The sequence below is a fragment of the Sedimentitalea sp. genome (assembly GCF_039973035.1).
GTDB lineage: Bacteria > Pseudomonadota > Alphaproteobacteria > Rhodobacterales > Rhodobacteraceae > Sedimentitalea.
Genome location: NZ_JBDWLR010000029.1, coordinates 1 through 57,671, shown reverse-complemented (window position 1 = coordinate 57,671; position 57,671 = coordinate 1). Strand labels below are relative to the sequence as shown.

Sequence of the window (57,671 nt, the reverse complement as noted above, 5' to 3'; positions counted from 1 at the left end):
TCCTACCCGATCCGTAAACTCCTTGTAGGCCATCGCAAAACGATCAGGGGGCTGCAGGACCAACAGGCTGCCAGTTTCTGACATGCTATAGAAAACGTGCGATATATGACTGCCCTCGACGCTGACAACGATTGGCGCATCCAATGTACGGCGGGCAATCTCTTCGGCCTCCAGCCGGGCCGGTTCAACGATATCAAAGCCAAGACCTGCCAGATAGGTCTCAAGCGTGCTTTCACTCGTCAAAATCCGCGCCTCGCCGGTGGCACCTCGCTTAAGGTAGACACCTACGCGTGGGCGGCAGTCATTTTGACCGAGATTCGCGCGTAACCGGTCGCGCAGTATGCGGTAGCGCGCGCGCCTGAGAGCATTCTGACCATAGTCTTCATAGAGTGTCAGCCGCCCGATGCGCGCCCGTTGCACCAGAGGCGGTGCCGGCAAGTCAAAGAGAGCCCGATAGCCCGCCTCATGGCCATAAGATTTGGTCTGTACGACAATCTTGTGCGCCTCATCGCCAGGCAATAGTTCTTGTGGCAGACTATCAGTCAGAAACGGCCCAAAGAACCCACTTCCTGCAAAGCACGAGACCAGAGTCGCCTCGGGCATATCAATCGTCCGTGCGCCTGTCCGATCCCAGAGCTTCGCCTTGCCGTATCCGGGGAAATACTTCGCTGCCCCTTTGTAGACAAATGGCCCCGATATCGTGGCATCATTGACGGTAAAGGCCCGAGTGGCCGCGTTTTCATTGGGACCCCCGTTAATCAGACCCATCTCGAATGGCCAGGTGCGCCAGGGCGAAAGGCCAGTCACTTTTTCCAATGCACCCTCTGGATGGAATGCGGGCGGGATATGCGTGGTCTCTGCCGGGGCAATCTCATCTATTTGGTGAGCCATATCAAAAACATGGTGGTGCTTTCTGGCGATCAGGCGATGACCGGCCCGAACTACCATCGGCCAGTTCAACGTCATTGAATTAGTACCTGTTCAATAATTCGGTCCTGAGAAGCCTCATCCAGATCAAAAAACATTGGCAAGCAAAGTACCTCATCAGCTGTGCGGCTCGCGACAGGCAAAAGGGTCGGATCCGCTGACGGAAGGGTATTATAGGGCGCAAAATTTGTAATCAGCGGGTAGAAATAGCGTCGGGCAAAGATGTTTTCCGCACTAAGCCGCGCAAACAGCGTTTCTCGGTCTACGTGACAATCAGGCCCCAGCAGGATTGGAAAGGCATAGTGGTTATGTCCTGACACCCCTGTCGGGCTTACGCATCGCAGCCCATGGATATCGCCCAAATGGTCCTGATAGCGTTGCGCAATCACTGCCCGGGCGTCCAGCACAGTCTCTATCTCACATAATTGCGCCAGACCGACAGCCGCGCTGAATTCGTGCATTTTGGCATTGATGCCGATATCATCGACGCCCAATCCATCGGCAATGCCGAAGTTGGCCAACTGATCTATGGCAAGCTTTGTGGCACGATCAGGCGCCACTACAGCTCCCCCTTCGAATGTGTTGAACACCTTGGTCGCGTGAAAACTCAGCACTGACATATCGCCATGGCGTAGTACCGACTGGCCGTCGCGGTGCACACCAAAAGAATGCGCTGCATCATAAATGATCTTAAGCCCGTTACGTGTGGCCACATCCTCGAGACCCTCAACATCGCAAGGCGTGCCAAAGACGTGCACAGGCAAGATCGCACGGGTTTGCGGCGTAATTGCTGCTTCGACTTGCGCGGGATCCAGATTGAGCGTCGAAGGGTCAATATCGGCAAAGACCGGCGTGGCACCTGCAAGTTTGATTGCGTGTGCCGTGGCCACAAAGGAAAACGGCGTCGTGATCACCTCACCAGATGTGATCCCTGCCTGCTTCAGGGCTAGCACTATTCCCAGCGTGCCATTAGCCACCATCGAGATATGCTCCACGCCCAGATACTCGGCCAGTGCCGACTCGAACCGGTTCAGCAGAGGGCCGTTGTTGGACAGCATCCGACTATCCCAAATTTCTTCAAGAAACGGTAGAACTTGTGCCAGCGGAGGCAGATTGGGACGCGCCACATGAATGGGTGGCCATTTCATCATAGAAGCCTCCTCACTCGATCCGGTCACAGACCATCAAAATAAGTAACATTTCTGCACGGATCGCCCCTGCGCCAATATCGCGGAGGTCTGGTCTTTTCAAGATGCTGTAAACTCCGCACAAATTCAATGCCGTTCAGGAGTGTAGGAAACTTGGGTGTCTGGTTGTGTTAGGGTCGGTTCTTTTTAAAGATAACTCTCAGGGAGGCACTGTAAAGTTAGTGCAAGGTCAGCGCTGATGTGGGATGGGGCCACATGATCAAAGCGAACGCCTCACCACCAGATCTCACCACTCCACCCGGCGCCCGTCACAGACCTGCTGACCGGATCATATGATCCATTCTTCGGGAAAATGTTGCTTCAAATGTGTGTTTGCGGGCAAAAGCCAACGCGCGAGGCATGGCGGCTGCAATCGCATGCCGATCTTCGTGCAGTCGCGCAATACGCTTTGCCAACAGTTCCGGTTTGCCAATAGGACTAAGGAAACCAGCGCTGGAATGAGAAACGATACCGTTGAAGGCTTCGTTTTCATATCCAGTCATAGCAACCCCGCAAGACATTACTTCGGGATATGTACTGGATGGATCCCCTTGTGGGTGCGGGCAAATGAAAAGGTCTGTGCGCGTCTTGAGATAGGGAATCCATTCGGTCATGAAGTCCATTGGTTTATGCAATGTCACGCAATCAGCCAATGGCGGTTCTGAAATTGCGGACCGCAATTGCTCTGCCTGTGGACCATCCCCAACAATATCAAGCGAAAAAGGTACTCCGAGCTTGATCAGGGCCTTGGCAATCAGAGGAAAGTCAAGAACCCCTTTCATTTCCGCCAGTCGCCCACCAAAAACCAATCGCAGGGGGCGATCGCTCAAAACGTCTGAAATCTTTCGCGACAACGCGTCATCTGACAGAATGTCTGCCTGCCGTACGCGGTTGTCGAAAAACAACAGCGCGTTCGGTTGTAGCGGTCGGTAGAGATCATACGTAGGCGTCCCACTGCATTGTAGACCCGCCGCTTTATGCAACATTTTTTGCCGCTTACGTTCGGCCCCCTGTAACCAAACCTTTCGCCTGAACCGGATAACGGGGTTCGACACTTCTGTGTCCACGATCTGGCGTTCTGTCTTGGGCGAGTATTCACTGACGAAAACCACGGGGACGTCCATCCGGTTGCAAAGTCTCAGCATGGTCGCCTCTTCTGGCCCCAAAAAAGCCATGACACCAGCTGCGTCCGTTAGGCGGGAGGCAAGTTTTTCGGGGTCCTGTGGGCGGATCTCAATGTGGTTTGGACCTTTGCCCAGAGTCACTTCAGCTGGATCAAGATCGCGAATGGGCTGGTTCGTCACACGCGCCAGAGTCGTAACTGGACCCGGCCACGATTTGGCATATTCAGCCGCTCCATCAAGATACTTCTGAGTGAGAAATAGGCGCCCATCAGTATCTGCGCTGGCCGACAGGACCGGCAGCAAAATCAATTCTGGATCGTTCATAAATTATCATAAACCGCAATTGATGCTCCTTAATGGAATGTCATACTTCAGAGAGAGTCAAGTGCCGCATAGCGGCGTCAATGGGCGTCGTTGCTCGGATACCTAATAGTTTGGAACACGCACTAGACAAGACCGACTTCAGACACCGCGTTCGAAGATTGGACTGCCAAATCCGGTCATCCGGTTGAGAACTCGTCTGCCAATCTTAGCTGGTAGTGTCGAAAAGTTTCTAATTTTAGTTGAGTCGCGCCAAGTCCGACACTTTCCCGAGTCCAAGCCAGGATTGAAGAGTTGAACAATTTCAAAGGCGCGTAGTACCCGAAGTTCGAAATCTTTTACGCCGTGTACTTCTACGTTCGCTTTCCCGTTTCGCATCGCGACCTCGAAGAAATCATGGCAGAACGTCGGGTCGATTTAGATCATCTCAACCGAGTTGCGGACCTGTCGCGATGACGCGCGGTACTGGCGTGACCATAAGAGTTTCGATCCGCTGGAAGCAACGGCACGCCTTCACCGCCGCCATGTCTAGATCCATCCATTCGCGAACGGCAATGGACGCTGGGCGCGGTTGATCCCGGCGGATGCAATATGAAGTATATTGACTAAAACGATTGACGCAGAACCGGACCGTTTTCCGGCTGACAATCACATTCCGCGTAGTCAAAAGGTCTTTAGCATCAGCCGTACTCTGAACTAACCGAAGGTACGCTCAGACCGCGCAAGCAATGATCTCACGAGGAAAACGGAAGCCCTTTAGGCGCGGGATCTCGGTTGGATATATGCATCAGAGGGCGATAGTCAAATCAAGCGCGACAACAACTTGGCAATCCCGGAGCGGGAAGTCAGGCCTCCAGACGACAGTATAGCGCGGCAGCAAGACGGCCGCGTTCGACGAGGCTGTCGACTTCGATATGCTCATTCAAAGTGTGCAACGCCTTCCCTCTCACTCCGATGGAATCGAGCGTCGGCAAACCGAGAAACCCGGTGAAATTGCCGTCCGACCCGCCACCTGCAGAGCTTCCGGTCATTTCAAAGCCAATTTCACCCGCGATTTCCTGTGCGAGCGATAGCATCGCCATGGTGCCGGGCTGGTTTGGCTCCCACACTGGGCGGGTCACGCCGCGGCGGACCTCCATCACGACGTCACCGTCGTCGGAGTTGAACGCCATCATCTTGGCAACACCTTCATCCAGCAGCTCCTGGGTCTTGGCCATGGTCAGCACCTCGGCATCGCAGACTGAAGAGACGCAGTTGACCCACTGCCCGGCGTTGAAAACTCCGACCGAGAAGGTGCAATCATCGGTCGTCATGCCTTCGATCTGTGCCACCGCTTTCGCCATTTCTGCGATCGCCGAGCGGCCATCGGCCAAGGCCCAACCTGCATGGCTCGGCTTGCCCCGCGTCCGAAGGTTGAAGCGTGCGATGGCGTAACGCCCGATCACGGCACCACCGTCCCGGTGGGCGGGTTCGGGGACAAGGATGTATTTATGCCGTTTCGCTTCTGTCTCGATGAGTTCGCGAGTCAAGGGCGTACCGATCTCTTCGTCCGGCGTGAAGAGGACGGTAACGGGCAATGGTGTCGTCACGCCCGCCGCGAGAAGTTTGCGCAGGGCGTCCAAAAAGACATAGTTTCCGCCCTTCATGTCCAGAATGCCGGGACCATAGCAGAGATTGCCATCCCGCCGGAACGGCAATTTTTCCAACGTACCGATCGGATGCACCGTGTCCAGATGACCGAGCAACAGGATACCGCCCTGCCCCGCGTTCGGATGCGGCATCGTTGCGCGCACACTGTCGCCAATCCCCCTACGGCCCGGAATGCGTTCCACGCGGGCACCAAGCGCCGCCAGTTCATGCTGAACCAAATCCATCATGCGGTTGACGGCAACGGCGTCGAATGTCGGGCTTTCGGTTTCGATCCAAGGCTTGAGACCGGCAAGCATCTCGTCGGCGTCAAAAGGCAGATCAAGCGGGTTGGTCATCGGGTAGGCTCCTGTCCCAAACTGGCACAGGGCCGACCTGGGGTATTGTGGAAATTGAGAGAGGTAGACGGATCAGAGTTGAACAGCCTTACCCCTTGGGCAGACGGGTTTCGACGATGCGCGCATAGATTGATGCCCCGACCGGCAGGATCGCATCATCCAGTACGAAAGCCGGGTTGTGCAGCGGAACGCTGCCCGCATGCCCGACCCGGCAATAAGCGCCCGGCACAACCTTGAGCATGTCGGCAAAATCTTCGGAACCAGTCGCCTGTTCGGTAGATTCTGCCGCCATATCGTCGCCCACGATATCGGCGGCGGCGGCGACATAGGCGGTGGTCAAATCGGCATCATTCATCAACACGTCGAAAACGTTGCGCAGATCGACCGTGATTTCGATCCCGTAAGCCTGTGCCATCCCGGCGCAAAGCTCGCGGATACGGGCGTCTGCCATCTCGGAGACGTCATCGTGGAAATAGCGGATCGTGCCCGAAATCGTCGCCGTGTCCGGCACCACGTTATAGGCCGAACCCGCGTTGAATTTGGTTACCGACAGCACCACCGGTTTGGTTGGCGGCGTATTGCGGCTGACCACGCTTTGCAGTTGCTGCACCAGACTGGTGCCGATGACGATGGGGTCTTTCGACTGATGCGGCATCGCCGCGTGGCTGCCGGTGCCTTTGACGGTGATGTCAAAGAACGACGCGCCGGCCATGGCAGGACCCGGGGTTACACTGACGACGCCGGGTTCGGAATTGGGATCGTTGTGCATACCGTAAATTTCGTCGCAGGGAAATTTTTCGAACAGTCCGTCCGCGATCATGCGACGCGCACCGCCCAGACCCTCTTCGGCAGGCTGGAAAATCAGGACGACCGTGCCGTCGAAATCGCGCGTTTCCGCCAAGTATCGCGCAGCACCCAGCAGCATGGTGGTATGCCCGTCATGACCACAGGCATGCATACGTCCTGGATTGGTCGAGGCATAGGGCACCCCAGATGCCTCAACGATCGGCAAAGCATCCATATCGGCGCGCAGGCCAACGCGGCGATTGCCACCGCCCTGCCCCTTGATCAGCGCGACCACGCCGGTCCCGCCTAGACCCTCGTGCACCTCGTCCACGCCATAGGCACGAAGCTTTTCAGCGACAATGCCAGAGGTCCGCACCTCTTCGAAACCCAGTTCGGGATGCGCGTGAAAATCCTGACGGATCTCGGTCAGTTCAGCGGCAAAGGCTTCAATTTTGGGGATAACACTCATGCGGTGGCTCCTTGATGTCCGGGCACGCCATCCAGCGCGCAAAAGTTTGCAAAGTCCCAACGACGGCCGGGGGCCGCCTCAATCAGGTTTCTCGTGTACTCGTGATGGGGGTCAGACAGAACTTGGCCTGCAGGGCCGTGCTCTACAACCAGCCCCTTTTGCATCACCAGCACCTCGTCACAGATTTGCGCGGCGACGCGCAGATCGTGGGTGATGAACAGCATGGCGACGCCGAATTTTTCCTGAATGTCGTCGAGCAGTTCCAAGACCTGCGCCTGCACACTGACGTCAAGCGCGGATACAGCCTCGTCCGCGACCAACAGGTCGGGCTTCATCGCCACGGCGCGTGCAATCGCGATACGTTGGCGTTGCCCTCCCGAGAATTGATGCGGATAGCGGTCCAGCGCATCGCGTGGCAGGTCCACAAGTTCCATCAACTCGGCGGCCTTCTCCATCGCCTCGTCACGCGACGTGCCAAAATTGATCGGCCCTTCGCACAAGCTGCGCGCCACCGTCCAGCGCGGATTAAGCGACCGGTACGGGTCTTGGAATACGATCTGCAAATGCTTGCGATGAGGCTGCAACTGGCGACGGGTCAGCTTTGCAATTTCACTTCCCGCGAGGGTGACCTTGCCCGCCGTTGGATCGATCAGCCGCATGATGCACCGTGCAACCGTGGATTTGCCTGATCCCGACTCGCCCACAATGCCAAGTGTCTGGCCCGGCGCGATGGTAAAGCTTACATCACGCGCTGCCTTGACCTCATCGGATTTCCGAAAGAGGCCACCGCCGCCATAGGTCATGTTCAGCCCCTCGACCGTGACCACGTTTTCTTTCGCGGACGCGGCACGCGCCATGCGTGGTGTCAGATTGGGCACCGCAGAGAGCAGCTTTTTCGTGTAGTCTTCTTGCGGATTGGTCAGCAGATCGCGGATCGGCGCGCGTTCAACGATCCGGCCCTTCTGCATGACGCTGACGGTATCGGCGATTTCGGCCACAACACCCATGTCATGGGTGATGAACAGCACAGCTGTCCCCTGACGTTCCTGCATTTCAGCGATCAGTTTCAGGATCTGAAGCTGCGTCGTGACGTCCAGCGCCGTCGTCGGCTCGTCCGCAATGAGCAGGTCAGGATCGAGGATTAGCGCCATAGCGATCATGATGCGTTGCCGCTGGCCACCCGAAAGCTGGTGCGGGAAGGCGGAATAGATCCGCTCGACATCTGGCAAATGAACCTGTTCCATCATGTCGATGGTGCGTTTCTTTGCCTCTGTCTGGGACAGATCAGTGTGCATGTTCAGCACTTCTTCGATCTGTTCCCCGACACGCAACACAGGGTTCAGGGCGGTCATAGGCTCCTGAAAGATCATCGCGATCCGACGCGCCCGCAATTCTCGCATTTGCGACGCGGTCGCGTTGGTGATCTCAAACCCCTGAAGATCGATCAAACCGCCTCGAATTTCCAACGCATCCTTTGGCAGCAATCCCATCGCCGCCAGCGACGTGACGGATTTGCCCGAGCCGGATTCCCCCACGAGGCAGTGGGTTTCGCCTGCACGGATATCAAGGTCGATCTCGTTAAGCACGAGGGGCGCGTTCGGACGGCCCGTCAGGCCGACCTCAAGCTTGCGGATTTTCAGGACGCGCTTGGCATCCGAGAAGTCCTTGGATTTGAACTCCATGCTTCAGCCCTCCCGCTTTTTCATGCGTGGATCAAGAAGATCGCGCGCCGTGTCGCCCAACAGGTTGATCGCAAGAATACAGAGCGACAACATGAGCCCCGGCCAAAAGATCAGCCCCGGTTTGATTTGAAAGTATGTTCGGCCCTCGGCCATGATGTTCCCCCAGGTCGGGATCTCGGTCGATACACCTGCACCAAGAAAGGACAGGATCGCTTCGATCAGAATGGCCGAGGCGCAGATATACGTCCCCTGAACGATCAACGGCGCAAAGGTATTAGGCATCAGATGCTGGACCAGGATTTTTGGCATGGAGGACCCAAGCGCTATGGCGGCTTCGACATAGGGTTCTTCGCGAGCCGACAAAACGACCGACCGCACAAGGCGCACGACGCGTGGCACCTCTGGCACGGTGATCGCGATGATCACCGATGACAGGCTGGGCCCATTCAGCGCGACCAGAGCAATCGCCAGGAGGATCGCAGGAATTGCCATGAGGCTGTCCATGATCCGCATGATGATGCCGTCCGCCGCGCGAAAGAACCCCGCAACCAGACCGATCATCAGACCCACGGCGATGCTGACCACAGCAGCGCCGATGCCGATCAGCAAAGACACCCGCCCGCCCATCATGACGCGTGAGAATATATCGCGTCCGTAGGGATCGGTGCCGAGAATATGTGCCTCTGACGGCGGTTTGAGACGTGCCATTGCATCCATCGAGAGCGGATCATATGGAACGTAAAATGGAGCAAGGAGCGCGGCCAGAACAATAGCCACGAGGATCACTGCGGCGATCATGGGACCGACGCCGACGCGCGCGCCCGCGGGGAGGGAAAACAGCCCGGTCAGCACCTGAAAGGCGCTGTGTCGTGATGTTGGGGTCTCTGTCATGTCAGTACCGGATCCTTGGATCGAAGAAGGAATATGAGACGTCGACGAGCAAGTTTACGAAAACGTAGATGCCTGCGGTCAAAAGGATCATCGCCTGAATGACCGGATAGTCACGCGCGAGGATGGCATCGACTGTGAGCCGCCCAATCCCGGGGATATTGAAAACGCTTTCCGTCACCACCACACCCGAGATCAGCAGGGCGAAACCGGTCCCGATGATCGTCAGGATTGGCACTGCGGCGTTGCGCAGCGCATGGCGAAACAGAACGACGTTTTCACGCACGCCCTTGGCGCGGGCGGTACGGATGTAATCTTCACCCAGCACTTCGAGCATGGAGGCCCGCGTCATCCGCGCGATCAACGCAATGTAGATCGTTGCAAGCGTGAGCGACGGCAGGATTGCGCGGGAAAAGAAGGCGCCAAAGCCGTCTGACGGTGCCTTGTACCCCTGTACAGGCACCCAACGCAGTTCAATCGCGAAGATTTGGATCAGGATATAGCCGATCACGAAGACCGGCACCGAGAACCCCAGAACCGAAAACGACATGACGAGAAAATCGACCCAGGTACGATGGCGCCAGGCGGCGATCACCCCCATCGGCACAGCCAGAAGGACCGAGATCGTAATCGTCATCATGGCGATGTTGATGGTCGGACCCAACCGGTCGGCAACCATGCCCGCAACCGATGTATTGGACAGCAGCGAGGTGCCCAAATCGCCGCGCAGCAGCTGGCCCATCCATGTCATGAACTGCGTCAACAGCGGATCATTCAGGCCAAGCCGGTCGCGGATACGTTCAAGCTGTTCGGGTGTGGCGGCATCCCCGGCGAGGATCGCCGCCGGATCGCCAGGTGTCAGGCGCAGCAGCAGGAACACGAAGATTGCCACGATGATCATCACCGGGATCGTCGCCAGCACGCGCTTGAGAATATAGAGGAACATGCTCCGTGCTCTCCTTAAGAACTTGCGGAATGGAGGGCGCGGCTTGCGCGCCCTCCGTCGCGGATTACTCTGCGGATTTAGTCATGTTCCAGAACACCGGGACCGGCGACGGGATCATGTTATCGATCGTGTTCCGGCGTGCCTGCGGAATGATGTATTCGCCCATCATCACGTAGTTCACGTTGTCCATCACATGCTCTTGAATCTTGACTGCCACTGCCTTCTTGGCAGCCTCGTCGCTGGCCGCAACAAATTCTGCGCGCAGCTCTTCGATTTCCGGATCGGTCGGCCAGCCAAACCAGGCTTCGTTTCCGCGACCATTGACCATCACGTTGATCAAGGGGTCCGACACTTCGGGCACCATCCAATTGGTAAAGAACATGTTCCAACCACCTTCAGACACCGGGTTCTGCTGGGCGCGTCGCTGTACGACAGACTGCCAGTCCATCGACTGCATATCGACCTCAAAACCGGCCTCGCGCAACGCCTGAGCGGCGACGACGGGCTGGTTGATCAGGCTGATCACATCCGTAGGTGCCATCAGAACGATCGGCGTGCCATCATAACCGGCCTCTTCCAAAAGTGCCTTAGCTTCTTCGATGTTGGCACCACCGGTTAGAACCTCGGAACCTGCCTCATCCCCAAGAGGGGTCGAGCAGCCAAAGATAGCGCCACAAACGTTGTAGTACTCCGGGTCGCCCTGCATCGTCGCCAGCATGGATTCCTGGTCCAGCGCTGCCATCGCGGCCTGACGGATCAGCTTGTTGTCGAAAGGAGGGTGCAGGTGATTTGGGCGCCCGATGGTGACGTATCCCAGTTCGTCGCGCTTTTCGACGATGACATCCGGATTGCTTGCAATGATCGGCATCAGGTCGATCTGAACCTGTTCGAGATAGTCGATTTCGCCTGCGGACAAGGCATTGATCGCGGTCAGTGAGTCCGGCATCGTGGTCCAGACGACTTTGTCCACGTTCACAACCTTGCCACCTGCCATCCACGAGGCCGGTTCGTCGCGCGGAACATAGGCGTCGTATTTTTCATAGGTGACGTTCACGCCGGGTTCATATTCCGCCTCGTTGAACACAAACGGGCCAGAGCCGACATATTCAGTGATCGTCTCGTCTGCTGATGTTGCAGCAACCCGAGCGGGCATGATGAACGGCGGTACGGCGGATTGTTTGGAAATCACATCGAGCAACGGCGCAAAAGGTTTGGTCAGCGTCCAGACAATGGTCTTGTCGTCCGATGCCTCGAGGCTTTCGGTTACGTCAAAGATCAGCTGGCCACCCGAGTCTTTCTTGCCCCAACGGCTGAGTGAAGCAACGACATCAGCCCCCGTTACCGGTGCGCCGTCGTGAAACGTCAGGCTGTCGCGCAGGGTGAACGTATAGGTCAGCCCATCCTCGGAAATTTCCCAATCCGCCATCTGTGGCTGAGGTGCGAAAATCTCGTCCACCGCCGTCAGGACGTCATAGATCATATAGCCGTGGTTGCGGGTGATATGAGCCGTGGTAATCACCGGATCCAGCACGCGCAGACCAGAGTGCATCACGGCGGTGATGGTGGTTTCATCCTCTTGCGCAGCCAAGGCGCCCGGCGCAAGCAACGCGGTCCCCATCAGCAGCGCCGCAGCCAGGCCGCGGGTATTTGTCAGGGTCGTTCTCAAAGTCAGCATGCTTGTTCCCCATGTTGGTTGTCGAGTTGTTGAAGTTGGACCTCGGCGGGTTCTCCGCCAAGGTCGGTGCGCGTCTTTTCTGCGCGCGCGGCCCCGAACACGGGACCGTTTGGCGATAGCCGTAACCCTGGACGTAACCGAGTAAACGGCAGGTCCGCAGGATCAAACGGCATCGGGCCCGGCGCCCGCGCGACGAGGATGTCGCGCGCAATCGGCGCAAAATCGGCCCGGAAGTGAGTTGAGCTCTTGACGACAAGGATCGCCTGATCTTCTGGGATGACACCCGCAGATCTAAACATCTCGCGGTCTGCCATCTGCGCGATACGGCTGGTAACAACCACGCGCACACCGCCGATCCGCAGGCAGGCCGATGGACCCAGATCAAGCCGTGTGCCCCCGTAATAAGGCCCAGTGGCATGCAGTTTACCGTCCGAAAGGCTCTCGATCACGGCCGACGTTACGACCGGGGTGTCGTCGGGCAGACCGGGGTGACCGCCGATGCGAAACTCTGCGGTTGAACCTTGTCCCGCGTCGTGGGCGGCGCGCGCTGCGACAGGATCAACGATCAGACCAATCGCGGCGTTTTGTGCATCCGCGCGGATCAGAGCGCGCAGCATTCCAGTGGTTGCTGATACACCGCCAGCCCCCGGGTTATCTTGGGTGTCGGCAATGACAACAGGTCCGTGACCGCCCGCTGCGACGAGTCGCGAGGCCTCGGAAATTGCATCATCAGGCGTGTAGGTGAGATTGTCGAACTCCGCTTCGGCGGCCTCATAGGCTGCGGCGATGTGATCCGCCGCCTTATCTGCGGCCACCTGCGTGTCAGCAAACGCGATCGCTGTCGGGCCACAATCAGGTATGTCCGCCGCCGGAAAGCCCATGAAGAGAGACGCCGACATAGCGCCATTTGCTTCCACATCCGCAAGCTCGGCATAAAGACGGACGGCGGGGGCCAGATCGGTCGATTGAAACGGGATCGGAACAAGGTATGACATGCGGCGATAGGCCTTTGCCGGACGTGTTCCGGTCTGCATCATTTCGCCCAGCAATCGCGCGGCGCTGGCGCCGGTGGCTGCCATGTCCACATGCGGATAGGTGCGAAACCCGACAAGACCATCAACGAGTTCCACAAACTCTTGCGAAATATTTCCGTGAAGATCAAGCGCCGCCACGATAGGCACGTCCGGCCCCACGACAGCGCGCACACGTCGCGCAATCTCGCCCTCGCCATCGTCCAGATGCTCAGCGACCATAGCTCCGTGCAGATCAAGAAACACACCGTCGAGCGGCCCGGCGTCGCGGATACCAGCAACGATCTCATTTGCAATCTGCTCAAACGCATCGCGGGTCACATGCGCCGATGGGATAGCACCGGCCCAAAGAACCGGCACCACGTCCCAACCTTGCGCGGTGGCCACGGATAGCGCCCCTGACATCCCGAGGTTCACGCTTTGGAAGGCCTCAATCAAGTCAGCGCCGCGCGTCATTGGGACGTAACCACCGCCAAACCGAAATGCTTCAAGGTCTGCCGGCGAGGGAGCAAAGGTATTAGTTTCGTGAAGGAAGCCAGAAAATGCTACTCTCAAACCCGTCTCCATGCGTATTCCATCTGCTTGTTCAAGATCATGAGCCTTGGTGCCTAAGATCGATTCTTGTGTATCGCACTGCAATACGTCTATAGTGCATAGCAAGCGTAGTGATGTGCTTGAAGATTTGTCAACCCAGAGAGCTACATGCCCAGCATTCTTCGCGTCGACCCACCAAGAACGACTAATTTTCAGTCAGATGACGATCGCCTTTTTGTCAAATCTGTCGGTCGCGCCATGCTGGTTCTCAGCGCCTTCCATCATGCCAGCGGCCCTCTCAGTCTGACCAACGTTGCAAAGAATGCCGGGATCGACAGATCAGCGGCGCAGCGGTTGATCCATACCCTGCTCAAGCTCGGCTATATCCGCCGAAGCGCGGATGATCATGGTTACCTGCCTGGTTTCAGACTGCTCGATCACACACTGGACTTGCTTCGGCTTGACCCCGTTGTACAAAAGGCAACGCCCGTTCTGCTCGAACTGCGTAAAACCATCCGCGAACGCGTGGATTTCAGTCTCTACGACGAAACCCGCCTGATCTATGCCTTCCGCATCCAAAGCAAACGCGAAACCTTCTACGCGACCCTCGTAGGCCACAGCGTCCCCACCCCGTGCACGGCAGGCGGGCGCGCGGCGCTATCGGCATTGCCCGATACTGAAGCGCAAGAAATTGTCAAACGCTCTACGATACCGGAATACACGGCCCAGACCGAAACTGACCCCGAAAAGATCATGGCACTTGTCAGACAGGCGCGCAGCGATGGTTTCGCCCTCGTCGTGAACGAATTCGTGCAAGGTGAAGTCGCCATTGGCGTGGCGGTTACAAACCGCGACGGCTTACCGCTGGGCGCAATCCACGTCGCCGGATCGTTATCAGAGTGGACACCAAAGGACTTCGTGGATCAGGCGGCGCCGGTGACGCTTGAGGCCGCTAGGGCCATCAACGGAAGCCTCTGACACGGGGGACGGGCATTACCAAGTGGTTTGTCGCGCTTGATTTGGCTATCGCTCTCTGATGAATACATCCAACTGGTATGCCGCGCTTATAAAGCATTTGTTTTCCTCGTCAGCTCATTGATTACCAAGTCTGGGCGTACCGGCGGTTAGCTCTGGATCAATCGTTTTCGTAAACGCTTTCAGATCGCACCCGCAGGGGTCGACCGTGACCGAACGACAAGGGACGTGTCGCAAAGTTCAACGAAAGGTGAGCCGGCAGCTTTATCGGGGCAAGGTTACAGCATCATTACCATTTCAGCAGCCTGTTAGACGTCAGTCGTATTTCTAAGCGCCCGCGCCTTATTCTATGGTAAGCAGCAACTGAAGGACGCGGGAGGCTGATATCATGTTGGAGAACGCCCTCTTGTTGGGGTCGGACGGCTCGCCGATTCAGCACGAGGGGCGCATCCATTCTAATGATTGGGACGAAGTTCAGGCGTTTTGCCGCGCTACATATATGCCCTATCAGGTAAGCCCGCTGGATAGGTTTTCGCGACCGAAATCCACCATGTTGTCAGCGAGAGCGGGGCGCGTCACGGCATCACGATTTTCCTACGGGACAGGCATCCATCTGGACAAATTCGATTCGGAAGCCGGCAATATCCTTGTTCTGAACACCCTGCGCGGCAAGCTGAATCACCAGTGTGATCAAGAACCTGCATCAACCTGTGCAGGAGAGAGTTTCGTCGTCGATTGTTCGCGTACCGACTACTGGCTGGACGCTGATCCGGATCATATGCAATTCAACCTGACGATACCGCATCAAGTGATGGAGGAAGTCGCCGAAAAATGGTTCGGCTTTGTGCCGGACAATTCGCTCTGGACGCGGCGCGTAAAGTTCGGCGGGCCGAATTCGCGCTGGATGGCGCTTCTGGAGTATGTGTCCCGGACGATGTGCGCCGATCTTCCGCTTTCGAAAGATGGTGCGATGGCGCGCCATCTTGAGGAATTGGTCTGTCTCGACCTGTTGCAAGAATGGGCCGCTGGTGCGGGCATTTCGCTCGAAAGAGGGGCAAGAACCGCCGCGCCCTATTATGTCCGTCAGGCCGAAGAAATAATGTCGGCAGAGGCAAGGGAAGCACCCACAATTGGCGATATTGCCAAACGTATCGGCGTATCGGCACGAACGCTGTCAGAAGGGTTCCGCCGCTTTCGTGGGACGAGCCCGCTTGCGTTCCTGTCAGCGCGCCGCATCCAAGGGCTGCGCGCCGATCTTGAGGCCGCCACATCGGACAGCACGGTGACCCAGATTGCTGCCGCGTGGGGCTATGTAAACATGGGCACACTTGCGGGCAACTATCGCAAGCGGTTCGGGGAATTGCCCTCCAACACCCTGAAAAGAATGCCTTCTCCAAAATAGCGCCTGTGTCATAGCGTCGTGCTCCAGCGCTTTACTTCCGAATACGGACAGCCCCTTCCGATATCGAACAGACAGTATCTGTCCGGTCGCCGTAACCTCTTCATCAGATTGGTAAGGGAGGAAACCATGACAAACATGAAAACAGATTGCGATGCGGTACTATCCGGCGTCGTGAGCAGCAATCCACGTGTTCCTGGCGTGGTTGCAATGGTCACAGACCGCGAACGCGACATCTATTCCGGCGCAACTGGCGAACGGGTTCTGGGCGGCACTGCAATGACTGAAGATACGGTCTTTGCCATTTTTTCGACAACCAAGGCGATTGCCGGAACGACGGCGTTACAATGTGTTGAAGACGGTTTGCTCGATCTTGATGCGCCTGCAAAAGACTATGCACCTGCCATCGGCAAACTACAGGTCATCGAAGGCTTTGACGATGCGGGCCAGCCAATGTTGCGGGCGCCGAAATCTGACGTCACGACCCGTCAGTTGATGCTGCATACCGGTGGTTTCGGCTATGACTTCTTTGATGAAAACTACAAGCGGATGGCCGAAGAACACGGGCAACCCTCTGTTGTATCAGGCACCCGCGCGGCCATCGAAACGCCGCTGCTGTTCGACCCGGGTGAGCGCTGGCAGTATGGGTCAAACATCGATTGGGTCGGTCAGGTGGTCGAAGGTATTCGCGGCAAACGGTTGGGCGAGGTCATGCGCGAACGTGTGTTCGATCAACTCGGCATGACCGACATCGCATTTACCCGCACCGATGATATGAAAGCCCGGTCTGCAACGATCCATGGGCGGGGCGAGGACGGCGGCCTGACGCCAATGGCCGACTTTGCGCTACCCGATAACCCGGAAGTGGATATGGGGGGGCACGGGCTTTACGGTACGGTTCCGGAGTACATGAAGTTCATCCGCATGTGGCTGAACGACGGCGCTGGCCCGAATGGCCGGGTCCTGAAACCGGAAACAGTGGAATGGGCCGTGAAAGGCGCACTGGTGCCGCCACAAAAGGTGACGATGTTGCCAGGCGTGATCCCGAGCCTGTCCAATGACGCAGAGTTCTTTCCGGGTCAGGAAAAGGATTGGTCCTACACCTTCATGGTCAATTCCGAACAGGCCCCGACGGGCCGCCCCGCGGGATCGATAGGATGGGCCGGACTGGCCAATAGTTTCTTCTGGATTGACCGGCAGAACGGCATCGGCGGCTATTGGGCGACGCAAATCCTGCCCTTTGGTGATCCCCAGTCCTTTGTCGGCTATCTTGACTTTGAAACCGCTGTCTATCAGTCGATCGCCGCCGCCAAAGCAGCCTGATCTACCGATCACGTTTCGCGATGAACATGGGTGCGGGAACTGGTTTCCCGCGCCCATGTCAGTTTGGGAGGACCGAAAATGACCGACTTTATTTCATGGCAAGACCTGCCGAAATGGGTGCCGGGAAAAACCTTGCTGGCCAGCGACGATCTTGGGTGGAAGAACGTCGGGCTGCGCTCTTATCACTACGCGGGGCAGGATGTGATCGTTCCGGCCATGAAAGACTTCATGCTTGTCGGGTATCGCTCGGGCACCACACCGATGCAGCGCCGATTTGACGGACGCTGGACAAAGGAAACTCTCAGTCCCGGTGCGGCATCATTCTTGACGCGGGCACAAAGCGCGCATTGGACGTGGGATGAACCTATTGACGTAACCCACATCTATATTTCGAGCACGCTGATGATCGAGGTTGCAAGCGAAATGTTCGACAGTGTCGTCTCCAGTGTCGCACTGGAGGATGTGCTGCGCACCACCGACCCCGTCATCGCAAATGTCATGAAGGCACTTTCACAAGAGGCGCAAGAGGCTGGCTTGGGCGGCGCGCTCTATGTCGAGTCAATGACCCGCGCCCTCATCGTGCATCTTTTGCGCCAATACGCGATGGTACAAACCCGTGTCGATCGCACGACCGGAGAATTGTCGCCATCAAAAAAACGGATCATCGCAGAATTTATTGAAACCAATTTGCCGGAAACACTGGACCTGTCGGCAATGGCCCAAGAGCTGGGTATGACACCTTGTCTATTCGCACGTCATTTCAAGGCGGCTTTCGGCACCCCGCCATATGCCTATGTCATCGCACGTCGACTTGAACGCGCCCGGCGACTGCTGTCAAATAGTGATCTGGCTATCAAAGCAATCTCTGCCGATTGCGGGTTCTCAGATCAGGCGCACATGACACGACTTTTCCGTCGCGCGCATGGGGTACCGCCTGCCGAGTTTCGAAGGGGCCTTCAGTAAGAGAGGCCGCGGCGTGAAATGCCGCAGCCTCCGGTTTCAGAGCGGGCATTAGATCAGGCGATCTCGAAGCCCTCATAGCCACTCTCGGCAACTTCCTTGCACTTCTGGCGGTAGGTTCCCGTACCACCCGTGTAGGACATAAAGCGCCCGGGCTTACCGTCGATGTTGGCACCATTGTACCAACTGTCGGTCTTGGAAAACAGCGTGGCGTTGACGGTGTCGTCGTGGTGCTGCACCCAGGCATCCTCGAACGCTGCGTTCGGTTCGATCACCGTCTTCCCGCTCTCGCGCATGTGCTTGATGCAATCGTTGATCCATTCGGTCTGCTGTTGCAGACACGTGGTCATGTTGCACAGAGCCGCTGATGGTGCCAACGGAACACCGGTCATGAACAGGTTTGGAAAACCGTATTTCTGCAGCCCCATCGATGTGCGGGTGTCCTTGTTCCATTCATCACGCAGATTGAACCCTTTGCGCCCGTTGAAATTGATCCGTGACATGCCCCCGGTGCCGGCATCAAAACCGACCGCCATAATGATAATGTCCAACTCATAGACTGAGCCGTCCGCGAGCTTGATGCCTTCAGGAACAATCTCGGTAATGGCATTGTCGCGCACGCTGATCGCCTCAACATGGGGTAAGAGGTATGTTTCGAGGTAATTGGATTCCAGTGGAACCCGATGCGTTCCGAAACCATAGGTCCCCTTTTTCGGCACCAGAATGTCGATCAGTTTAGGGTCTTTCAGACGTTCGCTCATTTTGTCCCGGACAAACTGCGATACCTCTTCGCTGACCTCCGGGTCAAAGAACATCTCGACGAAGGACGCGAGCCACAACTTGAGCGATCCGTCCGCATGATCCGCCTCCAGCCGCGCGCGGCGCTCCTCGGGGGTCAGTTCGGCCCAGGTCACCTCAAAATCATACTCAAAGCCGGTGAACGTGTCCGGTAGAGTGGATTTCAACTCTTCAAAGCGGTTCTTGTACCAGGCTTCCTCTTTGGGCCCGTATTTGGGGTTCTTCATCGGCAGGACATACTGTGGCTTGCGCACAAAAACCTTCAGGGTCTCCACCTGCGGCGCGATGGTCTGGATCACCTGAATACCGGTGGCGCCAACGCCAATCACGCCAACTTTCTTGCCTGTGAAATCAATTCCTTCTTTCGGATAGAGACCGGTATGGACGATGGTTCCCTTGAAGCTGGCCTGACCGGGAAAGCGGTTCGCCAGCGGCGCCGAAAGCATCCCGGTGCAGCCGATCACATATTGCGCATCGAAGCGGTCGCCCTGCTCCGTCTCGACGGCCCACCGGCCTGTTTCTTCGTTGAAATCCGCAGTCGTGACGCGGCTCGAAAATTTGATGTGATCACGCAAATCCAGCCGGTCGGTAATGTAATGCAACCAACGCTCGATCTCGGGCTGCGCCGGAAAACGTTCGCTCCAAGTCCAGTCCTTGTAGAGGTCTTCATCGAACAGATACTGGTAGATATAGGATTCAGAATCGAACCGCGCGCCGGGATAGCGGTTCCAATACCAGGTTCCGCCAACATCCGTTCCGGCCTCAAGACCCTGAACACTCAGACCCTGCTGTTTTAGCTGATGAAGTTGATAAAGACCTGATACACCGGCCCCGATGACAATTGCGTCAACTTTCGTAGTCATGTTTTTCCTCCCATGATTCACCCGCGAGAAGCCCCCCGATTGCCAAAGCTTTGAGTTGGTGCTCGGAGAGCCTTCGCCGTCGGAGTAGGTTAGGAAGCAGGGCTAAGGCGGTCTTGAACGAAACGTGAGAGTTTGTTGAACGAAACTGGCGTGCGAGGGAGTGGTTTGACGAAGCCTGTTGAACACCGCCCAAGGGCGTTTTGACCGCGAGTCTGGGCGGCAATGACGGGTTCTGATGGAGTGGACATCCCCTATTCGGCCGCGAGGCGTGGTAGCATCAAAGATGCCATTGCGGAGTCGATGACAGAGTTGAGCGAGCCCCGGCTTGGCGAGGTCTTGGCAAGAACATTAAGCCCTTGGGCTACGCAGAGAAGATACTTTGCCTGACTCTCCGGATTTTCCAAGGAATCGCGCTTCAATGCCCCGCAAAATGCAGCTTCCAATCGAGCCAGATGATCAGACATCAACTGGGCAACATCGTCGTCTAACTCCTTGAGTTCGACAAAGGCGTTGGTGCCCAGACATCCCCACCGGCGATTACCGTTAATGATACCGTCCGCGATGAAATCAAAATAGGCGCGGATTCCATCGAGGCCGCAGGGGGTGCTTTCCAATAACTCGAGACCGGGACGGTTCATACTATCCAGATATCGCCGGATGACGGCCAGAAACAGTCCGTGTTTGTTGCCGAATGCTGCATAGACGCTGCCAGGGTTCAGCCCCATTGCGTCGCAAATTTCCTGAATGGGCGCACCAGAATATCCGCGGCGCCAGAACACCTCGATCGCTGCGTCAAGTGCATCATTCTCGTCGAATTCTCTATGTCGAGCCATTCAAGTACCGATATCCGTATGCAGTCAGTCGTATATAGTTGTATTGTAAGGTAATCTGTTTGCCTCGTACAGGGCATGGGCGTCCATGGTGTCGGCACAGCAAGTCCAAACTGGATTCGAGACGGGCCCGCGACAAAGCACGGGCCCGCAATGAAACTCGGCTTGGGGGACCAAGTCCTCTAAGTTGGCTTTTGCATGGCCGCATATTCGCGAGTTGCAAGCACCGAAGAGTAGGTTGATACCGAGTAGGGCACACAAAACGTCAGCAGGATCTTTAGCGCGGCAGTCGTGTCAATATCCCCCTGCAAAAGGCGATCTCCGTGATTGATGATCGCCAAGGCGATACCGACCAGGATGGCAACCCGCGCAGCGCGCGTGACCACGCGCTTGCTGGTGGCGATGTCCCAGAAGCCGGGCACGACACCTTCAGAGATTTTGTGTTCCGTCATGCATCCAGTGTTTCTTGCGTTGCCATTCTGCTTGGTTGTTCGATTAAATCTGCCAGTTCATTGAGAGAGGTCAGGCGGTGATCGGGTTCCATATCAAAGTTCTCCATCTGCATACGCAAGAGTTTGAACATTGTCGACGGACCGACCACCTCGGCAGCTGCTATTTCAGCTGCCAAAGCATCACGTGTCACCCGTTCGATCCAGGCGACCTGAAAACCAAAGTTCTTTGCGGCGCAGGCGTCAAACGCATTCGACGACACGAAAACCGTATTCTCTGGCTTAACGTTGAGCGTTGTTTCGACCAGTGCGTAAGCATCGTCATGCGGCTTGAATATTCCGGCCTTGTCGATGCTGATGATCGATTGCAGTTTTGTATCCAGCCCGGTGTTTGTGACCAAGGCATCGAGGATTTCCTGATTACCATTCGACAGAATAGCGAGCGGCACCCCTTGCAGCGCATCCAGCGCCGTGAGGCAATCGGAATGCGGGTCGAGATGCAGGTATTTGTCCATGATCCGGTCGCGAACGGTCTTGTCGCTGGACACACCAATGGCGTTGAGCGTGTAGATCAGAGAGGCTTCGGTGATCTCCCAAAAGCTACGATAGCTGCCCATCATCGAACGAAGCCAAGTGTATTCTAGCTGTTTCATCCGCCAGACTTGAGTGATCAATTCACCATGATCGGGGAATTCCTCGTTGGTGATCTTTGAAACGGATTGAACGTCATAAAGTGTTCCGTAGGCGTCAAAGACAAATGCGTCGATTGTCATTTTTATTTCTCCTGATGTTTAGAAGTATTTGTGTTTTAGAGGGCCAGAAAGGCAAAGCTGGCTAGAAAGACCGATGCGGCCAACACTGCGTTAAGCGCGCGAACAAGCGGCCAGTTCAATCCTGTGGCCACGCCCCTTGCCAGGGTAGGTAGGAACAGGGCCATCGACATAATCGCAAGAGTTGCTGCGACCGCGGTTTGACTCGCGGGGCCGTTGATCCATGAGGCTGTTGCAGGCGCTCCGATCCAAAGCGGGATCGAGGCGGCAGAGACAAGCGACATCAACCGCAACAACGGCATCTGCCCGCCAAAGGCGCTTGTCATCGCCCAAAGGACACCGGTGAAGCCAACCCAAAGCAGCAGAGTTTGTGCCATGCCGCCGAGTGAGATGTAGAAGAAGGCTTCTGTCTTGGGGATCCCCAGTGCATCCACCTGTTCGCTGCGCGCGAGAAGGGTGGCGAGGCTCCAGAGGAGCCCCGCGATTGGCATGCCCAAGGCGGCCTGCCAACGGCTTTCGGATGAGAGCATGGTGTTTACCACGGTAGCAGCCCCCACAACAGGATCGGCACCCACATCGCGGCAAGGATCAACAACCATGGGCTGCTGTCATAGCGTGTCCGCGTCACATGTGCCCAACCATGCATTTTTTCGACCAATTCCTGCGCGCGGCCACGCTCTTGTGCCGCTTCATCGCCTTTCAGCCTTTCGGCCAAAAGTGACACCAGAATTGTCAGGATGAACCCGGCCGGAACCGAAATCAGCGAGGTCGCGAAACCCAGCTTGGCGACGAGGCCCGTGCCGACCGACAGCCCCGGCAAAACGTAGGGCGACAGCAGGATATAAAGCACCCCGGACACCAAGCTGCCGGTGAAAGCGCCCCAGACATTGATGCGGGTGGACCACACGCCCAGTACGACCATGGGCGTAATGGCAGTGGCGCACATTCCAAAGGCCCAAAAGATCGACGTGATCAGAAACGCCGGTGGATCGAGCGATACGAGAAGGGATACGACGCCCGTACCCGCAAGGGCAAAGTAGCCATAGCGCAGTTGCTTCTTTTCGGACAGGTGCGGACGCAGAACGCCGACGATGTCGTGGCCAACCACGGTTGCCACGCCGATCATCAGTCCTGCAATCGTCGAGACCCCGGCGGCCAAGACGCCTGCGATGACAAACGCCGAAACCCAATCGGGATTGTAGGCGAGGTTCAATAGAAGCGTGGTCTTGTCTGCGGCCTCGGGTGTCAGTTCCTGCCCGATCAGGGCAAAATGATAAACGCCTGCAAATCCCAATGCATAGGTGCCGAGAAACATCAGCCCGACCCAAAGACAGAACCAAGGCACCACTTTGCGGGCCGATTTGATATTTTCAGATGTCAGCACACGCTGTGCCAATTGCGGTAGACCCAGGGTTCCAATTGTCAGTGCAACGAACAACGCAAGATAGAACCGGGCTTCGAATTTCAGGTCAAAGAAAGTCGGTATCCGCTCCAGCAACGTGTCGGTCAGGCTGCCATACCCAAGTGGTGGAAACCAGAATCCGGGCACGCCCATTGCCTTGAGGATTGCGGCAAGTGGTACGATCAGGGCGATCATCATGATGACCATCTGGATCGCGTCGTTATATGTTGCGCCCTTCATGCCTCCAATCGTGATGTATCCAGTAATCACCAATGCAGACAGGATCAGCGACGGTGTATAGGGCAAACCCAGCAGGACCTCGAAAACCTTGGCGATGCCGATGAACTGGCCGACCATGTACATCAACATGATCAACAACATCCAAGCGGCGGCTAGAAAGGCAGTGTTACGCCCGTAGCGGGTTTGGACGAAGTGGACCGAAGTGAACACTTCCATACGGTACAACGATGCGCCGTAGAGCATGACCAACAGTGGAACGCTCAGGATGAGCTGCACCCACATGTAGACAAATGGCAGATGCAATTGTTGGATAAGGGCGACCACCCCGAGAAAGGTCGCGACACTCATCCAGGTAGACGATGCTGCGAGTGAATTGACCACTGGACCAATAGAGCGGCCCGCCAAGTAAAGGTCAGTCGCATTGGCGGTCTTCTTGTTGTTGAAGAGCGCCACGGCGTAATACATGCTGAAAACGGCGATCGTAATCCCCAGGCCCAGCCAAATGTTTTGAAGTTGCCAATCTGCCGGGGTCATTTCGCAGCCTCCGGCAAACCAATGGTGTCGGGCCGCATGGTAGCCAGGCTAGAACCTTCGTGGGCGGACTTGGCATCGCTGAAGTGACCGGCGTTTTCAGCCTCAATCTCATCTTCCAGTTTGTTGGCATAGCGACACCAGACCAGTGACCAGAGTAATACCCCGAGCGAGCCAAGCGTGATTGCGATAAAGTAATGCACTGGCAAACCGAGTATTCGGACACTGTTGTCTGTGCCCAGGAATACCGCCCAAAGGCCGGTATGCCCGAGCAGGACATAGACGATGCCGAACCCGATCGTGGATCGTAGTTCTTTCTTGTAAGCGCTCAAAACAAGCTCCTCCCGTTGTGGTGATAAGAACCGCGACCGTCTCCTCAGCCGTGCGGGTCCCTTCTCGACAGCGCATGGAATACGCCGTGGATACGCACCGTAATTATTCTTGAATTTTAATTCAAGTATAATTAATCACATACTTTCATATGCTTGCGAAACGGTTGACCCGTTCTTTCTCTGAGTGATGCTGAAAACGAGATTTGTCGACCATGCCCACGACAAGATCATATGACTGGAAAGGGTGATGTCACGTAAATTGGACGTCGGATGTCGATGTTCCGGCTTGAGCCTAGACGGGGTGCATGTGACAGCCTTTGATCAACGGCAAGCGCCAACGATTGCCGCCTCAAATCATTGCACATACGATCTGGCTGTACGTATGCTTCAAACCCAGTCTACGCGAGGTCGAGGAAATGTCGGTGGACGTGCAAATTCGGGTCTTTAATCGCACGCAACCTGCGGCGAGGACAGACGCGACCCGGAGATGCCTGGCCTCTGGCTGAGGTGGTTGTGAAAATCTCGGGGCAAATGTTCTGGATCTGGCGTGCGGTCGATCAAAATAGTGTCGTTCTGGAGTAAATCCTGCAATCCAAGCGGGCCGCGAGACGGTTACTGATCCGCCTGATCAATTGTTACGGGCTGCCCAGACGAGAAGTGGCCCCAAGCCTTGATCATTGGTCGCGCAAAGACCACATCAATCGCCCTGAGAACAGCCACCTACCATTTCGAAAGCGGGAACGAGCGATGCAAAGCTTCCGCTCGCCCGGAGAATTACAGCGCTTTGTCCCAGTTCATTCCGCCACCCGAATTTGCTGCGCCGTTCCATCTAAACGCCGCACCGCCCTGACTATCCGGTATCACCGAATGGAAGCTTTCGAAGCTGGGGAACCGCAGCCGCCGTTGCCTGATCCAAGAGAAACAGGTCGTTCTTGCAAGGCCCAGAAGTCAATGTGACGACACCCGCCTACAGCACCCTGGATGAAACAGACCGTTCCGGTATCAGACTAAGGGCGATTTCTGAAACAAGGACGTGCGGGGTAACATAACTTATCTGCCCATTGCGTAGAACTCAGGGTTGGGCCTCATTTTGGTGACATTTGCCATGCGATTTGAGAGCGCAAAGAACGCTGCGATGGCAGCGATATCCCAGATGTCCTCATCATCGAACCCGTGCGTGCGCAGCGCATTAAAATCAGCTTCGCCAACTTCCTGAGCATTGGCCGATACCTTGACGGCAAAATCCAGCATGGCCCGCTGGCGTGAAGTAATGTCGGCCTTGCGGTAATTTACAGCGACCTGATCTGCAATCAACGGATCCTTAGCGCGAATTCGCAATATTGCGCCGTGAGACACCACGCAATACTGGCACTGGTTCAGATTGCTGGTGGCCACCACGATCATTTCGCGTTCGGCTTTGGTGATCGGTCCCGGTTTTTCCATGAGTGCGTCGTGGTAGGCAAAAAAGGCACGAAATTCGTCCGGACGATGTGCCAGAGTCAGGAAAACATTGGGCACAAAACCCGATTTCTCCTGAACTTCCTCGATACGAGCGCGAATGTCATCTGGTAGATCCGCGAGCTTTGGCACAGGAAACCGGCTGATCGGTAAATTGGTCATAGGGAACTGCCTTTCTTGGTTTTGTTACGAATGTCAGTGCGTTGCGATATTTTCAGATCATCGCTTCGATCAGGAATGGCCCCTTATTGCGAAACGCCGTAGACAGCAAATCAGAGAATTGCGCCGGGGTTTCCGCACGCGCAGCGGCTACGCCCATACCTTTGGCGATGCTGACCCAGTCGAGTGCAGGATCGTCCAGATCCAGCATGCGTCGCGCGTTTTCACCCGGAGCGGCGGCGCCGACATTCTGCAGCTCGCCATGCAAAATCTGATAGCGCTGGTTGGCGAAGATGACAGTCACCACATCCAATCTCTCGCGCGCCTGAGTCCACAACGCCTGAACCGTATACATCCCGCTGCCGTCTGCCTGCAGGGATAATACCTTTCGGTCTGGGCAGGCAATGGCAGCGCCCACGGCCAGCGGCATGCCGATACCAATTGCGCCTCCGGTCAATTGAAGAAAGTCATGCGGCGCGGCACCATGTGTGTGTGCGAAGAAATTGCGTCCTGAAGACACAGACTCGTCGCAGATCACAGCATTTTCCGGCAGGCTTCGAGCGACGGCGATCGCAATGCCATCCGGCGTGAGCGGACCGGTCGGCAGGTCGGGTATCGCGTGACTGGTACGTTCGGGGGTGCATGAAGAGTCAGCCCCCGTTTCCTGGGCCAAAGCGTTGATCATGGCGACGATGTCATGATCAGGTTCACCAAGTTTCATGACCTGACAGGTTTCCGGCAAGATGCGTCCAGGTTTTCCGGGATAGGCAAAAAACGCGACCGGTTCGGGGGCGCCTATCAGAATAACGCATTCGGTATCTGCAAAAGCGGCGAGCGCCTGATCAATGGGATAGGGAACACGTTCAATATCCGCCCTGCCTTGGCCGCGTTGCATCCGTGCATTTGATTGTTGAGCCATCAGGCGGGCGCCTGTCTGGGTCGCGATCCTGCTCAGCTGGTTCAGTTGAGGTTCCCGGAGTGCGTGCCCCGACACCAGAATGGTAACATTCCGTCTAGTCCGCAGAACGTCCGCCGCGGCGCGGATTCGGTCGGCGTCGGGAGAAGTCGGCATCCAGTGCGAGGCGGGTTCACCTAGCTCGCCGGTCGTATCACTCCATGCCGCATCAGCGTGGAGAATGAGCGTCGCAATTTGCCCGGAGAATTGTCGTGACGCCACTATGGCCTCGGTCGAGCGCAGTCCGACACTGTCAGCGGTTTCAGCCCGGCCCAACCAATGCGACATTGGTCGCGCCAACGCTGCGACATCAGAGGTCAGAGGGGCGTCAAGCGGCAGGTGATATGTTGCGTGATCCCCCACGATGTTGACGACCGGCGAGCCTGCTCGTCGGGCATTGTGCAGGTTGGCTATTCCGTTGGCGAGACCCGGACCCAGATGCAGAAGCGTCGCGGCGGGCTTGTCAGCCATCCGGGCATATCCATCTGCAGCACCGGTCACCACACCTTCGCTCATCCCCAGAACACAATGCATACGTGGTTGGCGATCCAAGGCCGCAACAAAATGCATCTCGGATGTGCCCGGATTGGCGAAACAAGTGTCGATGCCATTGGCCAAAAGGGTTTCACAAAGCAGATCAGCGCCGTTCATAGGGTTTCCTTATTTACTTTTTTTGGACACGCGCCCGGGCGCGTGTAGGCTGGTCGATAGACGCTTGGCCAAACTTAGGGTTGCTTGTCGGGATCAGGCTCTGCTCTGGGGTGACTTGCCGGGTCGGCGCCCAATCCTTGCAAGATCTCTGGATTGTGTTCGGCAAAAGCTGGCGGCGCCCGACGATAGGATGCCGGTGTGCGTGACAGCTTAATCGGGCTGCCCGTCCCGCGATAGGCTCCTATATCCACAACCATTTCACGGTGGTGGGTGTGTGGGTCCTCGACGACTTGGTCGATAGACCGCACCGCACCGCAAGGTACGCCAGCCTGGATCAATTCATCCGCGAGCTCATGACAGTCATGGGCACGCATCGCCTCTTCCAACTCGATCTTCAATGCATCCCGGTTTTGATTACGGACGCTATTGTCAGCGAACCGCTCGTCCGCGGATAAATCGGGGCGATCAATGATACGGCACAATGTTGCGAATTGCCGGTTGTTGCCGACTGCGAGAAACAGTGGATCAGTCCGGGTCGAAAACGTATCGTAAGGGCAAATGTTGGGATGTGCATTCCCTGATGGACCAGCCACTTTGCCCGAAAGGTAATAGTTCGGCAGATGCGGGTGCAGCAAGGAAACACCACAGTCATAAAGAGCCGTCTCGACGAACTGGCCTTTGCCACTCTGACCACGTTCGGCGAGCGCCATCAGAATCCCGATCACTGCGTTCAGTCCGGTCGCCATGTCCACGACTGGCAGACCAACACGCAACGCTTCTCCGTCCTCCTCGCCATTTACGCTCATGATACCGCAACTGGCCTGAATCGCCGCATCGTAGCCGGGCAGACGGCCCATCGGACCATCGGCGCCAAAGCCGGACACACGACAGTGCACAAGTTTGGGGAACCGGCGTTCGATCTCAGCGTGAGACAGACCCCATTTGTCCATTGTCCCAGTCTTGAAATTTTCGATCAGAACGTCCGCATCTTCCAGCAAACGGGCGAGCAATTCCTGCCCTTCTGGCTTTGAGAGATCCAGCGACATACCCCGCTTATTGCGGTTCACACCTAGGAAATAGCTGGCTGTCCCTTCCAGAAACGGAGGGCCCCAGCCGCGGGTTTCGTCCCCGGCGGGAGGTTCGATCTTGATTACATCGGCCCCATGATCAGCCAGGATTTGACCGGCATATGGACCACCCAAAACGCGACTAAGATCAATCACCTTGAGGTGAGATAGGGATCCGGTATTTTCCGTCATTTTGTGGCTTCCTGTGGTTCGGTTCCGTGAATCGCGGCGCGCAATCCAGCGGCAAAATCGGGATAGGTTTCGTGTAATTCATCCAGTACACGCCCCCGAAGCAACGCCAGTGTGGGCGCATCAGGTGGCGCGGTTTCGGGCGGGTTTTCATCATGATCGAATTCAAAGCCAGTGGCATCACGCATCTCGGCAAGCGTCTGTCCGGAATGCAGACTTTCAAGTCGGAAGCCGGGTTTGTCCTTGTCAAACATGAACAAGCCGCGCCCGCTCAAGAGAGCATACGGGCCACCCTTGCGCCAGACGTCAGGCGCGCTGGTACCGGGTGCGCTGATGAAATCAACGCTCTTCACCATTACCCGCGGCGTGTGTTCTTCTCGAAACAGGATCACCCGCGGAATGGTGAAATACAGATATGCAGAGCCAAAGGATCCTGGCCAGCGCACTTTCATTTCGGGATATTCGCCGACCCCTACCAGATTGACATTGCCCGCACCGTCAATCTGACCACCGCCCAGAAAGAAGGCATCAATACGTCCCTGCCCGGCGCAATCGAACAACTCGGCCGAGCCATTCGTAAAAAAGTTGTGCTCGACAGATCCCAGGATCGAAATCCGCAACCTTGGCTCATCCGCCGCTTCGGCCAACGCCCGGGCCAGCATCGCCCCCGCCGCCGGGATCGGCGACGCGGCACCCACTGCAACATGACGCGTTCCGTGCAACAATCGGGCAATACTGACGATCAGGATCTCACGCGCAATTGCAGACGTACTCATGGGGCTGTCTCGCTTTTGGTTTCTGCCATATACTCGGCGAAGCCCGCAGCCGTTTTCGCGGCAGCAGCATAGCGGCGCAACTCGGCCGAGTCCGGATCATAGGTACCCCACAGCCCGTGCGGCCACGCCCCTCGCTCGGCCTGTGCTATGTCGGTGACATATAGAGCCGGCAAAGTGCCTGCGGCGGTGGTCTCATCTGCCATCAAATCCGTCTCAACGATCCGTTCGACAGTCACCAGCGTCGTCCGTGCGGCATACGCCATGGCCGCGAGTTCTCGCCGCCTGCCAATCCAGACATTGCCGGCGCGATCCGCCATAGGCGCATGAAATACAGCCACATCCGGATGAATCGCCGGGATGAGAACGATCGGATCAGCGTCCTCTGCCAGTGGATTGTCAATGACCTTCCAATCCTCACGATAAGCTTGAACATCCGACCCAAGCAAACCGCGCATTGGCATGAATGGAACGGCCTTTTGAGCAGCAAGCAATCCAGCATGAATTGCAGGGCAGGTCGCATCGAGCATACGTACCTCGCCAGACCGGACTGCGTCATTGAACCGTGGGGCTCCTCCGGCTTCGCCCAGAGAAACCGCGCTGGTCTCAACCGTGGCAACCAGTCCGGCGCCGAGCAACATATCGACCTGCAAGCCGCCGGTGGGCACGCAGATCAAATGGAGGTCACGCGCATCGCCGCGAGCGATCAACCGGCGCGTCAGGGCCATCGGAACGCCACCGTAGTCGACCGGAACTGCGACACGCATACCTGAAACGACGTATGCCGCCAGTCGGTCGAGATCGTCCTGCATGTATCCTACTCCCATCTCATTTGCGAAACCGGTGCCGTCTGGTGATGACACAATCGCCTCTATTCAGCGGCGGCTGCAACCGGTTCGTGGTTCCGGCGCGCAACGACGAGCGGTAGGATCGCCAAGGCGACGCCTGCGCCGCTCACAGCCAAGTGCAGCGGCCCGAACGCATTCCCGGTCGGAGCGGCGATCAGCATGCCGCCCCCGAACAACAAGACCCGTAGCGCTACACCCTTTATCCCACCAGGCAGGGCACCAAAAAAACTGACATATCCTTGCAGAGCAGCTGATATCAGCCAGATCCCGATCAATGCGCCAACAAATAAAATTGCCATTTCCGAAAGCGTCCCTTCGCCGATCAGCGCGGGGTTCAAGACAAAAAAGAACGGCACGATATAGATGACTCCGCCAAGCCGCATCGCTTCGACACCTGTGCGCATTGGCGACGCGCCTGCCAAAGACGCCGCACCGAATGCACCAATTGCCACCGGCGGAGTGATGAAGCTGACCATCCCCCAATAGAGGATGAAAAGGTGCACCGCCAATTCGTTCAACCCGGCTTGGACGAGTGTCGGCGCCAGCACCACCGCAAGAAAGATGTAGCAGGCCGTCACCGGCATACCCATGCCAAAGACAAAGCTGGTGATCGCGCCCATGACAAGCAGAACAAACACGTTGTCGCCAGCCATAAATATCAGCTCGGTGGCCAGTGGTCCTGTCAGCCCAGTCGCCTGAAACGATCCGACGATGATCCCGATACCCAGAACGATTGCGGTCAACTCGCCCAAAGTTCGCCCCACCGAAACAATCATGTCCATGAAGCCCTGACGCGTAAACCGATCATGGTGGGAAAACTGGTTGATCACCAGAAGCAGAACGATTGCGTAAAACGGCGCGGTGGTTTCCCAACGAAACGCCACCATCAGAAAGATCAGCACGGCAAAGACGACGATGTACTGCCAGCCGCCGCGCATTGTTTCCTTGAGACGGGGGAGTTCACTTCGCGGCAAGCCCCGCAGGTCATTGCGCGCGGCATAGGCATCAATTTGCACAAACAACCCAAAATAATAGAGGATCGACGGCACGGCTGCAGCCATCATGATATCGACGTAAGGCCGCGACAGCCACGCCGCCATGACAAAAGCGGTGGCCCCCATGATCGGAGGCATCAGTACACCACCGGTCGAGGCGCAGGCTTCGGTTGCCGCAGCATAGCGCGCCGAAAACCCCGTGCGCTTCATCGCCGGAATTGAAACTGCGCCAGTGGTCAGAACATTCGAGATCACCGAGCCGGACATCGAGCCCATGAACCCTGAGGCAAAAATCGCGACCTTGGCCGCACCGCCACGAAATTGTCCCACAAGCGCCAGCGCCAGATTGTTGAAAAACTTGCCACCACCGGTGAACTGCAGGATCGCCCCGAACAGCACGAAGCCAATAACAAGATTGCCAAACGCGTTCATCGGGATTCCGAACGAAGCTTCGGACGAGATCATGAAATAGGGTACGACATCCAGAAACGGGCTTTGGAATCCAGAAAGAGGATCGGGCATGGATCCGGCAAAGGTCGGATACAATGAAAAGGTTGCGACGATCCCGAACAGCACCCAGCCACCTGCCCGCCGCGTCGCCTCGAGGATCAAAACATAGAGTGCAACCGAGAACACGACCGCTCGTTGCGGTGCGGCATACTCCCAGCCGCTGTCCAGACTCTCGCTGGCGGTTGCGACGAAATAGACTGCCACGATCAGAGACGCCAATGCCAGCATCCAATCGTACCAAGGCGCGTGGGCGGATGCCTTGCCATCGACACGGAAGCAGACAAATGTGACAGACAGGAACAAGCCGGACAAAATATACAGATACTGACCCTCAAGCATGGTATAGTTTCCCAGTCGCAAGTTGAACAACTGGTTCACCGAAGCAAGGATTGCCGCCAGAGTGGCCGTAATGACGTACCACTGCATCACCCCGTGCAAGCGTAGTTTGCCAACCGACAATTCCGCATCAAGTGCAGCATTGCCGGTATCAGCAGGAGACCGTGCCGCGGGCTCGGCTGCAGATTTCTGTATCGATTGGGTCATCTGGGATGTTCCGACCTGAGGGGAAGTTCGGGGGCCTCAAGCCCCCGAAACGATAGATAGGTTCAGTAGAAAACCGGGAAATCGGCCGCACCAAGTGCCTCGCGCCGTCGCTCGGCCCATGTTTCATCCCAATTGTCCGGATTCTCTGCCTCAAGTGTCTTCCATGCCGTGTTGAGCACCTGCTGGCGTTCTATCATCTTGGCGTTATGAGCGTCATGTGCGTCGGTCCAGACGCCTGCCTCACGGAAGTACCGGATCGCTCCTTCGTGATAGGGCACCACCCATTCCAACGCCTGATTATCCAGCGACCATCCATCAATTCCCGGCGAGGTCCCTTTGTAGCTGTCGTAGAGCTCGAACATCGCCTTGGTGACGCCATAGACAAGTTCCGGGTCACGGTCGGCCAATGTCATCAGCACGGGAAAGGCGTAACCCGCCGTCGGAACGCCGTCGGTTCCGTCGATTGTCGCGCCCACCTGAGCGACCATCGGGGTGAAGAAGGGCGCGACCTCCTGCATCCGGGCCAAACCTTCGGCGTTGTTCGGATCTATTTCTGGCCAGAACAGGCCACGCGGACCGCTCGCCGCTTCGTAGCCTTTTCCCGAACTGGTCGAGGCGATGGCCGCATCGACACTGCCGTCCACCATCCCTTTCCAAGAGGGGCCGAAACCGCCGAATTCAACCAATTCAACGTCATCCGTCGTCAGGCCGGCGTAGGCCAGATAGGCCTGCGCATTGACATTCATTGACGGCGCGCCCTTCAACCAGGCCACGCGCTTCCCCTTTAGATCAGCATAGGTGAAGCCTTCGCAATTCGGCTTGCCGACCTGTTCGCAAACTTCCGCAGCGACACCTAAAGAAATGCCAACGGTGCCGCTGTTGTTCGATGCCAGCGCCCTGATCGGCATCGGCCCCCAGGATTTCGCTCCAAACTGGTAGACACCTTCCTGTGCCATGAAAGTTCCGCCGACGCCGTTCATCGAGAAATCAACTTTGCCCTGACGCAACGGCTCAGTTCGGGCCACATCGTTTTTGGCAGGCAGAATACGCAAGTTGACACCCCGCTTGTCCTGCAACGCCGCGCCGATGGCGACGGATTGGTTATAGCCGGACGAACCGGTGCCATAGGATGTAATCGCCAGTTGTCGCGGCAACGTGGAATCCGCTGCGAATACCGCAGTTCCGGCGACGCAAGCCAAGGTCAGCCCTGTTGTAAAAATTCTCATCATTTCCTCCCAATCATCGTAAATTGCTCAAGATTTTCTTCGGAAAAAGGCTGGTCTCTCCTCCGAGACAGCCTTTCCCTACACCCACATCAAGACGAGAAGCGACCCAGCCGCTCGTACAGCTTGCGTTCCTCAATCGTCATGGGGTCGTTTGCGATTTCTTCTTGTGCTGCCTTCATCGCGGTCATGCCGTTGGCCTGAACTTCGGTCCATTCCTTTGCAAAGCTGCCGTCCCGAATGCGTTCGACGATCCCGCGCAGATGGTTTTTGTGGGCCTCTTCTTGCTCGGGCTTCCCTCGTGCGTAAACCAACTGGCCGTATTCGCTCGTCCGTGAGTGCAACTTCAGCTGTCCAAACAAGCCATGGTCGACGTAATACTGTCCGATTTCGCGGACCTCGCCAGACGCATACATTTCCAACATGGCAGCTTCCGGGCTGCATCCGGCCTCAGTCAGCACCTCAATCGCGCGCTTTATGGCGTGGAGCGATCCAAACTGTTCGTGGAACAGATCCACGATAGTTTCTTCCTCAAAGCTGGATTCGATCACACCCATCTTCGTCGACCCGATTGCCCGAGAAAGTGCCAACATGATATTCTGAGCTTTGCCGTCTGCGTCCTGATGAACAGCGACGAGGCTGGGAAATCCGGTGCCCGCAAGAACCGTGTCACGCACCCCCTGCCCGACCATGCGCGGGGCAATCATGATGACGTTTAGTTCCGGACCCGGCTGGATGTACTTAAAATGTATGTTGTAGCCGCTGGCAAAGACCAGCGTATCTCCGGGCTTTAGCCCAGGTTCGAGACTTTCCTCGTATATCTGCGGCATGACTTCGTCGGGCACTAGGATGAACAACACATCCGCCCTCGCGGCAGCCTCGGCCAAAGGCAGAGTTTCAAACCCGTCTTCCTCGGACTTTTTAGCAGACTCATCACTGCGGGAACCCACAACGACTTCTAGGCCTGCATCCCGCATGTTCAACGCTTGGCTGCGCCCCTGATTGCCATAGCCGAAGATTCCGACCGTCTTTCCCTGCAGCCATTTCAGATCTGCGTCATCATCGAAGTACCACTTGGCCATTATCTCTACGTTCCCATTGAAATCTGATATTTCAGATTTCTTATCCTTTCAAACTCATGACAGTCAAGCTAAACTTGTGGTCACCGCGGCGCGCTCGTCGCGGAATGGCGGAGATTGAGGTGAGAATGCAGAACATTTCGGGACTAAGAATCGAAAGCAACTCAATCCGAGATCAGGTCTATGAAAGGCTTCTCGAGCTTATCCTGAACGGAACGCTTGCACCCGGAGTCAGGCTTGATCTGACACAGCTGTCCCAAGATATGGGTGTCAGCAAAACACCGGTAAAAGAAGCCATTCAACGTCTCATTGAAATTGGCATGATCGAGGTCAAGCCGCGCAGCGGCACATTTGTCAGCACCATCGACCCCGAAAGAACTGTCCAGAATTTCTGGTTCCGACTCGCCCTCGAGATTGGGTGCGCACAGGAGATTGTAGAGCGGGTTGACGAAAAAACCATGACAGAACTGCACGCCATAAACGATGAGATGCGGCGCCTGGGGGAACAGGCAGATAACGACGAAATGATCAGAAGATTTTTGCCCTTGGACGCCCAATTCCACAACAGGATCATCGATCTGATGAAAAACGACGTGATTTCAGACCGATATCGTCAGACCGGCGTTCTGTTACAGGTTATGCGGCTGAAGAGCCACCATACGCGCCACCGCTATCTTGAGGTTGTGGCGGAACACGACGCCATCTTGCAAGCGTTGGAAAAGGTCGACGCCGATAAGTTGCGCTCTGCTTGCCGCTGTCACGTTGAAGCGGCAATACAACGTTTCACAGCGCATGACGGCGTCGCAACTTGAAAAATTTGCGTGGCGTATCGAACTGAAAATGTCAGCTTTTCGGGCCCACGATGGCATCCAAGTTTCAAAGCAAAAACAAGGGTATGTTGCTGTCTGGCCTGAGCCCTTAAGGGTCCATTTAGTGCTATCGGCACTGTAAACTGGCATTGTTGCGGGGATCGCCTTAAGTCAGATACCGGAGCGGCCTCTCTTTCATCTAGGAAACTGTAGATGTCGCACAAGTTCAGCGCCGATCTTCGTGACAAGATCCCCAAACAGAAACATCGGGTGACGAATTGGGCCAAATACAATGAAAGCCATCTGACGCCGTGGGGAACTGACGGTGCGGATTAGCGTAGAGGCTCCGCGCCACATCGCGGTGGAATTCGCCTCTCCGTTTCAGTCTCTTAGACAGGATCCTTTGTTGCAGCAATTGCTTTCGCAAGGAGCGGCAACAAACCTCGACAGGTCCAATCACTGGTCGCTTTAGGTAGCGTCCCCCCCGCCTGACGACACCTAAGATCCGCCGAAATCGCTAAGTATGCTCTCTGCATTGATGATCGCCTGTGCAATATCAGCCGTCGTGGCCCTTTTGGCCATCGCTTGCTTTCGGATCAGATCGTAAGCTTCACGCTCATTGACCCCTCGATGCCGCATTAGAACAAACTTTGCGTCGTTGACTTTCTGCACGTTTTCCAGCTTGTCTTTGAGGGCCTTCATAGCCTTGCTGTGCAGAAGGCGCTCGGCTTGTATTTTTCGTGCCAACAGCATCGAGGTCATCACGCCCGAAGCACGAACTGGTTTGTTCAGCACTGAATGGGCCTTGATCTCAAGGATCAATTCCAGAACTGAGGGATTCTCGTAGCCCAAGACCGCTACGATTGTTTGCGAACTCTTACTGCTGTTGATAAATCGGTTCAGCCGTTCGGCGTTCTGATCAGTGACATCCAAGAAAACCAGATCAAACTTTTCCAGCAATGTATCGGGCAAGGGCCATAGATGCTCGACCTGGCAACCAATTCGGTTGACTTGCTGTATTAGCTCATCTGCACTTTGCTCTCTGGGAAGAGCAACCATTACGTGCAGGTTTCTGATTTCCTGTATCAGGTCACTCATCTTTTCATCCGCTTTCTGCAACTTCGAGCTGTCGGAAATGCAGGTCGAATATCGTTGGAGACACTAGGTAGGGGTCTGGCTTGATTGCGCGACGCACCTGCGATTGGATTACGAATTCGCCACCTGCATTGACCTTGGCTATGCGCGATTGCAGGTAGGTATGGTTGTTGTCAGGATCGATTTTGATCTCGCCTTGAGGCGCATCGAACCTCATTCCCAGCAGTGCTTCCCGGAGGGCGACGGTGTCGATTTCACCGGTTATTTCAAGCGCCCGCGCGAACATGTGGACCTGACAATAGGCAGCCTCACAACAGCTTGTCACATCCACAGTCGTGCCGAATTTCTTCTTGTATGCTTCCAGAAAGCTCTGGTTCTCAGGCGAGGAAATTGATCTGAAATATGGCGCGGCAGTGATGTGCCCCTCTGATGCTTCAGGACCGATCGCTGCAATTTCGCCTTCATTCGTTGTCAGGCTGGCAATCGGACAGATCGCGGCGTCCCCTTCGGCCGCCAAGTAAGCTCGATAGAATTCGATGCAGGACTGTCCGACCACGGTCGAGAATATGGCATCCGGAGCGGCGCGCTTGATGTCGGCCAATGTATCGTCGAAGTCCGCACCTCCGGACTCGAGATCAAAATAGACTTCGCCAAGCACCTCTCCGCCACCTTGTCGCACGACATTGCGCATGACCCGGTTCGATTCCCGGGGATAGATGTAATCGGACCCGACAAAAAAGATGCGACCCCCGTAATTCTCCAGCAGAAAATTACCCAAAGGCACGCTGTTCTGGTTCGGGCTCGCCCCGCCATAAATCACATTCGGCGAGTACTCGAAGCCTTCGTAAAGCGTGGGATAGAAGAACAGAGCATTGCGCTGCTCGATTACCGGCAGAACCTCCTTGCGAGAAGATGACATGTAGCAGCCAAATATGACGTTGATCTTGTGATCGACGATGAGTTTCTCGCAAAGCTCTCCGTATTTCTGGACGATCGAAGCAGGGTCATATGAGACGGGTTCGATCTTCCGCCCAAGGACACCGCCCTTTTCGTTTATCTGGTCTATCGCGAGCAGTGCGCCATTCAACTGAGATCTTTCGATGATTGACGTCACACCGGTTTCGGAGAAAAGAAGTCCAACTTTCCAAGTCATGTATGATCGGCCCTTTCAGAGCTCCGAAACGATATTGCACCATCAAGGTGCTCCGCCACGATGTCCATGTTCACGCAACCATCCGAGGGTGCATGCCCCCCCTGATTGCTTAAAAGATAATCAGCTAGTGGAAATTCGAGCAGTCGGCGCATCGCGCGACGCAGATCACGGGCGCCGAATCTCTTGTCGTAGCCCTCGGTGCTGATAAAACTGCGGACGTCTTCAGAAATCTGAAGCCTGAGTTCATGCTTTTTCAGCCGATTGTTCAGGCGCGCAAGCTCGACGTCGACCAGGTCGGGCAATTGATCCTTGCTGATCGGGTTGAAAGTTTCGATATGATCGAAGCGGTTGACAAGTTCAGGTGGGAATCGCGCCAGAAGCTCTTTCATCACGATGTCGCGGGCGTCTTGACGGGGAGTCGCCGGTTTGGACCGTAGGTTTTTCCAAAGAGTTCCAAGGGCCGGTTTCGAGTCGCCCAGGCTCATCAATTCCGTCGCACCAAGGTTTGACGACATGAAAATTAGGCTATTCCTGAACGAATAGGTCCGCCCCCCAGAAGCAACCGTCAAGATGCCGTTGTCGAAGACATTCATCAAGGCGAGAACGACCTCATTGCTTGCCTTCTCCAGTTCGTCGAACAGCACCAGCCCGGGAAGGTCGCGCTGGCCTTCGATTGTTTCCTGATCGAGGATGGTGGTCCCTTCCTTCGATCCGACATAGCCTGGCGGCGCGCCGGTGATCGCAGCGGCGTAGTGTTCCTGCGACAGTGTATTCATGTCGACGCGGCAGAAGGCATCGGCATCGCCATACATGGCGCGCGCGATGGTGCGCACCGTTTCCGTCTTACCCACTCCGGTCGGTCCGCAAAGCATGATAGAGGCCAGCGGCTTGCGCGGGTCGCCGATGTCCGCACGCACGACCTTGAGTATCTCCATCACCTTTTCGATCGGCTCTTCCTGACCGATGATTGAGGTTCTGAGCTCGTTTTCGATTTGCTTCGGGTCAAACGAGAAGCGTGACCGAAGGCGTGGGTTGAACGAGGTGTCGGCAGGCATCCGATCCGTGCGTCCGGCGTTTTCATAGCCGAGGGCGGATGTCAGCCTCTGCTCCCTTTGCGTTTGGTCGATCCGGTCGGTTAAAAAGGGCATGTCATCTCCTGCCTGTCAAAAAATGGGGCGGCCGGATACCGCCGCCCCTTTGTCTAGTCCCGCTCAATCGGCTTCTTTTTCCTTCGCTGAGTTGGGCAAGGTGCCCACGGGGCAACAGGCCACCCCGATGGTCGTTCGCGTGAAGGATTCGACATGTTCACGCGTTGCCTCAGCATCGTTGACCCAGTTCCGGTAGAATTCGAACGGACATTCGGCCACGCCCTTGTCGCCGTCGCCGGAGGCATGAATGCCAGTGTAGCCGCGGTGCAGCAGCTTGAAGAGGTGGTTCTGCGACTGGTCGTTGGCGCGAGCGTCGCGGATCTCGGGGACAGAGAGCTGGGCATACTGAATGCCCATGTCTTCTTCACCACATTCGCCAAGAGTACGGCCATCGAAGCCGATAATCGCAGAGTGGCCAAAGTAGCTATAGACACCGTCAAATCCGGCGGCATTGGCAACCGCAACATAGCAGTTGTTGGCCCATGCCATGGCCTTGGCCATCAGCACCTGCTGATCCTTGGCGGGATACATGTACCCCTGGCATCGCACAATAAGTTCAGCCCCTTTCATCGCGCAGTCGCGCCAGATTTCCGGATAGTTGCCGTCATCGCAGATGATCAGGCTGATCTTGATCCCTTTCGGGCCCTCGACAACATAAGTCTGATCGCCCGGATACCAGCCTTCGATTGGATTCCAGGGAAGAATCTTGCGATACTTCTGAACGATCTCTCCTTCGTTGTTCATCAGGATCAGCGTATTATAAGGCGTTTTCTTCGGGTGCTCTTCATGGCGCTCGCCGGTGATCGAAAAGACACCCCAAGTGTTTGCTTTGCGACAGGCCCGTGCGAAAACTTCGGTTTCGTCGCCGGGGATGCTCGCGGCAGTTTCCATCATCTCGTCAGGGTCGTACATGATGCCCTGGGTGCTGTATTCAGGAAATACAACAAGGTCCATGCCGGGCAAACCCTGCTTCATGCCAATAACCATGTCAGCGATTTTTTCTGCATTCTCAAGCACGTCGGCTTTCGAATGCAGGCGGGGCATTTTGTAATTTACGACCGCAACACCAACGGTTGTGTCGCTGCTTGAAATGTCACCGTGTCTCATAGCGTAATTCCTTCGAGTTTGTTCATTCTATTATCTGGCTGACTCGCCATTTTTCGCTGGAAAGACTATTCATGAAGATTTCCGATTAAAGGCGCGATGTGGCCCCGAAATCACGCGATTCGCAGCGGTAACGGAATGTGGATAGTGCATGCCCTTATTGGGAGTTACATGGTCCATTCACTCGCTGTGAGATCAGGACTTTGATCAGTCTTTCTCAGTTTTGGGTTTGGTTGGCTGGGTTAAAGCCAAAAAAAAGGCCCTCCATCGCGGCGTCGTTGCCACATCTGGAAAGCCTATTTGCTCGGTCTTTGCTGAAGCTCACATTTGAACTCGTCTTCAGTACTTCATGAGAATCAAACACCATGCAAGCACTTTTTTCGGGAATCGGTTCGGCGGAACAAAGCAATTCTGAGAGTGTCGAGAACGCGTCATGACTACTTCGTCTGCTGGTACTGAACACGTGATCGATTGGCAGCACATCCGGCCTAAACATAATACTGTCAATGACTTACGTTACTCTCACGGCGAAATAAACTTCGGTGAAGATACACCAAAATCGCATCGCCTTACCATCCTTTGCAACTTAGACACGAAGGTTGGGTTGTTCAAAACCAGTTGCCAAAGTTGCCTATTTTTCCAGCAGAACCCGGTGGCGTTCGGGCCTCATGGCAGTGATGGTCCCTATTCAAGATAAGCTGGTCCGCCCCCTGCCCCGCCGCAGATCTTTGAAGAAAATCCTAAAAAATAGGCGTCTTTGAGAATTTACAAAATTTTCTTACTTTCATGCTTGACCAGCTTCAAACCCTATGCAAGCGTTAATGCAAGCAACTCAGCTTGAAAAACATTGTCGGCACCGAAGCCTCATCGCAACCGCTCATAAGAGCGACAAGCGTTGGGGCTTTTTTCGTTTTCCGATCAGGGATTCACTCGAATTCTTGAAAGACAGAAAAAGCAAATTTGCATTGGGTGAGCGCCAAATATGCGGCGTTCAATTCACCCGGCACAGATATGTTTCGAAATCGACAGGCTGAGTACAGAGAAACGTCTAATTAAAGACGACTGAATTGGGAATGTAATAATGGCAACAACAGCCGGACTAGACCTCGACCAAGGCAGGCCACTCCCCGCCATTGGAACAACCGAAGCCAAGCTGCAACAACGCAAGCTGGACGCACTGAATCGAGGCATTCATCACATCAAGGTTGCGGCTGATCTGCCTTACAGCATCCACCTAGTCGGCGTCGGTGCCGAAGGCGCCCAGATCGTTGAGACGGTTCTGCGCGAGGCTCCCGAAGACTTGCTGGACGCGCCGGGCGCCCGGTTCACCGGACTTGCGGTCGATATCGGCGACGAGGCCTTGGCACGGGTTCGCAATGCAGTCGGCAGGTTCCCCAAAGAGAAGTCACAGATTGAAACCCTGGCGTTAGAAGAGCCCGAGCAGGCGCAACTGCAAAGCACGTTGGCACGGTATCCCGAGTTTCTGAACCTTGAATATCCCTTTAACCATGCAAATGCCGACGCGGCCGCTTGGCTGTCGGCGGACACCCCCATGCGCAATGAAGACGGAGCCGTCCCCCGCGCGGTGTCCAAGGCGAGCTACGGCCAAGCCTACTACGACGGCGACCGACGCATGTTTTCGGCCTTAAAACGTTTCGCGAAAAGTGTGGATCAGACCGAAGGCGACTCGATCGTCTGCATCCTGTTCGGACTTGGCGACAGCGCTGGCAACGGGATCGCGATGGATCTTGCGCGTCACCTTTCGTCGCGGATGTTCGGTCGCCGCATGCTGGTGACGGGCATAGGAATTATGCCGCACCGCGATAACATGACGCCAAAAGCTGCGGCGCAGCTCCATGCCGTGTTTTCCGAGCTTGATGTGCTCTGCGATGATACCAAAAACAAGGGCGTCGAGCTGTCCTGCGGCGATCTTTACAAGAACCCCTTCACTGCGGGTTTCATGGTCGTGCCGCAGTCCAGAAGCCAAAGCTCTGAACAAGCGTCCGAAACTACCCGGCAGCGGCTGCTGGAACTCTTCACCCGGCGCCAGGGGGCCAATCTCTGGGAAGCGCTGCGTCTTTTGAACTGGGTGGCAGCGCCCTCTACTCAGCATTCCGCCGCCCGAACGCCATGGGGCGCGCGCTGGATCCACCTGTTAGGGTTCGGCGCCGACACCGACATCCCGACCAACCACGACCTGCGTGCGGAACTGGGTCTTACAACAGGATATCAGCCAGAATTCCTAGAATTGCGCACACCAGAAGATCCTGAGAACGCTCTGGCCGAGGCTTGGTCCGAGCGATTGAACCAGTCGTTCCTGCCAGAGGTGCCAATTAAGCGGACCCCTGGCGCGACAGAGACCACAGTTCAATATCTGCTCCCCCGTCTGGCCCTTACTGATCTACAGGCATTTTTCGACGCGCGCGCGGCTTATGACGCCGAAGATACGAAACGCCGCAGCGAGCATCATGCGTTGCTTCTCGACCAGGGATTACTGCTTTGTGAGCCCTCCAACGTAATCGAAGGCATGGCGGGTGCAAATATCGACAAAGGACGGCAATGGATTGCCGTTCCCCGGACCGATCTTCGCCGTGATGATATTGTAGGAGTGTAAGATGCCACTGAATTGGAAAACAGTTTTCGACAAATACGGCGAAGGCTTTGAGGTTCCGACCATTCGAGGCGGCAAGACCGTTTCCATCACCCATGTCGATGAAGACGCAATTCATATCGTCAAGGGAACGATTTGGAAGGCATCACTGCAGCGTAAGAACCTGGAGAAAGGTGTTGAGATGATTGAATCCGGCGTGATCTCGCGGGATCCTGGGCTCTTTGTCGAGGACTACATGCTTTACGTCGCACACGAGCGCGCCAGTTCGGTCGCGCACATCCTTCGGGATTTAGGGTTTCTGGACAAGACGGAAACTTTCAGCATTCGCGGCTGCTAGCGCAATAACACAGCCCGAATAACGCGCGCTTTTAGCGAGCAAAAACTAGCCAGTTAGCCTGTCGCTTCCAGCGGCACCTAATTCCTATTGCCTGATTAACGGAGAACACACCAATGGTATCAACATCTCTTTACAACAGCGCCACGGGCATGCAGTCGCCGCACTGCATCCACACGGTCGCCATCGGCCGAACCGGGGCTGCCTATATCGAAGCCTTGCTGAGGACCGGCGAGATCGAGGATTTGCTGGCGGAAGACGCCCGCGCCACCTGCGCCATCCTTCTGGTTGATATTGGCCAGCAGGACATGGACATCGCGATTGACTATGCCAACTCGTTCAAAAAACGCTTGGAATCCCGTGGCGTCGCAGCCGACCGCTTCAACTTCCAAGCCGTCGCACTGGAAGTGCCGGAGCGCGATGAGTTCTTTGAAGGATTGAACCGCACCCGCGAATTCCTGAAGCTGGAATATCCGCGGTACTACTGGAACCCGAACTTCGAATCCTACGTGTCGCACAAGTACGAGATGCCCGAAGCGGGAAGTCATTTCCCACGCCTTGTGGCCAAAGGCATCTACGCCAACGCCTATTACGCCGGCGACCGGCCGATGGAAAAGGCCCTCGACAGCTTCGTCGAGACGGTCGAGAAAGCAACTTTGCCATCGATGGTCCTGGTGCCCTTCAGCCTTGCGGGCGGCACAGGAAGCGGCATGGTCGTCGATCTGGCGCGCCACCTGTCGAACATCAAGCTCGGGCGCCGCATCCCCGTCATCGGTGTCGGGCAACTATCGCACAGCGGCGACGATGACTCGGTTCAAAACAGCGCAGGCCAATATTGCGCTCTGAACGAAATCGACTGCATGCTGGACGATGACAAAAACAACGGCGTAATCACCGTCTGGGGTGACCTTTATAAGAGCCCGTTCACCGGTGGCTTCTTCGTCGTCAACCCCGAGCACAGCTGGAAGCGCCTGTCGTCCTACACCGAAACAGGCGAGAAGGAAATTCGCCAGGGGTTCCGCCAGATGGTGGCCAACCGCTTTGTCGCGGACTCGTTTATGCGCTTTGCCATGCTCGATTATGGTCGTGTGCTATTCCGGTCGCTTCGTCCGGCCGGCTTCACCGGGGCGCCACACGAGACACTGTCGTCGAAATCACGGAACTGGACCCTGTTTGACGTGGCCAAGCTCACACACCCAGGCGTTCAGGTCCTTCCCGGCGAAGCGCAGTCGCGCTGGCAGTCCGTCCTGGCACAATGGATCGATTTCATTCCCGAGCACAGCGGCCTGCGGGACGGCTTCCAGACCGACTATGCCGAAGTGCATATCCATGCCTCACGCGACATGGGCTTTGACAACATCGAAAAGGGCGTCAAGGACCTCGTATCCAGCACCTACTTGCTCGAAGGGGACTCGACCTACCAGTCTTACAACCACGAGTTCTTCGATGCGCTGACCTCCTACGCCAATATCATCATGCCCGGCGTTGCGAAGACAGATCTGGAAGCCTTCTGGGAAAGCCAGAAGAACTACGATCTGCTCGATTGGGAAGCCAAGCTGCACGAGCATGCGTGGCTGGTCGATATCGGTCCGATGCTGTCAGAGCCTGCGATCCGGTTCGAAGGCATGGCGGGCGAATGCATCTGGGGATGCGCGTGCTGGGTTGTCGTGCCCTACGATGAAATCCGCGGCGACAAGCTGCCCCCGGCCAACCGGAAGATCATCCTTGAAGAAGGGATCGCCGCGATGACCAAGACACTCGTCAATACCCCAGGCGGGCAGCCCGACGTGGCGGCCAAACAACACGCCTGACCCCCTCCCCTTGGATTGACGACAAACACCCCGAGTTGCGCACGTTGCGCGGCTCGGGCCCCCCAAGAAGAGTTTTGTGCGATGAACGACAGCCTTGACACATTGGTCCTGACGGACGAGCCCTATTACCGCGGCATCGGGAATGAGGTTGAGCTTTTTGCGGCCGCGATGGCGCGCAACCTACCCATGCTCCTCAAAGGCCCGACCGGTTGTGGCAAGACCCGCTTCGTTGAATACATGGCGTGGCGGCTGAAATTGCCACTGGTGACGATGGCCTGCAACGAGGACATGACAGCCTCGGACCTCGTGGGGCGCTGGCTGCTCGACGCGCAAGGTACCGTCTGGCACGATGGTCCCCTGACGAAAGCAGTGCGCCACGGCGGGCTTTGCTACCTCGACGAATTTGTGGAGGCCCGTCAGGATACGACGGTCGTTATCCACCCACTCACGGACGACCGGCGCATCCTGCCTCTGGACAAGCGCGGCGAAGTCGTCAAAGCGCATCCGGATTTCCGCCTCGTGGTATCCTACAACCCCGGTTACCAGAGCGCCGCGAAAGACATGAAACCCTCGACGCGGCAACGCTTTGGCGCGATCGAATTCGGCTTTCCACCAGCTGAGACCGAGGCCGAAATCGTGATGCACGAAAGCGGTCTGTCCGAGGATACCGCGCGCGGGCTGGTATCCGTGGCGATCCAGTCGCGTGAATTGCGGGGCCGGGGTCTTGATGAGGGCATCAGCACACGGATGCTGATCCACACCGCCGCTCTGATCGTTGAGGGAATTGCGGTACACGACGCCTGCGCGCTGGCCATGACTGCACCACTCACGGATGACAGTAATTTGCAGCTGGCCCTCAACGGCTTCGTAGAAGCTCAGTTCGGGCCCCGGTGATGGATGTGACTGTCATACAGACTCAAGCGCCGGATTTCGGCCCGTGTTTCGAGCGCCTTCGGGGGGTCAACGGCCACGCGCACGCGACGCTACTCGCAGCCCTTCCGCGCCTGACCCACCCTCTTGCGAACGCGGCAAATGCAACCGCTCTGGCCGATATCATCATCCAAGTCACCTTAGAGGCACCGAAGGCGGCGCGTGTTTTCGCCGAGCGTGTCTGTGTGCAGCCCCGGATGCTGGATGATGGGGCCGCCCTGCGCCGTTGGGCGCTTCACGGTCTCAAGCAGCGCAGCGACTCCGAGAGTATGTTGCAACATTTTAGGCTGAAAGACCCGATAGCCTTTTCGGACCCGCACGATTTTCAGCTTTCTGGTCAATTCATCGACCAGATCGAAGGCCTGGAACATTACCTTGCGGGCTTCGGCTTTGACGGCATATCGGTAGACCAGCACGACCCCGTGGATCGATACGAGACAAAGCCATCCCCCACGCTCGACGATACGACAATGAAGTTTCCCCGCAGCTTTGAACACATCGACGCGGTGTCGCCGGGCACCCTCTACCGCGCTTCGGCGGCCCACGCTGCGGCGCATTTGCGCTTTTCACCGCTGCAGCGCCCCATCGGCAACCGGCGACCGAACCTGGTGGCGCTGATTGCCCTGATCGAAGATGCCCGGGTCGAGCGGCTTATGGTGCAGGACCACCCAGGTCTGCACAGTTTGTGGGACAGGTTTTTTGATGCCTCGAAAGAGAGTTCAGGCTTCGACCTCGGCGGGCTCATGGCGCGCTTGGCACGCGCCCTGCATGACCCACACTTTGAGGACCCCAACCCTTGGGTGAACCGAGGACGCGAGCTGTTTGAAGAGGCTGCGGCCAAGGACCTATTGGATTTTGCAGCCTTTGATCGCCTTGCACGGGAACTCACAGCGGCTGTCGGCAAGATGCACCTTCAGCTGAACCCAAACTATCGACCAATGCCCCTGTATCGCGACGACAACGCCGTGCTTTGGGGCCCGGACGAAGCTTTGCCGGAAGACAAGAGCCTCGAGCCGGAGATTGACGAGATCGAGATGCGGCCCGCGGACGAAGTCCCCGATCAACAGGACACGTCCGACATCGATCTTCGCCCGCGATACGTCTATCCGGAATGGGACCACCAGTTGCAGGACATGCGCAATAGCTGGACCACCGTCATCGAGGACAGCTTTGATCGCGCCCGCAAGACACAGGCCGCAGCACGGTCGCGTCGCGGCCTGCAGCAGACACCCAGAGCCGCGCGGCGGGTCCCTGATCGTTCGGTCCGGCTAAAGCGTTTACCTGCGGGTGATGATCTCGATCTGAACGCGGTGGTCGACAACCTTGTGGAACAACGCGCCGGGATCGCACCGGACGGACGCATCTTCATGCACCACGGGAGGCGGCCGAGATCGACGGCCACCATCGTCCTGATGGACCTCTCGATCTCGACCGACAAGTTCGTACCCGGCAGTTTTACCCGCGTGATCGACCTCGAAAAACAGGCCGCCATCGCTGTGACCGAAGAGCTGGAGTCCGACAGTAACCGTGTCGCCATTCACGGCTTCAACTCGAACGGACGGCAAGAGGTCAACTATTACTGCGTCAAGGATATCGACGAGGCTTTTGATGCCAGCTGCCGTACGCGTCTGGAAGGACTGAACAGCAGGTTGTCCACCCGCATGGGCGCGGCCCTTCGTCATGCGACGGCGCTTCTGGATCAACAAGCCTCGGACAACAAGGTTGTGCTGGTGCTGACCGACGGCGCGCCGTCCGACATTGATGTCGTCGAAGATGCATATCTGATTGAAGACGCCCATGATGCCGTCGTGACCGCCGCCGCGAAAAATGTCCGCACCTTTTGCCTGACATTGGATCGACGGGCCGACAGTTATGTGCGCCGGATTTTCGGCGAGCGAAACTACCTCATCTCCGATCACGCCGCGACCTTTACCGAAAGAGCTGGAAATGTCCTGGCCCGGGTGCTGGCACCATGACGATCCGTTCAAAGACACCGGGCTTGCAAGACATTCACACGCATAACCAACCCACAACCGACCATCAGGAGTAGACTTATGACGGCAGAAAAAACCGAAGCGCCAGAGGCCCACAATATCCATGTGATCGGAATTGGCCGAACCGGCGGTGCCTATGTCGAGGCGCTGTTGAGAACCGGCGAAGTCGAGGACAATTTGGCGCTCGAAGGATCCGCGTTGTCGGGGCTCCTGATCGATATTGGCGAGGATGATGTCAATATCCCGAACGACTATGCCAGGTCTCTGAAGTCCCGTTTGGCACAACGGGGAATTCCGGCGGAGCGGTTTCACTACGAGTCGTTTAACCTTGCCCTGCCCGGCCTCGAAGAGTTTTCCGGGAAACTGAAGGACGCCCGCGGGCCCTATGAAGCCACTGGCGGATCTAACCTGATGTCAGAATTGCCCGCTGACTTCACCCTGCCGGACACGCAAAACCACGTGCCCCGCGCTGTTGCCAAGGCAGCTGGTGTCTTCGGTCTCTATCTCGATGAAGCGCCCTTGGCAGCCGCGGTGGACCGCTTCGCCGACCAGGTCCGGGCGTCCCAGAACCCGTCCACCATCTTCTTGGCCTACAGTCTGGCCGGTGGAACAGGCAGCGGAATTTCGGCAGATATTGCACGTAGAGTCAAAGCTCTCGATCTAGGTGACAAGGTCAAAATCGTCGTTGTCGCGCAACTCAGCCACAGTGACGACGGCGTTTATGAAAACAGCCTCGCACAGACTGTGTCGCTTGAGGAACTCGACGGATTTGCAAGCGGGTCTGCCGAAGACAACCCCTTTCCCGGCGGGTGCTTTATCGTTTCGACTGAACATAGCTGGCAACGGCTCACGGCCTATACCGCGACCGGTATCCGGGCGGTGCGACAGCACTTCAAACAGTTGGTCACCAACCGTTTCGTCTCGGATTCTTTCATGCGGTGGGCGGTGCAGGACAATGCGACCCATCTGGAAAGTGCCCTCGGCAAGCAGACCGGCAGTGCGTGTCTAATGTTCAATGTCGCCAAGTTCAGCCACCCCGGCGTCCAGGTCCTGCCCGGCGAGCCGCGCTCGCGTTGGGACAGCGTGCTCCAGCAATGGGTCAGCTTTGTGCCGCAATATTCCGGACTGGTCGATGGATACACTGCCGAAAGCATCGACGCCCATATCTATTGCGCCCGCAACATGGACACCGATGGCATAGTCGGAGATTTGGAAACGCTGCTCAGCTCCAATTACCTCGGCGATCAACCGGATAGATGCAGCGCACATCACAACGAGTTTTTTGATGAGCTGACCGCCTACGCAAACCTCATCTTTTCGAACCTCAAGAAGGAAGATCTGGCGGTATACGCCGCAGGCAAGGAAAGCATGAAGGCCTTGAAACCTGCCGATATCCGAATGGAGCAGGCGTGATGGGTGTATCCAGTTTTTGCGGTTGCAAGCGCAGGCTTGCAACCTCTCTAGATCAACTTCCCCCTCATTCCAATTGGAGCTTGAAGCTCCGGGCCGAGGCGGGGCTCCCCTCTGTCGCTATTCAAGAGGAGAGTTGATGTCGGAATTTCGTGCGAGGGAAATTCCGGAGCCAAGACTTTCTCGCCCTATCACTTGGTGTCGTCGGCAGATGCTGGCGTCCCGTTCAACCCCATCATCAAAACAGACCCTATCTGTCGGGTCGCAAGGAGAAACCAAAATGACCATTCAAACGCTCAACACCACCATCGCCAAACAGAACAGCCTCGTTGCCCCCATCATCTGCCTTATGCTGGGCTGCGGCATTATTTTTCTCTCCGGCCACGTCCAAGCCAGCGCCCTGCATGACGCGGCCCATGACGTGCGTCATGCCACCGGCTTTCCGTGCCACTGACATGCAGATTTCTCGAGTTCTAGTCAGCGCACTGTTCGCTGGCGTTGTAGCAGGGCTGGTTTCCGCCCTGCTGCAACTGATGTTCGTGCAACCGGTGCTCCTGCATGCCGAACTCTACGAGTCCGGTGAACTGGTGCACTTCGGTGGCGCGCTCGTGTCGGCGCATCCTGAACTGCCCGGCTTTGACGCCTTGCGCGACGGAATGAGCATCCTGTTCGCCGCGCTGGTCTACACCGGCTATGCCATGATCCTGGTCGCACTGATGTCGATCGCAGAACAGCGCGGTCATGACATCACGCCGCGAACCGGGATGTTCTGGGGCCTTGCTGGCTTTGTCGCATTCCAGTTTGCCCCCGGCCTGTCTCTGGCGCCCGAGGTACCAGGCGTGGCTGCGGCAGACCTGGAATTGCGCCAGATTTGGTGGCTGGCAACCGTCGTCTCTGCCGGCGTGGCCATGTGGCTTATCGCTTTTGGCAAAAGCAGCATCGCCTACGGTATCGCGGCCATTCTGCTCTTGGCACCACATGTCATCGGAGCCCCCGAACCACTCAACTTCACAGGACCGGTCCCGACCGAGATCGGAGCGCTCTTTGCCGCCAGAGCGTTTGGGGTCGGCATGGTGTCATGGGTGATCCTGGGGACTTGCGCGGGGTACTTTTGGAACACCGAAGGCAACAGACAACACGCCACGGCATGACAACACCCACGGCCTCCTGCCGCGTTCTGGCAGGGGTCCGTCTTACAGGGAGCACGACAATGAACCGCATACTCGCAATATTCGCTATCGGCCTTGGTCTGGGAGGCGGATTCGGCTTTCTGGCCGCCGCTTCAAACAACGTGACGCTGGACGGGCACGATCACGGTGCCCATGGTCACTCGGCTGCCCACGGGGACATGCATGGCCACGATCATGACGCGATGGTGGACCTGCCGGTCGACGGCGCACCGTCCCTGTCGATCAAGTTGTTGCCGGACCCGGTCTCGGGCTGGAACCTGCATGTGCAGACCGAGTCATTCCGGTTTGCGCCGGAACATGCCGGTGCGCCCCATGTGCCCAGCGAAGGGCACGCGCATGTTTACGTGGATGGCACCAAGATTGCCCGGCTCTACGGAAACTGGATGCACCTTGCCGAACTGCCCGAGGCTGCCACGGTCGCAGTGACGTTGAATTCGAACGACCACAAGACACTGAGCATCGCAGGTAAAGCTCTGCGGGCGACGGCGACCCGACCCGCTGCGCTCGATTAGTCAGCTTAAAGCCGGCAGCCTTGCGCGAAGACAGTCGCGCAAGCGTCCGCAGGGGTGGGCGTCGATGATCCATCCCTTGCGGCACATCAGGTAGGTCTCGCACGTCGCTGCGATGTCATCGGCATCTTCACGCAGGTTGAGACCGGAAAAGACATAAGAGGCAAGTCCCTCCCCTTGCAGGCCGATCACGACCGGCTCGGCGCACGCCCCCATGCAACCTCCGAATTCAAAGGTGATCCGGTCGGCCAATCCAGCACGTTCCAGGGCCTCAAGCACCGCATCGGATTCCGCAGTGCGGCTGCGCTCGCCTTCGCAGGTCGAGCAAACCAAAATGCGCGCTTTTGTGCTTTGATTTTCTGTCACCAGAAATCGACTCCCGCTTGTTCCATCCAAGTCATACGATGCGCGGCGTCTGGCGCCAAATTGCGGTGCTAAACGATCTCGGCAAAGATAATGGCCCGACACCAAGAGAATACGCTGTGCCGCTCTGTCCCAACCCGAGTGGTTCGTCCACCGTCGGGACCGGCACCGCGAGCCGGGCCTTGTCCTTGTGGGACACAGCCCGGCACTTGCACTCTTGTGACGTAGCGCACAGTCAAATAGGTGACCTCAATGGAGCGTCTTTGGGTTGATCGACAGGGCCAGTCGGTCGACCTTTTTGCCCTTGAGGATGTGCGACCGAAGGATCTCAGCTACATCTTCCTCTGTCTCGAACTTGTACCACGCCCCCTCCGGGTAGATGACCATCGCCGGGCCGTGCTCACATACGTTCAGGCACCCCGCCTGGTTGATGCGAATGCGGGCGATGCCCAGCGTCATGGCAAGGCGGCACATGTAATCACAGAGCTGACGGCTGGACTTCACCCCGCAAGAGCCACGGCGATGACTCTTCGGGCGTTCGTTGACACAGCAGAAGACATGCACGAGGTAGACTGGTTCGCCCACGGCCTCGTCAACATTCGCATCATTGATCGCGTCACTGGGCATCTACGCGACCTAGTTCACAAGACATTGGGAAAAGCCTCTAGAGAAGGCTTCCCGGTCCAGGTTCCTGCCGATCACGACAAACTGAGACGCGCGGACTTCATCGTCCTCCCAGCGGCGCTCGGGGCGCATCGTGGTCAACATGCGTACGCTCTGGAACACAATGCGTTCCTGAAAACCGCGTGCATGGAAAATCCCCTTGGTCCGGTACAGATTGTTCCCCATGTCCTGCGCCATGTTATTGAGCCACAAGTTGAAACGGTTCAAGTCGATTGGACGGCTCTCCTCGATGATGAAGGAACCGACGTCGTCGTCATGTTCATGTTCATGATCCTCCAAGAATCCCGGATCCACCTCCAGTTTCTGCACAAGATCAAAGGCCCCGATGTCGATCACGTGGTCGAGATCTATCTCGGCATTTGTCGTATGGTGGATACGCGCCAGCGGGTTGAGTGCACGGATTCTCGCTTCGACATCAGCTAGCGCGCCCGGTTCGAGCAGATCCACTTTGTTGATCAACACGACATCGCTAAAGGCTACCTGCTCTACCGCCTCGTGGCTTTGTTCGAGGTTGACCGCCAGATTGACGGCGTCGACAACCGTGACGAATGCGTCGAGTTGAATCACGCTCTTTACGTCGTCTGCCACGAAAAAGGTGGAGGCCACCGGCGCCGGATCAGCAAGGCCCGTGGTTTCAATCAGGATTCCGTCCAGATCGCCGGCGCGGTCCCGAAGGTCTTTGAGTGTGTCAATAAGATCCCCACGCACGGTACAACACAGGCACCCATTGTTGAATTCGACAAGCTCGGCCTGATCCTCTTGAACGACGAGTTGACCGTCGATGCTGATCTCGCCGAATTCATTTACGATCACGGCGATCTTTTTGCCATGTTCCTTGTGTAGGATGTGATTCACGAGGGTGGTCTTGCCCGACCCCAGGAAACCGGTGATCACGGTGGCTGGTATTCGCTTGTCCGGATGATTGGCGCTTTTCATGAGATGGTCCTTTGATGTTGCTGCGGCAAAACCCGCGGATGGACTTTGTCCACGCGCCGGGGCTGCCGATTTCCGATTTGAAACTGCTTCACGCAATCCGCCAACCGATGGGGTCCGGCATGCGCAGTTAGATGGGGGCAGATAGTGCCGACGGCCTAAACTCCTGAAGTGGGTTCGCAGCGCAAACCGTTCCTGAAAACACAAAAAAACGCCCCACGCTTTATCTCACCAATGTGAGAGCGTAGAGGCGTTCATGCCGATTTGAGTGCAGCCCAGTTGCTGCAGGAAAAGGGGATCACAGGCCCCTGAAACTGTCAAGAGCGATTGCATTTTAGACCGCCATGCAAGTTTGCCAAAGGCGAAGAGTGCCGTCTTAAGTGTCGATCCTGCAAACAAAATAGCTACTGATCGGTATTGTCGCATATACTCGGCATCGGTTGTCGGTGTTCCGGCATGAGCGTAAACGGGGTACATGAGCCGGAATTGTCATGTTATTGATGCGCCCCGGCTGCTCGCATAGCCATCTCTCGTGATCGGCCAAATTTCAGAGCCTCGCCTGAAGGGCTTCCGTTTCCCTCGGTCCATCATCTCCTACGCCGTTTGATCGTACCATCAGTTTGCCCTGAGCTTGCGCGATATTGAGGATCAGTTAGCCGAGCGGGGCGTGATCGCAATTCAAGGAAGAAAGCACTGGCTTTTGCGAGCGGTCAACTCCAACGGAGACATGCTGGAAATCTTCATTCAAAGTCGTAGGAACGCACATGCTGCCAAGCGCATTCTAAGAAACTAATGGAAAGATGGGGCGCGCCACGCGTTATCGTGCGCCCCTCACGTGACATGGCTTCGCTATGCACTGCTGGACAATGGACAACCTGCGCAGCTATGGCTTGGCCGTCCGGGTTCTTTGTCCCAGTGTCGACCACAGATCGCACAAAGACTTGAATAACCGCTCCAAGGCGTCGCATCGAATACCCGAAGAAGAGAAAAGAACATAGGTCGTTTCAAATCCCCGCGCCAGGCGCAGCGTTTTCTATCCGTCCACGATCAGACCGCGACCATCTTCCCGCCGAAATCGCCGCCTGAACGGAACACGGATCTTGGTCACGATGCGACATAGAACCATGACAAAGCCGGTGAGGCCGCTCCCTACAGTAAGCGGCGGATCGACCTAGAGTATTAAAGGCTGATTTAGCTTCGCTTCGTTGACGCCGTCTCAGTGGAATGGCTCTTATTGATCGAACCGAACTATCCAAGTTCAGGACGAGCAACTTGCCGGTTGCCTAACCGGTTCGATGAGTGATCATATTGCCAGTGCAACACCCATATCATGCAGGACCAATAGCTTGGCGACCCATGCACCCACTCTGACACTGTTCCGCAATCCGACGTTCCGGACATTGTGGGTTGCTGCACTGGCTTCGAACTTCGGCGGGCTGGTCCAAGCGGTCGGTGCCGCCTGGATGATGACCTCTCTGACGACGTCGGAGAGCATGGTGGCGCTGGTGCAATCCTCGGTCACCCTGCCGATCATGGTTTTGTCGTTGCTGGCCGGGGTCTTTGCCGACAGCTATGACAGACGCCGGGTAATGCTGGTGGCGCAGGGTTTCATGCTGGCTGTGTCGATCCTGCTGGCCTTCATGGCATTCCAGAACCTGCTGACCCCCGCGTTGCTTCTGACCTTCACCTTCCTGATTGGCTGTGGCACCGCGCTGCACAACCCATCATGGCAGGCCTCGATGGGCGATATCGTATCGCGGGATGAGCTGTCGGCGGCGGTGTCGCTGAACAGCATGGGATTCAACCTGATGCGCTGCGTCGGGCCGGCGGCGGGCGGGCTTATCGTCGCGGCGGCGGGGGCGGCGGTCGCCTTCACGGTCAATGCCTTCAGTTATGTCGCGATCATCTCGGCGTTGTGGAACTGGCACCCGACCTATCCGGAACGGCGCCTGCCGCGCGAGCCTTTGGGCGGCGCCTTTTCCGCCGGTCTGCGCTATGCTGCGATGTCGCCGAACCTGCTGAAAGTAATTCTAAGGGCATTTCTGTTCGGACTGTCAGCGGTGGCCGTGCTTGCACTGCTGCCACTAGTGGTGCGCAATGTGCTGGGGGGCAGTGCCATCGTCTACGGCGTCCTGCTGGGGTGCTTTGGCGTTGGCGCCGTTGCCGGTGCGCTATTGAATGCGCGACTGCGGGCGAGGTTTCGCAACGAGATCATCACCCGTGCTGCCTTTGTTGCCTTCGCTGGCAGCAATGTGACACTGGCCCTGAGCACGCATTACTTGCCCAGTGCAGTTGCCCTGCTGCTGGCGGGAGCAAGCTGGGTGATCGCCCTGTCGCTGTTCAATACTACGGTTCAGCTTTCGACTCCGCGTTGGGTTCTGGGTCGCGCGCTGGCCCTATATCAAACCGGGGTTTTCGGCGGCATGGCGGGTGGCAGTTGGCTCTGGGGTATCATGGCCGAAGCCTACGGCGTGGGCATGGCAATGCTGGCCTCGTCGGTGGTGCTGGCTTTGGGGGCGTTAGCCGGGCGCTTCGTGCCACTGCCGAATTTCGAGAACCTCGATCTGGACCCTCTGAACATGTTTCAGGAACCACCACTGCAGCTAGACTTACGACAGCGCAGTGGGCCGATCATGATCCTGATCGACTATGAGATCGCGCAGCAGGATGTACCAGCGTTTCTCGAAGCCATGCACGACCGGCGGCGTATCCGGATACGGGACGGCGCGCAGCAATGGACCCTGATGCGGGATCTCGAGAATCCGGACATTTGGACCGAGACCTACCATGTCCCAACCTGGGTCGAATATGTGCGCCATCACGAGCGTCGGACCAAGGCCGATGCGGACTCTCACGCACGGCTGGTCCGCCTGCATCGCGGCACCGAACCACCTAAGGTACACCGGATGATTGAGCGCCAAGCTGTGCCACTGAAAGATGATATACCATTGAAATCCGATTTCGGATCACAGATGCGATAGCAACGGATTGCTTCATCTCATCGCTTACACTTCGGGTCCGCTACCCGCCGAGACTTGTGAGTTCAAAGGCGCCTAGCGTGTATTGGTCCGCTGACTTCTGGGCCTTGCAAGAACGACCGGCCTCTACTGGATCAGGCAATGTCGGCTGCGGTTGCACTGGCTTCGAAACCTTCCATTCGGTGATACCGGATAGTCATGGCGTTGCGGTGTCTAGATGGAACGGCGAAGCAATTTCGTGTGGCGGGCTGAATTGAGAGACACATCTGAAATCCGCCGGGTGATCGGGAGCTTTGCATTGCTCGTTGCCGCTTTCGAGATGGCGGGTGACTGTTATCAGCGTCATTGTTGAGGCCATTGTGCGACCAGTGATCAAGGCTCGGCGCCACTTCTCATTTGGCCGCCCTATAGGAACGAAGCTTGTCGGTAATGATCCGTTTGGGCAGCCCGTGACATTTGATCGGGCGGACCAGCAACCGTCACGCAGCCCGCTTGGATTGCAGGATCTACTCCAGAACGACACTATTTTGATTGACCGCAGGCCAGATCCAGAACATTTGCCCCGAGATTTTCACAATCACCTCAGCCAGAGGATAGGCGTCACCGGGGCGCGTCTGTCCTCGCCGCAGGTTTCGTGAGATCAGAGACCCGAACTTGTGGGTCCAGCGTCGGACAGTCTCATAGGATACGTCGATACCGCGTTCCAGCAGCATTTGCCCGACCTCACGTAGACTGAGATTGAAGTAGACGTACATTCAGACCGTATGCGCAATGATTTGAGGCGGGAAGCGGTGTCACGTCTAGCACATCAAAGGCTGTCTCATGCACCCAGCCTAAGTGACAACACCATCAGAGTTCCTAAGCGGCAGCAGTCGTAGCAAGTTCAACCGCATGGGAAAGCGCCTGATCGGCGCTATAGGTAGGGTAGATACCGGCACAAACCTGTCTGCGACCAGGTCCTACTTCGTATACACAGGAAACGTATTCACCATCCGCGATTGCGGACGCACATGGCACCCATCTCCCTCCGGGACCTTCGACGGCGTTTCCGATGCGTACATTCACGGAACCTGCCGGCGGGAAGGACACAGAAACAGACTTGTCAAACAACTTATCCAGGGTCATCGAATTTCCTTTCGTTGGTTGGATAATTCAGCCCAGGTTTGACCGAAATATGGCTGCCCTTGCGTTTCTGCCTTCGGGACGCCCCAATTCCAGCTATAAGGACGCCGAGGCGGGCAGCGAGCGCAGATTCTAAAGCCCGCCTGCTTTTGGGAAATTTTAGAAATCGTCTCAGAACAGTCAGTTGAGAAGGGAGTGAGATAAGATTAGGCTTCCTATCATTTTTATCAGTATTCCCCAATTTTGCCACTTTTTGCGTAGGGTGGTCCTGAAGACAGGATTTGAGGTCCGCGGCAGTTGGTAACTGCGCCGCACTCGAGTCTGATCGGCAAGAAACCCGACCTTTCCGGTCGCACGCGGCAGGCGTTCGTCAAGCCGGGCTGTCCTGTGAGAAACCGTCAATATTCTTGAAAACGCACCCCATGTCGCCAGCACAGGTAGCAACATTTCGGCGAGTTTTTGCTTTTAGGTGAACTACATGTTCCATCCCGGATGATCACATAGATCCTCGCCGATCTGCCCTTTTCATGGCAAGATCGGTTTTGGGTGACATTCGGGAGAACGCTCAATGCTGATCCAACTTCATAGCCAGGCGACGACGACACCCAAGAGACGG

The 57,671-nt window shown here is 56.6% G+C and carries 48 protein-coding genes and 4 pseudogenes (1 of these 52 running past the window's edge); 18 read left to right on the top strand and 34 right to left on the bottom strand.

Annotated elements, in window-relative coordinates; all coding sequences use genetic code 11:
* The 3 genes from ABJO75_RS06530 to ABJO75_RS06520 all read right to left on the bottom strand — a co-directional run.
* Positions 1-891 carry the 5' portion of a glycosyltransferase family 61 protein gene (locus ABJO75_RS06530; RefSeq protein WP_348128495.1) on the bottom strand. Its footprint begins 93 nt before the window's first position, so only the first 891 of its 984 coding nucleotides appear in the window; the start codon lies at positions 889-891; its stop codon lies beyond the left edge, outside the window.
* Between the two features lie 71 nt (positions 892-962).
* Positions 963-2,078 (bottom strand): DegT/DnrJ/EryC1/StrS family aminotransferase, encoded by a 1,116-nt coding sequence (locus ABJO75_RS06525; protein WP_348128492.1) that lies wholly within the window; start codon positions 2,076-2,078, stop codon positions 963-965.
* Between the two features lie 305 nt (positions 2,079-2,383).
* Positions 2,384-3,562 (bottom strand): glycosyltransferase, encoded by a 1,179-nt coding sequence (locus ABJO75_RS06520; RefSeq protein ID WP_348128491.1) that lies wholly within the window; start codon positions 3,560-3,562, stop codon positions 2,384-2,386.
* A gap of 330 nt (positions 3,563-3,892) precedes the next feature.
* Between ABJO75_RS06520 and ABJO75_RS06515 the strand changes: the two are divergent.
* Positions 3,893-3,994 (top strand): annotated as a pseudogene (locus ABJO75_RS06515) (IS6 family transposase); the annotation flags it as partial.
* Between the two features lie 124 nt (positions 3,995-4,118).
* Here ABJO75_RS06515 and ABJO75_RS06510 read toward each other — a convergent pair.
* The 8 genes and pseudogenes from ABJO75_RS06510 to ABJO75_RS06475 form a co-directional block, all read right to left on the bottom strand.
* Positions 4,119-4,343 (bottom strand): annotated as a pseudogene (locus ABJO75_RS06510) (IS6 family transposase); the annotation flags it as partial.
* 61 nt (positions 4,344-4,404) lie between these two features.
* Positions 4,405-5,544 (bottom strand): M20/M25/M40 family metallo-hydrolase, encoded by a 1,140-nt coding sequence (locus ABJO75_RS06505; RefSeq protein WP_348128488.1) that lies wholly within the window; start codon positions 5,542-5,544, stop codon positions 4,405-4,407.
* A gap of 88 nt (positions 5,545-5,632) precedes the next feature.
* The gene (locus ABJO75_RS06500; protein WP_348128485.1) at positions 5,633-6,799 is read right to left on the bottom strand and encodes a M20 aminoacylase family protein; all 1,167 of its coding nucleotides are present in this window, start codon (positions 6,797-6,799) and stop codon (positions 5,633-5,635) included.
* A complete protein-coding gene (locus ABJO75_RS06495) occupies positions 6,796-8,481 on the bottom strand; it encodes an ABC transporter ATP-binding protein (protein ID WP_348128482.1) in 1,686 nt (561 codons plus the stop codon). The genes ABJO75_RS06500 and ABJO75_RS06495 overlap by 4 nt, the downstream gene beginning before the upstream one ends.
* A 3-nt stretch (positions 8,482-8,484) precedes the next feature.
* On the bottom strand, positions 8,485-9,372 hold the full coding sequence (locus ABJO75_RS06490; protein ID WP_348128479.1) for an ABC transporter permease: 888 nt from the start codon (positions 9,370-9,372) through the stop codon (positions 8,485-8,487).
* Between the two features lies 1 nt (position 9,373).
* The gene (locus ABJO75_RS06485; RefSeq protein ID WP_348128477.1) at positions 9,374-10,315 is read right to left on the bottom strand and encodes an ABC transporter permease; all 942 of its coding nucleotides are present in this window, start codon (positions 10,313-10,315) and stop codon (positions 9,374-9,376) included.
* 64 nt (positions 10,316-10,379) lie between these two features.
* Positions 10,380-11,990: an ABC transporter substrate-binding protein gene (locus ABJO75_RS06480; protein ID WP_348128474.1), complete on the bottom strand. Its 1,611-nt coding sequence runs from the start codon at positions 11,988-11,990 to the stop codon at positions 10,380-10,382.
* Positions 11,984-13,588 (bottom strand): M81 family metallopeptidase, encoded by a 1,605-nt coding sequence (locus ABJO75_RS06475; protein ID WP_348128471.1) that lies wholly within the window; start codon positions 13,586-13,588, stop codon positions 11,984-11,986. The genes ABJO75_RS06480 and ABJO75_RS06475 overlap by 7 nt, the downstream gene beginning before the upstream one ends.
* 135 nt (positions 13,589-13,723) lie before the next feature.
* On the opposite strand from ABJO75_RS06475, the gene ABJO75_RS06470 reads away from it, so the two are divergent.
* The 4 genes from ABJO75_RS06470 to ABJO75_RS06455 all read left to right on the top strand — a co-directional run bounded on the left by ABJO75_RS06470 (position 13,724) and on the right by ABJO75_RS06455 (position 18,215).
* Entirely contained in the window at positions 13,724-14,533 is an 810-nt protein-coding gene (locus ABJO75_RS06470) for an IclR family transcriptional regulator (RefSeq protein WP_348128469.1), read from the top strand.
* A 385-nt stretch (positions 14,534-14,918) separates the two neighbouring features.
* Positions 14,919-15,932, top strand: coding sequence for a helix-turn-helix domain-containing protein (locus ABJO75_RS06465; protein ID WP_348128467.1), 1,014 nt, complete (start codon positions 14,919-14,921; stop codon positions 15,930-15,932).
* A gap of 126 nt (positions 15,933-16,058) precedes the next feature.
* Positions 16,059-17,252, top strand: a complete 1,194-nt coding sequence (locus ABJO75_RS06460; RefSeq protein WP_348128465.1) for a serine hydrolase domain-containing protein — start codon at positions 16,059-16,061, stop codon at positions 17,250-17,252.
* Between the two features lie 78 nt (positions 17,253-17,330).
* Positions 17,331-18,215, top strand: coding sequence for an AraC family transcriptional regulator (locus ABJO75_RS06455; RefSeq protein ID WP_348128462.1), 885 nt, complete (start codon positions 17,331-17,333; stop codon positions 18,213-18,215).
* Positions 18,216-18,268: 53 nt separating this feature from the next.
* Here ABJO75_RS06455 and ABJO75_RS06450 read toward each other — a convergent pair whose 3' ends face one another.
* From ABJO75_RS06450 to ilvC, 15 genes are all read right to left on the bottom strand, one after another.
* Complete coding sequence (locus ABJO75_RS06450; protein WP_348128459.1) at positions 18,269-19,873, bottom strand: NAD(P)/FAD-dependent oxidoreductase; 1,605 nt, start codon at positions 19,871-19,873, stop codon at positions 18,269-18,271.
* Between the two features lie 251 nt (positions 19,874-20,124).
* Complete coding sequence (locus ABJO75_RS06445; protein ID WP_348128458.1) at positions 20,125-20,706, bottom strand: TetR/AcrR family transcriptional regulator; 582 nt, start codon at positions 20,704-20,706, stop codon at positions 20,125-20,127.
* Between the two features lie 179 nt (positions 20,707-20,885).
* Complete coding sequence (gene nrtS / locus ABJO75_RS06440; RefSeq protein ID WP_348128457.1) at positions 20,886-21,155, bottom strand: nitrate/nitrite transporter NrtS; 270 nt, start codon at positions 21,153-21,155, stop codon at positions 20,886-20,888.
* A complete protein-coding gene (locus tag ABJO75_RS06435; protein ID WP_348128454.1) occupies positions 21,152-21,925 on the bottom strand; it encodes a haloacid dehalogenase type II in 774 nt (257 codons plus the stop codon). Before ABJO75_RS06435 ends, nrtS begins: the two co-directional genes overlap by 4 nt.
* A gap of 35 nt (positions 21,926-21,960) precedes the next feature.
* Positions 21,961-22,452: a hypothetical protein gene (locus ABJO75_RS06430; RefSeq protein ID WP_348432398.1), complete on the bottom strand. Its 492-nt coding sequence runs from the start codon at positions 22,450-22,452 to the stop codon at positions 21,961-21,963.
* Between the two features lie 5 nt (positions 22,453-22,457).
* A complete protein-coding gene (locus ABJO75_RS06425) occupies positions 22,458-24,098 on the bottom strand; it encodes a sodium:solute symporter (RefSeq protein ID WP_348128448.1) in 1,641 nt (546 codons plus the stop codon).
* On the bottom strand, positions 24,095-24,427 hold the full coding sequence (locus ABJO75_RS06420; RefSeq protein ID WP_348128446.1) for a hypothetical protein: 333 nt from the start codon (positions 24,425-24,427) through the stop codon (positions 24,095-24,097). Before ABJO75_RS06420 ends, ABJO75_RS06425 begins: the two co-directional genes overlap by 4 nt.
* 1,050 nt (positions 24,428-25,477) lie before the next feature.
* Complete coding sequence (locus ABJO75_RS06415; RefSeq protein ID WP_348128443.1) at positions 25,478-26,047, bottom strand: peroxidase-related enzyme; 570 nt, start codon at positions 26,045-26,047, stop codon at positions 25,478-25,480.
* 52 nt (positions 26,048-26,099) lie between these two features.
* Positions 26,100-27,650, bottom strand: a complete 1,551-nt coding sequence (locus ABJO75_RS06410) for an acetolactate synthase large subunit (RefSeq protein ID WP_348128440.1) — start codon at positions 27,648-27,650, stop codon at positions 26,100-26,102.
* A 74-nt stretch (positions 27,651-27,724) separates the two neighbouring features.
* The gene (locus tag ABJO75_RS06405; protein WP_348128437.1) at positions 27,725-28,909 is read right to left on the bottom strand and encodes a CoA transferase; all 1,185 of its coding nucleotides are present in this window, start codon (positions 28,907-28,909) and stop codon (positions 27,725-27,727) included.
* Positions 28,906-29,682: a CoA-transferase gene (locus ABJO75_RS06400; protein WP_348128434.1), complete on the bottom strand. Its 777-nt coding sequence runs from the start codon at positions 29,680-29,682 to the stop codon at positions 28,906-28,908. The genes ABJO75_RS06405 and ABJO75_RS06400 overlap by 4 nt, the downstream gene beginning before the upstream one ends.
* Positions 29,679-30,491: a CoA transferase gene (locus ABJO75_RS06395; protein WP_348128431.1), complete on the bottom strand. Its 813-nt coding sequence runs from the start codon at positions 30,489-30,491 to the stop codon at positions 29,679-29,681. Before ABJO75_RS06395 ends, ABJO75_RS06400 begins: the two co-directional genes overlap by 4 nt.
* 59 nt (positions 30,492-30,550) lie before the next feature.
* Positions 30,551-32,575, bottom strand: coding sequence for a TRAP transporter fused permease subunit (locus ABJO75_RS06390; RefSeq protein WP_348128429.1), 2,025 nt, complete (start codon positions 32,573-32,575; stop codon positions 30,551-30,553).
* Between the two features lie 62 nt (positions 32,576-32,637).
* Positions 32,638-33,801, bottom strand: a complete 1,164-nt coding sequence (locus ABJO75_RS06385; RefSeq protein ID WP_348128426.1) for a TAXI family TRAP transporter solute-binding subunit — start codon at positions 33,799-33,801, stop codon at positions 32,638-32,640.
* An 89-nt stretch (positions 33,802-33,890) separates the two neighbouring features.
* A complete protein-coding gene (gene ilvC / locus ABJO75_RS06380) occupies positions 33,891-34,880 on the bottom strand; it encodes a ketol-acid reductoisomerase (RefSeq protein ID WP_348128424.1) in 990 nt (329 codons plus the stop codon).
* Positions 34,881-34,936: 56 nt separating this feature from the next.
* Between ilvC and ABJO75_RS06375 the strand changes: the two genes are divergently transcribed.
* Positions 34,937-35,689, top strand: a complete 753-nt coding sequence (locus ABJO75_RS06375; protein WP_348128421.1) for a GntR family transcriptional regulator — start codon at positions 34,937-34,939, stop codon at positions 35,687-35,689.
* A 210-nt stretch (positions 35,690-35,899) separates the two neighbouring features.
* Complete coding sequence (locus tag ABJO75_RS06370) at positions 35,900-36,022, top strand: hypothetical protein (protein WP_348128419.1); 123 nt, start codon at positions 35,900-35,902, stop codon at positions 36,020-36,022.
* Between the two features lie 162 nt (positions 36,023-36,184).
* On the opposite strand, the gene ABJO75_RS06365 is transcribed toward ABJO75_RS06370, so the two are convergent.
* From ABJO75_RS06365 to ABJO75_RS06350, 4 genes are all read right to left on the bottom strand, one after another.
* Complete coding sequence (locus tag ABJO75_RS06365; RefSeq protein WP_348128416.1) at positions 36,185-36,784, bottom strand: ANTAR domain-containing protein; 600 nt, start codon at positions 36,782-36,784, stop codon at positions 36,185-36,187.
* 4 nt (positions 36,785-36,788) lie between these two features.
* The gene (locus ABJO75_RS06360) at positions 36,789-37,934 is read right to left on the bottom strand and encodes a transporter substrate-binding domain-containing protein (protein ID WP_348128413.1); all 1,146 of its coding nucleotides are present in this window, start codon (positions 37,932-37,934) and stop codon (positions 36,789-36,791) included.
* Positions 37,931-38,989, bottom strand: coding sequence for an AAA family ATPase (locus tag ABJO75_RS06355; protein ID WP_348432397.1), 1,059 nt, complete (start codon positions 38,987-38,989; stop codon positions 37,931-37,933). Before ABJO75_RS06355 ends, ABJO75_RS06360 begins: the two co-directional genes overlap by 4 nt.
* Before the next feature lie 156 nt (positions 38,990-39,145).
* Complete coding sequence (locus ABJO75_RS06350; protein ID WP_348128408.1) at positions 39,146-40,189, bottom strand: aliphatic amidase; 1,044 nt, start codon at positions 40,187-40,189, stop codon at positions 39,146-39,148.
* A 1,078-nt stretch (positions 40,190-41,267) separates the two neighbouring features.
* Here ABJO75_RS06350 and ABJO75_RS06345 point away from each other — a divergent pair.
* The 9 genes from ABJO75_RS06345 to ABJO75_RS06305 all read left to right on the top strand — a co-directional run bounded on the left by ABJO75_RS06345 (position 41,268) and on the right by ABJO75_RS06305 (position 50,978).
* A complete protein-coding gene (locus ABJO75_RS06345; protein WP_348128405.1) occupies positions 41,268-42,800 on the top strand; it encodes a hypothetical protein in 1,533 nt (510 codons plus the stop codon).
* 1 nt (position 42,801) lies between these two features.
* Entirely contained in the window at positions 42,802-43,134 is a 333-nt protein-coding gene (locus ABJO75_RS06340) for a hypothetical protein (RefSeq protein ID WP_348128403.1), read from the top strand.
* A 113-nt stretch (positions 43,135-43,247) separates the two neighbouring features.
* Positions 43,248-44,942 (top strand): hypothetical protein, encoded by a 1,695-nt coding sequence (locus ABJO75_RS06335; RefSeq protein ID WP_348128400.1) that lies wholly within the window; start codon positions 43,248-43,250, stop codon positions 44,940-44,942.
* 81 nt (positions 44,943-45,023) lie between these two features.
* On the top strand, positions 45,024-45,836 hold the full coding sequence (locus ABJO75_RS06330; RefSeq protein WP_348128398.1) for a CbbQ/NirQ/NorQ/GpvN family protein: 813 nt from the start codon (positions 45,024-45,026) through the stop codon (positions 45,834-45,836).
* Positions 45,836-47,848, top strand: coding sequence for a VWA domain-containing protein (locus ABJO75_RS06325; protein WP_348432396.1), 2,013 nt, complete (start codon positions 45,836-45,838; stop codon positions 47,846-47,848). Before ABJO75_RS06330 ends, ABJO75_RS06325 begins: the two co-directional genes overlap by 1 nt.
* A gap of 78 nt (positions 47,849-47,926) precedes the next feature.
* On the top strand, positions 47,927-49,279 hold the full coding sequence (locus tag ABJO75_RS06320) for a tubulin-like doman-containing protein (RefSeq protein ID WP_348128393.1): 1,353 nt from the start codon (positions 47,927-47,929) through the stop codon (positions 49,277-49,279).
* A 277-nt stretch (positions 49,280-49,556) separates the two neighbouring features.
* The gene (locus ABJO75_RS06315) at positions 49,557-49,730 is read left to right on the top strand and encodes a CbtB domain-containing protein (RefSeq protein WP_348128390.1); all 174 of its coding nucleotides are present in this window, start codon (positions 49,557-49,559) and stop codon (positions 49,728-49,730) included.
* Positions 49,705-50,427, top strand: coding sequence for a CbtA family protein (locus ABJO75_RS06310; protein WP_348128388.1), 723 nt, complete (start codon positions 49,705-49,707; stop codon positions 50,425-50,427). The genes ABJO75_RS06315 and ABJO75_RS06310 overlap by 26 nt, the downstream gene beginning before the upstream one ends.
* Before the next feature lie 59 nt (positions 50,428-50,486).
* On the top strand, positions 50,487-50,978 hold the full coding sequence (locus ABJO75_RS06305; RefSeq protein ID WP_348128386.1) for a hypothetical protein: 492 nt from the start codon (positions 50,487-50,489) through the stop codon (positions 50,976-50,978).
* Here ABJO75_RS06305 and ABJO75_RS06300 read toward each other — a convergent pair whose 3' ends face one another.
* From ABJO75_RS06300 to ABJO75_RS06290, 3 genes are all read right to left on the bottom strand, one after another.
* Positions 50,979-51,341, bottom strand: coding sequence for a DUF1636 family protein (locus ABJO75_RS06300; RefSeq protein WP_348128384.1), 363 nt, complete (start codon positions 51,339-51,341; stop codon positions 50,979-50,981).
* Between the two features lie 246 nt (positions 51,342-51,587).
* Positions 51,588-51,965: a hypothetical protein gene (locus tag ABJO75_RS06295; protein ID WP_348128382.1), complete on the bottom strand. Its 378-nt coding sequence runs from the start codon at positions 51,963-51,965 to the stop codon at positions 51,588-51,590.
* Between the two features lie 9 nt (positions 51,966-51,974).
* Positions 51,975-52,958 (bottom strand): GTP-binding protein, encoded by a 984-nt coding sequence (locus ABJO75_RS06290; protein ID WP_348128379.1) that lies wholly within the window; start codon positions 52,956-52,958, stop codon positions 51,975-51,977.
* Positions 52,959-53,487: 529 nt separating this feature from the next.
* On the opposite strand from ABJO75_RS06290, the pseudogene ABJO75_RS06285 reads away from it, so the two are divergent.
* A pseudogene (locus ABJO75_RS06285) lies at positions 53,488-54,030 on the top strand (DDE-type integrase/transposase/recombinase); the annotation flags it as partial.
* Positions 54,031-54,301: 271 nt separating this feature from the next.
* On the top strand, positions 54,302-55,936 hold the full coding sequence (locus tag ABJO75_RS06280) for an MFS transporter (protein WP_348128376.1): 1,635 nt from the start codon (positions 54,302-54,304) through the stop codon (positions 55,934-55,936).
* A 131-nt stretch (positions 55,937-56,067) separates the two neighbouring features.
* On the opposite strand, the pseudogene ABJO75_RS06275 reads toward ABJO75_RS06280, so the two are convergent.
* Positions 56,068-56,761 (bottom strand): annotated as a pseudogene (locus ABJO75_RS06275) (IS6 family transposase).
* Between the last annotated feature and the right edge of the window lie 910 nt (positions 56,762-57,671).

What these genes read in the sequence shown, in the direction of transcription:
- ABJO75_RS06430 (WP_348432398.1), bottom strand. Translation starts at nt 22,452, where the DNA reads ATGCTCTCATCCGAAAGCCGTTGGCAGGCCGCCTTGGGCATGCCAATC.
- ABJO75_RS06450 (WP_348128459.1), bottom strand. Translation starts at nt 19,873, where the DNA reads ATGACTACGAAAGTTGACGCAATTGTCATCGGGGCCGGTGTATCAGGT.
- ABJO75_RS06385 (WP_348128426.1), bottom strand. Translation starts at nt 33,801, where the DNA reads ATGAGAATTTTTACAACAGGGCTGACCTTGGCTTGCGTCGCCGGAACT.
- ABJO75_RS06445 (WP_348128458.1), bottom strand. Translation starts at nt 20,706, where the DNA reads ATGGCTCGACATAGAGAATTCGACGAGAATGATGCACTTGACGCAGCG.
- ABJO75_RS06355 (WP_348432397.1), bottom strand. Translation starts at nt 38,989, where the DNA reads ATGCCTGCCGACACCTCGTTCAACCCACGCCTTCGGTCACGCTTCTCG.
- ABJO75_RS06365 (WP_348128416.1), bottom strand. Translation starts at nt 36,784, where the DNA reads ATGAGTGACCTGATACAGGAAATCAGAAACCTGCACGTAATGGTTGCT.
- ABJO75_RS06320 (WP_348128393.1), top strand. Translation starts at nt 47,927, where the DNA reads ATGACGGCAGAAAAAACCGAAGCGCCAGAGGCCCACAATATCCATGTG.
- ABJO75_RS06350 (WP_348128408.1), bottom strand. Translation starts at nt 40,189, where the DNA reads ATGAGACACGGTGACATTTCAAGCAGCGACACAACCGTTGGTGTTGCG.
- ABJO75_RS06485 (WP_348128477.1), bottom strand. Translation starts at nt 10,315, where the DNA reads ATGTTCCTCTATATTCTCAAGCGCGTGCTGGCGACGATCCCGGTGATG.
- ABJO75_RS06325 (WP_348432396.1), top strand. Translation starts at nt 45,836, where the DNA reads ATGGATGTGACTGTCATACAGACTCAAGCGCCGGATTTCGGCCCGTGT.
- ABJO75_RS06290 (WP_348128379.1), bottom strand. Translation starts at nt 52,958, where the DNA reads ATGAAAAGCGCCAATCATCCGGACAAGCGAATACCAGCCACCGTGATC.
- ABJO75_RS06455 (WP_348128462.1), top strand. Translation starts at nt 17,331, where the DNA reads ATGACCGACTTTATTTCATGGCAAGACCTGCCGAAATGGGTGCCGGGA.
- nrtS (WP_348128457.1), bottom strand. Translation starts at nt 21,155, where the DNA reads ATGACGGAACACAAAATCTCTGAAGGTGTCGTGCCCGGCTTCTGGGAC.
- ABJO75_RS06470 (WP_348128469.1), top strand. Translation starts at nt 13,724, where the DNA reads ATGCCCAGCATTCTTCGCGTCGACCCACCAAGAACGACTAATTTTCAG.
- ABJO75_RS06375 (WP_348128421.1), top strand. Translation starts at nt 34,937, where the DNA reads ATGACAGTCAAGCTAAACTTGTGGTCACCGCGGCGCGCTCGTCGCGGA.
- ABJO75_RS06395 (WP_348128431.1), bottom strand. Translation starts at nt 30,491, where the DNA reads ATGCAGGACGATCTCGACCGACTGGCGGCATACGTCGTTTCAGGTATG.
- ABJO75_RS06465 (WP_348128467.1), top strand. Translation starts at nt 14,919, where the DNA reads ATGTTGGAGAACGCCCTCTTGTTGGGGTCGGACGGCTCGCCGATTCAG.
- ABJO75_RS06520 (WP_348128491.1), bottom strand. Translation starts at nt 3,562, where the DNA reads ATGAACGATCCAGAATTGATTTTGCTGCCGGTCCTGTCGGCCAGCGCA.
- ABJO75_RS06330 (WP_348128398.1), top strand. Translation starts at nt 45,024, where the DNA reads ATGAACGACAGCCTTGACACATTGGTCCTGACGGACGAGCCCTATTAC.
- ABJO75_RS06405 (WP_348128437.1), bottom strand. Translation starts at nt 28,909, where the DNA reads ATGACGGAAAATACCGGATCCCTATCTCACCTCAAGGTGATTGATCTT.
- ABJO75_RS06340 (WP_348128403.1), top strand. Translation starts at nt 42,802, where the DNA reads ATGCCACTGAATTGGAAAACAGTTTTCGACAAATACGGCGAAGGCTTT.
- ilvC (WP_348128424.1), bottom strand. Translation starts at nt 34,880, where the DNA reads ATGGCCAAGTGGTACTTCGATGATGACGCAGATCTGAAATGGCTGCAG.
- ABJO75_RS06475 (WP_348128471.1), bottom strand. Translation starts at nt 13,588, where the DNA reads ATGGAGACGGGTTTGAGAGTAGCATTTTCTGGCTTCCTTCACGAAACT.
- ABJO75_RS06390 (WP_348128429.1), bottom strand. Translation starts at nt 32,575, where the DNA reads ATGACCCAATCGATACAGAAATCTGCAGCCGAGCCCGCGGCACGGTCT.
- ABJO75_RS06410 (WP_348128440.1), bottom strand. Translation starts at nt 27,650, where the DNA reads ATGAACGGCGCTGATCTGCTTTGTGAAACCCTTTTGGCCAATGGCATC.
- ABJO75_RS06315 (WP_348128390.1), top strand. Translation starts at nt 49,557, where the DNA reads ATGACCATTCAAACGCTCAACACCACCATCGCCAAACAGAACAGCCTC.
- ABJO75_RS06370 (WP_348128419.1), top strand. Translation starts at nt 35,900, where the DNA reads ATGTCGCACAAGTTCAGCGCCGATCTTCGTGACAAGATCCCCAAACAG.
- ABJO75_RS06480 (WP_348128474.1), bottom strand. Translation starts at nt 11,990, where the DNA reads ATGCTGACTTTGAGAACGACCCTGACAAATACCCGCGGCCTGGCTGCG.
- ABJO75_RS06295 (WP_348128382.1), bottom strand. Translation starts at nt 51,965, where the DNA reads ATGCCCAGTGACGCGATCAATGATGCGAATGTTGACGAGGCCGTGGGC.
- ABJO75_RS06305 (WP_348128386.1), top strand. Translation starts at nt 50,487, where the DNA reads ATGAACCGCATACTCGCAATATTCGCTATCGGCCTTGGTCTGGGAGGC.
- ABJO75_RS06360 (WP_348128413.1), bottom strand. Translation starts at nt 37,934, where the DNA reads ATGACTTGGAAAGTTGGACTTCTTTTCTCCGAAACCGGTGTGACGTCA.
- ABJO75_RS06415 (WP_348128443.1), bottom strand. Translation starts at nt 26,047, where the DNA reads ATGACCAATTTACCGATCAGCCGGTTTCCTGTGCCAAAGCTCGCGGAT.
- ABJO75_RS06505 (WP_348128488.1), bottom strand. Translation starts at nt 5,544, where the DNA reads ATGACCAACCCGCTTGATCTGCCTTTTGACGCCGACGAGATGCTTGCC.
- ABJO75_RS06345 (WP_348128405.1), top strand. Translation starts at nt 41,268, where the DNA reads ATGGCAACAACAGCCGGACTAGACCTCGACCAAGGCAGGCCACTCCCC.
- ABJO75_RS06425 (WP_348128448.1), bottom strand. Translation starts at nt 24,098, where the DNA reads ATGACCCCGGCAGATTGGCAACTTCAAAACATTTGGCTGGGCCTGGGG.
- ABJO75_RS06500 (WP_348128485.1), bottom strand. Translation starts at nt 6,799, where the DNA reads ATGAGTGTTATCCCCAAAATTGAAGCCTTTGCCGCTGAACTGACCGAG.
- ABJO75_RS06460 (WP_348128465.1), top strand. Translation starts at nt 16,059, where the DNA reads ATGACAAACATGAAAACAGATTGCGATGCGGTACTATCCGGCGTCGTG.
- ABJO75_RS06490 (WP_348128479.1), bottom strand. Translation starts at nt 9,372, where the DNA reads ATGACAGAGACCCCAACATCACGACACAGCGCCTTTCAGGTGCTGACC.
- ABJO75_RS06335 (WP_348128400.1), top strand. Translation starts at nt 43,248, where the DNA reads ATGGTATCAACATCTCTTTACAACAGCGCCACGGGCATGCAGTCGCCG.
- ABJO75_RS06495 (WP_348128482.1), bottom strand. Translation starts at nt 8,481, where the DNA reads ATGGAGTTCAAATCCAAGGACTTCTCGGATGCCAAGCGCGTCCTGAAA.
- ABJO75_RS06435 (WP_348128454.1), bottom strand. Translation starts at nt 21,925, where the DNA reads ATGACAATCGACGCATTTGTCTTTGACGCCTACGGAACACTTTATGAC.
- ABJO75_RS06310 (WP_348128388.1), top strand. Translation starts at nt 49,705, where the DNA reads ATGCCACCGGCTTTCCGTGCCACTGACATGCAGATTTCTCGAGTTCTA.
- ABJO75_RS06525 (WP_348128492.1), bottom strand. Translation starts at nt 2,078, where the DNA reads ATGATGAAATGGCCACCCATTCATGTGGCGCGTCCCAATCTGCCTCCG.
- ABJO75_RS06400 (WP_348128434.1), bottom strand. Translation starts at nt 29,682, where the DNA reads ATGAGTACGTCTGCAATTGCGCGTGAGATCCTGATCGTCAGTATTGCC.